Genomic DNA, 57173 nt, shown 5'->3' on the forward strand with positions numbered 1-57173 from the left:
GGCAACACTTACAGCAGCTGTGGTCTATGGTTTGGTTTATACCTATGTGCCCGTTTCATTTTAACTCCTTTAAAAAATCTCCCTCTTTTATAAAGAGGGATTTAGGGAGAGTTCAATAAACTTTATAAATAAAATTGTTAGACAATATCATTATTTTATGTGAATCAAGCCTTAACAGTCAGAACAGTTCTGCTATGCTAAAAGACCACTTTAGCAAGGACGATTCATATGAGCGTGACCATTGGTACTCCCCTTCAATCTTCTGCTTTTAAAGTTTTATTGTTAGGTTCTGGAGAGTTAGGTAAAGAAGTGGTGATTTCTTTACAACGTCTAGGTGTAGAAGTTCATGCTGCTGACCGTTATGATCATGCTCCTGCCATGCAAGTTGCACATTATTCCTATACTTTAAATATGGCAGATGCTGAAGAACTCAAACAACTGATTCAACAAGTAAAACCACATTTAATTATTCCTGAAATTGAAGCCATTGCGACGCAAGTTTTAGTCGACATCGAACAACAAAATATTGCCACCGTTATTCCTTCTGCTAAAGCAGTTAATTTGACCATGAACCGCGAAGGCATTCGCCGTCTTGCAGCAGAAGAATTAGGTTTACCGACATCTGCTTATCGCTTCGCTGATACGTTGGAATCTTTCCGCGCAGCTTGTGATGATATTGGCTATCCAAACTTTGTAAAACCTGTGATGTCTTCTTCAGGTAAAGGTCAATCACGTGTTAAAAATTTTGACGAAGTTGATGCCGCTTGGGAATATGCGCAAACCGGTGGTCGCGTAAATCAGGGCACGGTGATTGTTGAATCACAAATTGATTTTGATTTTGAAATTACCTTACTGACTGTACGTGCTAAAAATGCTGAAACGGGTGAAATTGAAACCCAGTACTGCGACCCAATTGGACACCGTCAAGACTCAGGTGACTATGTTGAAAGTTGGCAGCCTCAAGCCATGACTCCAGCGGCATTAGAAGAATCAAAACGTATTGCTAATAAAGTCACAATCGCCTTAGGCGGCTGCGGTATTTTTGGGGTTGAACTGTTTGTCAAAGGCGATAAAGTATGGTTTAGTGAAGTATCACCACGCCCACATGACACAGGACTTGTGACCCTTGCTTCACAATTTCAAAGTGAATTTGAACTGCATGCACGTGCCATTTTAGGCTTACCAGTGAATACAACACGCCATAGTGTGGCAGCAAGTGCTGTGATTTACGCAGGTGTAGATGATCGCAATCTTTCATTTTCTGGCTTAAATCTTGCTTTAGCAAATCCAAACACCGATATTCGCCTTTTTGGTAAACCCGAAGGTTTTAAACGTCGTCGCATGGGCGTTGCAACCGCACGTGCTGAAACAACGGATCAAGCACGTGAACTCGCACTACATACTGCGACTCAAGTCAGTGTTCAACAAAACTAAACTTGCCACCTTATTTACGGACCACTGTTCATGATCAATACCTCTCCGCTATTGAATTACGTTAAAAGTAACCATGACATTCAGGCGATTAATCAATGGCGCACAGATGTTGAAAAACAGCTTCAAGATGGTTTTGAAAATGGACAGTCAATTCGTGAAGTCATTTTAAGCCGCTCCAATTTGATTGATGAAGCACTACAGTTCCTATGGAAACATGCAGAACTCGATCAAACGGATTTGGGTTTATTTGCAGTGGGTGGTTATGGTCGTCGGGAAATGTTGCCGTATTCCGATGTCGACATCATGATTTTATCGGAAGATGACCTCAGCCCAGATCAAGAAAAATTGATTTCTACGTTTATTTCATCACTTTGGGACGTGGGTAATTTCAAACCCGGCATTAGTGTGCGTACCATTTCACAATGTGTAGAACAAGCCACCAATGATTTAACTGTTGCCACGGCACTGATTGAATCACGTTTAATTATTGGTAATGAAAATTTAGCCAGATGGCCACGTCGTATCGTGTCACAAACATGGACTGATAAAACCTTTTTTGATGCCAAAATGGATGAGCAAGCCAGACGTTATGCGCAACACAACAATACCGAAAGTAATTTAGAACCCGATATTAAAAATGCACCGGGTGGTATCCGTGACATTAACCAAATTGGCTGGATTGCAAAGCGTCATTTTCGGGTCAATCGTATTTATGATCTGGTACATTTAGGTTTTATTTCTGAATTTGAATTGGGTGTTTTAGAAGAAGCGGAAAGCTTTCTTTGGGAAATTCGTCATCATTTACACCGCCTAACCAAACGTGATGAAAACCGTTTATTATTCGACTATCAACGTGATATCGCGGCTTTGTTTGGCTATACCCGTGAAGAAGATAAATCACCTAATTACCCAATTGAACAATTTATGAAGCGCTATTATCGTAGCGCACAGCAAGTTTCAACCCTCAATGAAATGCTACTTGCCTACTTTAATGAATCGGTGATTACCCCGCGTTTACCCAACTACGAACGTAAAATTGAAGAAATTAACGAACACTTCAAACTGGTGGATGGCAAACTTGCCGTACAACATCATAAAATCTTTTCGGAACGCCCAAGTGCTATTTTAGAATTGTTTTATATCTTAGCCAATCGCCCAGAGATTGAAGGCATTCGCGCACGTACTTTACGTCTGCTCATACTTGCTGCAAAACGAATTGATCAAAGCTATAGAGATAATCCTGAACATCAAGCCTTATTTATGGCAATCATTCGTTCACCACATCGTCTATATGACACTTTGGTTGCGATGAAACGCTATAGCGTTTTAGGTAACTATATTCCTGCATTCGGGCAAATTATGGGACTGATGCAATATGACTTGTTCCATATTTATACCGTAGATGCACACACCCTATTATTGCTGCGTAACCTCAACCGCTTTAAAGCACCTGAATTTGCCAAAGACTTTCCTGTGGTAAGTTCAGTATTCCAACGTCTGGCACGTCGTGACATTGTCTATTTAGCCGCTTTATTTCATGACATTGCCAAAGGTCGTGGTGGCGACCACAGTGAATTGGGTGCAGAAGATGCCATTAACTTCTGTCGCACCCACGGCTTTACTGAACGTGAATGCAACCTTGTTGCATGGCTCATTCAAAATCATTTACTCATGTCGATGACCGCACAGAAAAAAGATATTTCCGATCCAGATGTGGTACAAGACTTTGCTGAAAAACTCGGTGACATGGAGCATCTAGATTATTTATATACTCTGACTGTTGCCGATATTAATGCCACCAATCCAAAACTGTGGAATACATGGCGCGCATCGCTTATGCGTCAACTTTATACTCATGCCCGTGATGTGATTCGTACCGGTCTTGGTCGCCCTGTCGATTATCAAATGCTGATTGAAGACACTAAATTTGCAGCCAGTGAACTCTTGGTCAATGATTTCTCCCTATACGATGTAGAAACCGTTTGGCAGGAACTGGGTGATGAATACTTTATTAAGGAATCAGCAGATGAAATTGCATGGCATACCCGTGCAATCTTGCAGCATGGCAACAACTCTGAACCTTTAGTGTTAATGCGTGCACATCGTAAATCTGCACAAGATGCCGTACAGATCTTTATTTACACACAAGATCAACCAAATTTATTTGCCACCACAGTGGCTGTATTTGACCGTATGAATCTTGATGTTCAAGATGCCCGAATTATTACCGCAAGTACTGCATTTAGTTTAGATACCTATGTGGTTCTAGACCGTTTTGGTACTTTGCTGACCGATCCTGAACGTGAAAAAACTGTCATTGATGCCTTAGTCAAAGCACTGAGCCAATCAGATAAATATCCCGGCTTAATGCAGCGTCGTATTCCACGCCAATTACGCCATTTCGATATTGAAAATACCGTCGATATCACCCTCAATGCCGCGCTACAACAAAATATGGTTGAAATTTCAACACTTGACCATCCGGGCTTACTGGCCAAAGTAGGTGGTTTATTTATGATGCAAGGTTTAGATATTCACTCTGCTAGAATTGCAACACTGGGTGAGCGTGCAGAAGATATTTTCTTTGTCACCAAAAAAGATGGCATTCCAATGTCCGATTCAGAAGCCAAAACGTTTGCTGCTCAATTAAAATCAGCACTCGATGAAGTTTCGAATCAAGTCTCTGGTCAACATTAACTTAAATTAAGCGGTATCGATTTTATGAACTCAAGTTTGTCATTATTGCATCCCTATCCTTTTGAAAAATTAAATAAACTTTTTCAGGATATTCAACCTGCAGATTTACCACTCATTCCATTGTCGATTGGTGAACCAAAACATCCTGCACCAGAGTTTGTAAAACAAGCAATTATTGACAACTTTAAGCATTTATCGACTTACCCAAACAGTAAAGGTTTACCAGAACTGCGCCAAAGTATCGCTGCTTGGCTGACACGACGTTTTAAGCTGAATAGCATTAGCGCTGAAAGTAATATTCTTCCTGTATCAGGAACACGTGAGGCAATCTTTTCTTTTGTTCAAGCTTTAGTGAACCGTGAAGATGCGCCTTATGTGGTCATGCCGAATCCTTTCTATCAAATTTATGAAGGTGCAACCTTACTTTCGGGTGCCAAACCATACTTCATTAATTGCACAGAAGAAAACAACTATCTAGGCGACTTTGATGCTGTACCTGCTGAAGTCTGGGAAAAAACGGCATTGTTATTTGTCTGTACTCCGGGTAATCCAACAGGTGCTGTGCTATCTAAAGAGCAGTTTAAAAAGTTAATTGCTCTTTCAGATCAATATAATTTTGTCATTGCATCAGATGAATGTTATTCAGAACTTTGGTTTGATGAAGCGCCCGTTGGCTTACTTGAAGTGTGTGCTGAAATTGGACGTGATGACTATAAAAACTGTGTCGTGTTCCATTCACTGTCTAAACGTTCAAACTTACCCGGTATGCGCTCAGGTTTTGTTGCGGGTGATGCAGCATTACTCAAGCCATATTTGCAATATCGTACGTATCACGGTGCGGCAATGCCTGTTCAACATCAACTTGCATCCATTGCCGCTTGGGATGATGAAGCACATGTTGAAGAAAATCGTAAACAATACCGTGCAAAATTTGAACTTTTTCAAAAAGAGCTGGGTCATCTATTGCCACTTAAAAAACCCGATGCAGGTTTTTACTATTGGCTTAAAGTAGACAATGACGAAGCTTTTGCCAAAATGCTGATGGAAAAAGCACACATTAAAGTGCTTCCGGGGCGTTATTTATCTCGTGATACTGAACAAGGTAATCCGGGTGAAAACCATGTTCGTTTAGCATTGGTCGCAGACATTGCTCAGTGTGAAGAAGTGGTTAAACGCCTCAAAGCGATACTTTAAATTTTAATGCCCAAAGCCACCGTCAGGTGAAACTGATCAGTTAAGGATTTTAGAAACAAAGTCCTTAACTTTCATTCCTCATGACGGAGTCTTATATTTTTAAATCATATACTTGGAGCTCGTTTTGTTCTTTTGTCTCGCCAAAAGAACCAAAAGCATTTGTCATCCGCAAAACTCGTCAAATACCTTTTATTGGTTAATTAATCGCAGAAACATTAATTTTTTAAAATAGTTTTGCCTCGGACAGTTGCGAATGACGTTTCCGTGAAGCATATAACATCTAGAATTTAAAAAAATAAAATACTAATCAATTTCTTAACTGACGAACATCACACCTTCAGGTGGTTTTTACTTCACTTTAATTTGAATTTTTCTGTCCCAATTCAAGCTAAAATAAAAATCATTTAATCAAATTCATTCATCATTAATAACATCAGGGAAAAAAAGATAAAACAGCCCCCTGAAATATAATATAACCATCTAGACTTTAGGCTAAGCCATTCAATCCAAACTTTATAACTTAACAATTTAACCAGTAAAATATTCCAAACCAAGACTACAGTAACCATCCATAACACCATTAAAACATGCTGAAAAACCCGAAAATCGACATAAACCAACAGGACTAAGCTACTATAAAATAAAATATTTTTAGGGTTCAGCACACTTGAGCGTAAGCCTTGACTCAAATAACTGACTGTACTGGATAAAGTCGGAACAGCATCCACTTTTCCATGCGTCGTAATTACTTCAGTTTTTGCATAATACAAGCATAATGCTGCCAAATATATTAAATACACTGCACCGATATAACGCACATAGAGCAAAATATTTTCATCAATTTTTCCAAGAAAAAATAAACAAGCATAAATCACCATTAAAACACATACATTCCCCAATGCAATTCCTACACAGACAAAGCGAGCCGCAGACCGACCATGCCGTAAGAGTGTCGTTAAAATAAGAAAAAAATCAGGTCCGGGAGAAAGCAAAGCAATAAAGTGCGTGAATGCAATAATAACAAACAGTTCCATAAATCATTCCAGTATCTAGCTGAAATGAGCATAGAGAACCAGCACAATTCTCTCTTGTATAAAATTGCGCGATAATAAATTTAATTTAGGTTTTAAACAGACAAAAGCTCAATAATAAAAAACCAAGTGCTTCATATAAATCCTTGTTGATACTGCCTAGGCGTAACCCCTGTATGTATTTTAAATACACGATGAAAATGGCTTTGATCACTAAAACCTAGTTCATAGCTAATATCAGCAACATTTTTTCCATATTTAAGCAATTCTCTTGCCTGATTCACTTTTAAATTGAGCTGAAAGGCATGTGGGGTCAAACCCAGATTTGCCTTGAATAAACGAATGACTGCATAACGACTAATTCCCAGCATACTTGCCAGTTTTTCCAGTGGGACAATCGTATCGACATCTTTTAAATAGATAATCAAATCCTTTAAATGATCATAAAAATAATGAGATGTATCAGTTTTTTCCCATTCAAAACAGGGCAAAATAATTTGAGTGAGCACCTCGATCAAACGCTGTTCTTTTTCCCTAAAATCAACTTCAGAATTAAATAAATCTCGATTTAGCTGGGTGAATGCACAATACAATTCTGGTTTTTTAATCACGCTGGGTTTTAATTGTGGAATTGGTGCATGAATTTGTTCTCTTACTGTCTCTGACAATAATGCTGCGAGCCAATCAGCATTCAAATGCATCATCTGATAACTCCATGCTTGATCAGGCATAGGATTACAAGAGTGTTCAACCTGAGCAGGAATAACCACTAAAGTACCAGACTCAATCATTTCAACAGCACTTAAATAACTGCTAAAGCGACTTAGCCCCGTATCGACTGCACCAATGGAAAAAGTAGTGTGACTGTGGGCCTTATAACAAATCCGACTTTGGCATGCCTGACGTGTTTCTACATAAGGCATGCGCGAATCATGCCAGAACTGAACATTCAGTTCTGACTGATTTAACACATTTTTTTCATTTTCCAACATGAAACATCACTGCGATAATGCCGCTGCTATTTCACTTTCTAAATCTTCAGGCTTAGTGGTCGGTGCAAAGCGGTTTAAAACTTTGCCATCTCTACCAATCAAGAACTTGGTAAAATTCCACTTAATCCCATTACCCAAAATACCTTTACTGTTATTGGTTAAATAACGGAATAAAATATGTGCTTCTGGCCCCTTTACATCCACTTTGGCAAACATCGGAAAGTTCACACCATAATTTTTTTGGCAATATGCCCCGATTTGTTCATTCGATCCGGGATCTTGCCCACCAAATTGATTACAAGGGAAGCCCAAAACTTCCAAACCTTGATCTTTGTATTTTTCATACAGTTTTTCAAGACCTGAAAATTGCGGTGTAAAACCACATTTACTTGCAGTATTTACAATTAATAAAACTTTGCCTTCATAATCAGCAAATGATTTATTTTTTCCATCTAACAACTCAGCTTCAAACTGATAAATGCTGGTCATGGATAGGTTTCCTCATCATTTTTTTCTTGTGTTTTTAATTCTAATGAAGCTGAATTTACGCAATAGCGCAATCCTGTTGGCTGTGGGCCATCTTCAAAAACATGTCCTAAATGTGCATCGCAATGATGACAAACAACTTCGGTTCTGACCATACCATGCGTCGCATCTTGATTCTCATCAACCGCACCACTGCTAATCGGTTTATAAAAGCTTGGCCAACCGCTACCACTATCATATTTGGTATTAGACGAGAATAATTCAGCCCCACAACAACGACACAAATAAGTCCCTGTTTGCTTGGTATTCCAGTATTTCCCTGTAAATGCTGGCTCAGTCCCCTTTTGTCGCGTAATGCGAAATTCGTCTGGTGATAACTCTCTTTGCCATTCTCGGTCTGTTTTATTGAGTTTTCCCATGATTACGTCCCTTTGTATCTTGCTATTTAAAATAGGATAATCCTATATTTACGTGATTCATCTTAAAATTTCTAGTCTTTAGTTAACAATTTACAAAAGACCTATAATTTACTTAAAAGCAAAAGGTAAGCAAAAATACAAAACATGGTGAGCATTTTATTTTTTAAATGCTTTTTTGTGAGCAAATTTAATGTTAGTCTTATTGAAATTCTTGCTCAAGATTAAAAAATGTCGCAAAAAAAGAGCGTTATTTTTAAACATCTACTGCCTGTGATTAAACAATATCAACAGGTGGGATTTACGCATGAAAAAATTGTTGCTTTACTCAGAGATGAACATGATCTCGATCTGGTAACAACTGAAACATTTAAAAGTTATTTATATCGTTATGCAAAAGTGACCTCCACTCTTTCCGAGAACATCAAAATGCCGAACACTATCCAAACCCCACGCGAAATAAAAAAATCGTCTAAGCTCGAGCATGTATGCTACGACATTCGTGGACCTGTGTTACGAGCAGCCAATGAAATGGAAGAAGCTGGTCATAAAATTATTAAATTAAATATCGGTAACCCCGCCCCATTCGGCTTTGAAGCTCCACAAGAAATTATTAATGATGTTGCTTTAAATCTTCCAAATGCTGTTGGTTATACCGACTCAAAAGGGATTTTCCCTGCGCGTAAAGCTATTTGTCAGTATTACCAGCAAAAAGGTATTTTAAATATGCACGTCAACGATGTGTATATTGGTAATGGTGTGTCTGAGCTTATTGTGATGGCCATGCAAGGCTTACTAAATAATGGCGATGAAATGCTGGTTCCTATGCCTGACTATCCATTATGGACGGCTGCGGTAAATTTATCGGGTGGTACTGCCATCCACTATAAATGTGATGAAGAAAACTATTGGTATCCAGACATTGCCGATATGGAAAGCAAAATCACGCCCAATACCCGTGGTATTGTGATTATCAATCCAAACAACCCTACAGGTGCAGTTTATCCACGTCATGTGTTAGAACAAATTGTTGCACTGGCAAAAAAATATGACTTAATTTTGTTTGCAGATGAAATCTACGACAAAGTTGTCTATGACGGCATTGAACATGTTGCTGTTGCCGCACTTGCGGGTGATCATCTTTGTGTTTCATTTAATGGTTTATCTAAAGCATATCGCATTGCTGGTTTCCGTTCAGGCTGGATGGCCATTACAGGTGATAAATCACGTGCAATGGACTACATTGAAGGCTTAGATATGCTCGCTTCAATGCGCCTATGTGCGAACCATCAAGCCCAATATGCCATTCAAACAGCTTTGGGCGGTTATCAATCAATTAATGATTTGATTCGTCCCGGTGGTCGTTTATATGAACAGCGTAATATTGCTTGGGAAATGTTGAATGACATTCCTGGGGTAACCTGTGTTAAACCTGAAGGTGCAATGTACTGCTTCCCTCGTCTTGATCCTGAAATTTACCCTATTCAAGATGATGAAAAGTTCATGCTCGATTTCTTACGTGCTGAAAAAGTATTATTGGTACAAGGTACTGGTTTTAACTGGCCTACACCAGATCATTTCCGTGTCGTATTCCTACCCGCTGAAAATGAATTACGTGAAGCATTAAATCGTTTAAGTCGCTTCTTAGCCAAAATGCGTTAATTTTAGCGCTAAAAAACCGCGTTCTTTAACGCGGTTTTTTATTTTAAGCATTTATTTTTTATAAAATTCATCATTTTTATTCAACTTTCACTATTTAGCTTCACCGCTATACTCATCAAATAAATCAGCATAAAAACAGCCAATCTGCGAACTCATGCATTTGTTGATTATCGTTATATTAAATCATGACAATTCATGCTATTTATTGTTATTAATCAATAATAAGTATCGGTGAGAACACAGGATGTCCTCAAACAAGGTTAAGCTCAGCATTTTTTTATGCCTCAGCATGTGTTTAGGAATAGGCATTTTACGCTTCTCTTATACTGCATTATTACCCACGACGCGTGAAGCATTTGCTTGGACGACTGGGTTTTCCAGTATTTTAGGCAGTGCTAATTTACTGGGTTATTTGCTCGGTGCTTTTTTGGCCATGCGTTTACCTCAAAATAAAATCATGGCGTTGTACATTCAAATAGCGGCCATTGTTGGCATGCTGAGCTTGCTCTGTTGTGCATTTTCAGACTTGCCAAAAGCTTGGTATCTTTTTTGGCGCATCATCTCAGGAGTAAGTGGTGGTTTATTGATGATATTATCACCTAGCGTAGTGGCACAATGCTGTGACATCCAAGATCGCTTTAAAATCAATTTTATCGGTTTTAGCGGAATTGGGCTTGGGATTTTACTGGCAACACTCTTCCTGCCTTATTTAGATCAAATTTCGACACAAACAGCATGGCTTATGCTATGTGGTTTTGCACTAATCATTTGTATTTGTCTGAGTATTTTACTGCAACAGTTTAAACATCATTTATCTGCACAAACTACACCGACATCCACAGAAGTATCGTTAAATACGCTGTTCTATAGTTTACTGATTGCCTATTCAAGTAGTGCCTTTGCTTATATTCCACACTCACTGTTTTGGATTGATTACCTGAGTCATGAATTAAAACTCAATCTCTTTTGGATGAACTTCAATTGGATTCTGTATGGTATCGGCAGTGCATTAGGTGCTTTCTCCGCTTATTTATTAGCAAGAAAATTTGGTAATTTTACTGCACTAAAAATTCTTTATAGTCTATATATCATGGCTATTTTTATTGCCACTGCAAGTACAAGCCCTATTCTGACTTTTACGTCTTCATTTTTTACAGGAATGCTCAACCCTGCGGTGGTTTTTCTAACCTCTTACACCATTTTACAACTGTATGGTGTGGCTTATAAAAAGCTCTGGAGTATTGCAACACTGTGTTTTGCATCTACACAGCTTGTCGGTGGCTTAAGTTTTAGCACACTACAACATTTTGGCGTGACTTATCATCAACAGTTTATCTTGGCTTCATTTGTCTTGCTGCTTGGTACTTTGCAATTGGTTTGGCATACACGCTCAACTAAATACAAAACAACTGAGCAAGTGTAACCATTTTTAATCTTTAAGAAGATGGTGCTAAATATGGATAAGGGTTGACTGCTCCTTGTCCATTTAAATAAATTCCATAGTGCAAGTGTGGTGGGGTCGTTTTAGCATTGCCTGTATTGCCCACATAACCAATCACCTCACCGACTTCAACCCAATCACCCTGTTGAATTTGGTCAGCATAATCATTCAAATGTGCATAATAATGACGGCTTAAATTTGGGCCAACAATCCAAACCACTTTCCCACCTAAATCATCGGTGCCTACACGAAGCACAATCCCTTGTGTTGCACTTAAGACAGCGGTTCCTCGCTTGGCAAAAATATCAATACCTTCATGTTTTCTACCGCCACTACGTGCTGTACCCCAAGTATCTTGTATTTGCCGAGTTTTAATATTTTCAACAGGCATTGCAAGCGGTGAAGACAACTCCATTTGTTGTAATTGTATAAATAAAATTGGGTAACGAATGCCTGCGGCTTCACCTGATGGTGGTGGCTTACAGCCTGTCAATAAAACAGTTATCCCTAGAAAAAAGATGGATAAACAAAATATTTTTAATTTTTTAAACATCATTTATTTGCAGCTATTATTTTAAATGAACACTGTTTAATCTTATTTATCAAATACAATTCTTAATAGGTATTTTCTGTAATGCTACTCTTTATTCAATACTCTCAAATTGAATATAAGCTTTAAAACTTTCGCTACTTTTAATTTAAGCAGTCGTTAACTCGCATTTAAAAAAATACAGAGCACATTTATAAAATTATAAGCAAAGAAATTAAACTTCTTTCACTAGTTGTTTTTTAATCAAAATAACGTGTTCATCAAACTAAAAATAAAAATAAATTTTAGCAGGTGTTGAATCCATGGGATCATTAAATTGGACAGTACGAGCTAATTCTGATTAACCCGAATCTTGTTTAAGCCAATGCTTCGCTAATTTTGATCGTTGGCTTATTTGGGTGACAAAACTGATAGGCACATAATGAGGCATCAATATCTGCCAAATAGCCTTCAATACTTCTCGCTTTAGTCGTCACCAAATAATATTTCCCTTTGCAGTAAACCAAATAAAGTTTGATTTATTTTAGCGCTCTTTTGTTATACGGTATGCCTCTTGGGCAATTGCTAAACTTTTCTTTTTTCCTTCTGCTGTTTCCGCAATTTCGTTGGAAGTTCCATTTGTTGTCCGTTGCTGATAAGCGGAATTTGATTGATTTTGTATGCGTTGCTCACGCTGAAAATTAGCATCTACTGTTGTGCCAGCACATGGCTTAGACTGATATATCGTTGCACCTTTATTATTACATTTATAAACAGTACCGGCCTGTGTTAAGAATGGCATTCCTAACAATATAAAGATCGCCCAATTGTAGTTCATTATTATCCCCTTTAATTATGATGACTAAAATATCATCATTTTTCTAAATCACTAGCTTCACGCTTATAAAAAACCCGCAATAAATACGGGCTGTCATCAGTTGAATTAAACTATATATGCTTATTCCATGTTATTAATGATTGCTTGACCAAACTCTGAACAACGTAACAAAGTCGCATCAGGCATTAAACGCTCGAAGTCATACGTTACCGTTTTCGCAGTAATCGCACCAGCAATACCTTTGATGATTAAATCAGCAGCTTCAGTCCACCCCATGTCACGAAGCATCATTTCAGCAGAAAGAATAATAGACCCAGGGTTTACTTTGTCTTGACCCGCATATTTAGGCGCAGTACCGTGAGTTGCTTCATAAACTTGGATCGCACCACCGATATTTGCACCAGGCGCGATACCGATACCACCTACTTCAGCTGCAAGTGCATCCGAAATATAGTCACCGTTCAAATTAAGTGTCGCAATAACAGAGTAATCAGCTGGACGCATCAAAATTTGCTGCAAAAATGCATCGGCAATAACATCTTTAATGATGATCTTTTTGCCTGTTTTAGGATTCTTAATTGTGACCCATGGCCCACCATCAAGAAGTTCACCACCGAAACGCTCAAGTGCGACTTCATAGCCCCATTCTTTAAACGCACCTTCGGTGTACTTCATAATGTTGCCTTTGTGAACTAAAGTCACGCTTGGCTTATCATTATCAATCGCAAATTGAATTGCTTTACGTACAAGACGTTGAGTCCCTTCTTTAGATACGGGCTTGATACCAATACCACAGTTCTCTTCGAAACGGATTTTAGTCACACCCATTTCTTCTTTCAAAAATTTGATTACTTTTTTAGCTTCAGGAGAGTCAGCTTTCCATTCAATACCTGCATAAATGTCTTCAGAGTTTTCACGGAAGATCACCATGTCAGTCAGTTCAGGATGATGAACTGGTGAAGGAACACCTTCAAACCAACGAACTGGACGCACACAAACATAAAGATCCAATTCTTGACGTAAAGCTACGTTAAGTGAACGAATACCTCCACCCACTGGAGTCGTTAATGGGCCTTTAATAGAAACAACAAATTCACGCAGTGCATCAAAAGTTTCTTCTGGCATATAAGTACCATAGATTTTGTCTGCTTTTTCGCCGCAATACACCTCCATCCATTCGATCGAGCGTTTGCCAGCATAAGCTTTTTGCACCGCAGCATCTACCACCGCTTTCATCGCTGGTGTAATATCCACACCTATACCATCACCTTCAATAAAAGGAATGATTGGATTATTCGGAACATTGAGTGACAAATCTGCGTTTACGGTAATTTTGCTACCATCCACAGGAACTGCAATCTTTTGATAACCCATTGTACAACTTCTCCGTTTGTCGCTGGCGAATCTAAAAAATAATTGCCAATAAGCAATACTTTCAACTGTTCTTAACGCATAATATCCTAATCTAGATTCAGTATTTTTGAGATTTATATGAGAAATAACAATATTTCTCGATTAAATAATACTCAACGTTTCCAAATTTAATCATTAGCAAAGTAGTTATTTTCTATGAAAATCGTCATTCTTAATAAACCTTATGACGTTCTCTCCCAGTTCCGTGCCGATGAGAAACATCAAACCATGGCTGATTTTACTCAAGATCCTGACTTGCGTATTGCAGGTCGTCTTGATTTAGATTCAGAAGGCTTAATGTTCTTAACGGATCATGGTGGTTTGAACCAGTTCATTACCAATCCAGCCAGCAAAAAGTTTAAAACTTATGTGGTTCAGGTTGACGGCGACATTACGGAGGAAGCTTTAGAGCAACTTCGTAAAGGCGTTGAACTTAAAGACGGTATCACCCTGCCAGCTACAGCTCAAAAAATTGATGAGCCAGATTGGTTATGGGAACGTACTCCGCCAGTTCGTTTTCGTACATCTGTTCCAACATCTTGGGTAGAAATTTCAATTTGTGAAGGTCGTAACCGTCAAGTACGTCGTATGACCTCTGCGGTAGGCTTCCCAACTTTACGCTTAATTCGTACCCAAATTGGTACAATTAGTATTGTAAAACTTGGCTTACAACCGGGTGAGCAAGTTGAAATTGAACCTTTACTTTATCCTGACTTTAAAGATGTTCCTGCGGACAAACCGTATGAAGGTCGTTCTTTTGCGAAAAAGACCACAACCAAGAAACAACATTTCTCGGTTGCTAAAGATAAAGCACGTGAAGAACGTGGTGAAACACCTTTTAAAGGCAAGAAAAAAGCTGGTGGTGGTACTACACGTATTTGGCAAATGGATGATGCAGATAAACCACGTCGTAAAACCAATGGTACGACACGTCCAAATACGAAAGCACCTCGTGGTAGAGGACGTAATGGTCGTTAAGATTTAGTTAAAATCAATTATTTTTTGATGAAAATTAAAATCTTAAAAATTAAGAACAATAAAAAGCCGGTGCATATACACCGGCTTTTTTACATCACCGACTAAATCGTCGGCTTTGTATGATCATACTTAAACAGTTACAAGCGCTGCGTTTAAAGTCGCACTTGGACGCATTACAGCATTCACTTTCTCTTGATCAACGGCATAGTAACCACCGATGTCAACTGACTTACCTTGAACGGAAGCAAGCTCAGCAATGATTTTGTCTTCATTTTCAGCCAATACTTTCGCAAGTGGAGCAAACTTCGCTTTCAACTCAGCATTTTCATCCTGCGCAGCAAGCTCTTCAGCCCAATACTTAGCTAAATAGAAGTGGCTACCACGGTTATCAAGCTCACCCGTACGGCGCGATGGTGACTTGTCGTTGTCAAGTAACTTACCTGTTGCTTGATCAAGCGTTTTCGCCAGCAATTTCGCACGAGCATTGTCTTCTTTAATGCCCATTTCTTCTAAAGAAACCGCAAGCGCCATGAACTCACCAAGTGAATCCCAACGTAAGTGATTTTCTTCCACTAACTGCTGAACATGTTTCGGAGCTGAACCACCCGCACCCGTTTCATACATGCCACCACCCGCCATTAACGGAACGATAGACAACATTTTCGCAGACGTACCCAATTCCATAATTGGGAACAAGTCAGTCAGGTAGTCACGTAGGATGTTACCCGTTACTGAAATCGTATCAAGACCACGTGCTACACGCTCAAGTGTGTAACGCATCGCACGAACTTGTGACATGATTTGAATGTCGAGACCTGATGTATCGTAATCTTTCAAGTACTCTTCTACTTTCTTGATCAATTCATTTTCATGTGGACGGTACGGGTCAAGCCAGAAGATCGCAGGCATACCAGAGTTACGTGCGCGATTTACCGCAAGTTTCACCCAGTCACGGATCGGGGCATCTTTCACCTGACACATACGCCAAATGTCGCCTTCCTCAACGTTTTGAGTCATCAACACTTCACCAGTTTCAAGATCAGTGATATTCGCGATACCCGCTTCAGCGATTTCGAAAGTTTTGTCGTGCGAGCCGTATTCTTCAGCTTTTTGCGCCATCAAACCAACGTTAGGTACAGTACCCATGGTTTTCGGATCGAAGTTGCCGTTCCATTTACAGAAATTAATCATTTCTTGGTAGATACGCGCGAAAGTCGATTCAGGCATCACTGCTTTACAGTCGTATTGCTTGCCATCAGCGCCCCACATTTTACCGCCACCACGAATCATTGCAGGCATAGAAGCATCTACAATCACGTCGTTTGGTGAATGGAAGTTGGTAATGCCTTTCGCAGAATCGACCATTGCTAACGCAGGACGATGCTCCTGACATGCATGAAGATCTTCAATGATTTCTTCACGAAGAGAAGTAGGCAAAGTTGCGATTTTTTCATAAAGACCCGACATACCGTTATTAACGTTGATACCCAACTCGTCAAATAACTTACCGTGCTTCTCAAATGCTTCTTTGTAATAGATTTTCACACAATGACCGAATACGATCGGATGTGAAACTTTCATCATGGTCGCTTTCACGTGTAACGAGAACAAGATGCCCGCTTCGCGGCAATCTTCAAGTTGCTTCTCGTAGAAATCGCAAAGTGCTTTTTTGCTCATGAACATCGAATCGATGATTTCACCGTCTTTCAATGCAACTTTTGGCTTAAGAACAACCGTTTCACCACTCTTTGTGATGAGTTCCATCTTCACATTGCGCGCACGGTCAAGTGTCATTGACTTTTCACCGTGGTAGAAGTCACCTTCTTCCATGTGTGACACATGAGTCTGTGACCACTGCTTCCATTCGCTCATTGAATGCGGGTGTTTCTTAACGTAGTTCTTGACTGCAGCAGGAGCGCGGCGGTCAGAGTTACCTTCACGTAGTACAGGATTCACAGCCGAACCTAGACACTTGCTATAACGTGCTTTGATCGCTTTTTCTTCTTCAGTGGCTGGGTTTTCTGGATAATCAGGAATAGCATAGCCTTTAGACTGAAGCTCCTTAATACACGCCATCAATTGACCAACAGAGGCACTGATATTTGGAAGTTTGATGATGTTCGTATCTGGATCTTGCGTAAGACGACCTAGCTCTGCGAGAGTGTCAGGCACTTTTTGTTCGTCGGTTAGGAAGTCTGTGAATTCTGCGAGTACACGTACGGCCACGGAGATATCGCTTTTAACGATTTCGATGCCAGCCGGTTTAGTAAAGGTCTCAATGATCGGCAGCAGTGAGTAGGTCGCCAATAGTGGCGCCTCATCGGTCAATGTGTAAATGATTGTTGACTTTCCACCAGCCATATATAGCCCCTTGCTTTGGATTGAGTTTGTTAGGACTAAGCTTTTGACTCAGCCCTGCGAACCGGTTTGCTTAAATAAAATATTTAAAGTATTGGTGCTGATTGCACCTCAGTCAAAACAATATCTTTTCATATTGCTGTTTGGCTGATAAATTTATACGCATCAGTGTTGTTCACCAATGCTGATATTCTACTTGAAATTTCGTCTTTTTTCGAATATGAGCAGTCCTAGACTGTCTCTTTGACTGTATCGACGCACTTCATTACCCAAGTGCTAGTTTAGGGTCTTTATGACATAAAATATATATTTATCAATATTTTAATAGATTTACACCCCATAAATATGATTAAAATTTCACCAGACCAATTTACTGATTTACAAACCAATTACTTGGAACATGTTGGGTATCATGGAAATAAATCACCTATTAGGAAATAGGATGCAAATTTCCGTCCTGATCAGCCAAAAAAGTTATCATGGTGAGGGATGCTTTCCTCACTATGAGGTTGCACTTAATTGAAAGGCTTTGGAACAATAAGCATTAGTGTGACATCACCTGCGAATCTAAAAATCTTCAATTTCAACACATTTAAAGCAATGCCTTACCCTTGCCCCATAGCTTGTTATCAACATACTTTGACTACTCTTAATCAGATACATAAAAACCATCTTTTTGTAAGGCTGCTAAGTTTCTTTTTAAAGCTAATCTATATTTATAAATTTTTATATCTACTTCTCATAAAAAACCGATGCCTAAGCATCGGTTTTACATGACTTCAAATCGTTAGAAAATTAAGCTTTCAGCCACTTTTCCGCTTTCACTTGATCTTCAACTTTCAATTCAACTGTGGTTAAGTTAATTGCACCACCCGAAAGTTCAAACTGCATCAACTCATCACGGCGGAATACATACACAGTGAAAGTACCTTCCTGCTTTGCATATTGCTCAAGAAGTTTTTCAGTGGCTTTTAAACCATCAATGGCAATAATCACATCATTGGCAGAAAGACCCGCTTGAGCTGCAACACCATCACGTCGTGTACTTTGAACCAGTACACCTTCAGGTTTATCAGCAACTTTTAACCCATATGGCAAAGTTTTGTCATTTTTCAAGGTATAACTTAGACCAAACTCAGGGAACAACTGATCAAGCGGCAATTCATCTGTCGTGTTAATCAGGTGATTAATTTGCTCTGCCCAATATTGACCTGTCAGCGCTTTACACAAATCAAAAATAGTTCGCTCACTGACTTGAATGCCATTTTGTGCATTTTCATACAGCTTACGCATTAAGGCATCTAAACTTGAACCACGTAAACGCAAGCCCAGATCTAGACACAATGCAACTAAACAACCTTTGTTGTAATAGCTGGTTCCTGCATTATTTGAATTTTCATCCTGACGATAAAATTTCACCCACGCATCAAAACTAGACTCAGAAACGGTCTGAACAGCTCGACCTGGATTTTGTAAATAACGATCAATTTGCGCTTTTAATAACTCAATATAAGACGCTTGATTCACCACACCACTGCGCAGCAAAATCAAATCATCATAGTACGAAGTAAAACCTTCAAAAATCCACAATAAAGAGGTATAGCCTTCTTTGTTTAAATCATAATTGACAAAGTTTTCAGGACGAATAAATTTCACCAACCATGAATGAAAATATTCGTGGCTGCATAAACCTAAGAAACGTTGATAATCTTTAGATGGCTCAATCGGCTCATCTGCTTTAGGTAAGTCATCACGTGGCGTAATGAGACTGGTACTGTTCGGATGTTCTAAACCACCATAACTATTACCTGTCGCCATGGTCATAAAGGTGTAATTTTCAAATGGTGCAGAACCAAACATTGCAATCTCTGTGCTACAGATTTTTTCAATATCTTGTTTCATCCGTTGTTCGTTCATGGCATGTTTGCCTGAAACCACAAACTCATGTGCAATTCCATTCGCTTCAAAACTAAAACGCGTTTGATCTGCCAGTTCAAATGGACTATCAATCAACTGTGCATAGTTTTTAGCTTTTAAGGTATGACGACCTTTAACCAAGCTTTGATGCGCTAAGCCCGTAGCCAATTGGAAGTGTTTCAGTTCATTTGGAAGGAAGACTTCAACCTCGACTTGATTCTCTTCCTGACCTTCAAGCCCCAAACATGCACATGCTGGATTCACATATAAACGGTTCTGGTCAACATAAGCACCACGTACTGACAGGTCATATGCATAAACATCATATTCCACGGTAATCAGTTCAAAATCGGTATTAAATAAACGCCATTTATTTTTTTCAAATTTGCTTATTTGCAGCATACGCCCATCTTCATCATAGGCTTTAACAGACTCAATATGCTTTGAAAACTCACGAATCAGATAGCTTCCAGGAATCCAAGTCGGCAACGAAAGCACCTGTGTTGGAATGGCAACAAAACGTAAAGTGACATGAATTAAATGCTGACGATAATCGTCAAATTCGATTTGATAATGCAACATAATAGGCGATTCAAAATGTGAAAAAGGTAACTTATCAATGAGCTTAGCATTTTTTTACAAAGCAATGCTGAACTGTCGCAATTGTCTACAATTCTGACTAGCCATTCAGCAAAAAAAGGCATAGCATTCGCAAGATTTTTTGCATTTTAAAGTCAACGGATTGGCAAATAAAGGAACATCATTGAAAGCTGTTATCTACCTCATCGCATCACTTGGTTTATTGTGCTCCACAATAGTCAATGCCACATTACTCAATCTGGTTCCAGAAAGCGTTGAAGCTCAGGCTTGGACCATTATTGATACTCAGTCAGGGCAAGTCATTGCTGAACAAAATAGTCATGTTCAACGTGCCCCAGCCTCGCTGACTAAAATGATGGTGGCTTACATCACGTTAAAAGAACTTCAGGCTGGTCATTTACGTAAAGATGAGGTCTTAACTGCAACACCTGTGGTTAAAATGGTGATGTGGGATGAATCACAGATGTACCTAAAAGAAGGTGAGCAAATTTCAGTCGATCAACTTCTTGCAGGCTTAGTGGTGATGTCTGCCAATGATGCTGCTGTGACTTTAGCAGAACGTATTGCTGGGAATGTTCCAAAATTTATTGAACGGATGAATAAAGAAGCTCAAGCTCTGGGAATGAAAGACACTCACTTCCAAAATCCAGCAGGCATTAGCATGCCTGAACATTATTCAACCGCAGCAGATTTAGCGCTGTTAGGACAAGCCCTAGTTACACAAACACCCGATTATTTAAATTACTCAAAACAACAAAGCTTTTCCTACAATAATCGCTTTCACCATGCCACAAATAGATTGTTAAAATTAGACCCAACCGTAGATGGCTTAAAAACAGGATTCACTAAAGCTGCGGGTTATAATCTCGCATTAACTGCAAACCGCCCAACAATGAATCCAGACACGCCTGAACGTCGCTTAGTGGTTATTGTCCTAGGGGCAGCGAGTGCAGCCAAACGTGCCGAAGTTGCCTACAACCTCATGAATATGGGCTATACCTATACCCGTAATGAAGTTGCAATTAAAGACAAACAACTGATTGCAGAATTACCGGTCATCAAATCTACGTTAAAAATGTTTAAATTAGAAACGACTAAACCGCAAATTATTACCACGTCTTTATATGACCAACCTTTTGCGATTGATTTAAAAACCTATGACACAACCAATCAACGTATTATGTTGAATACAGGCAATGGTACGATTCAAACCATTGACCCCTTACAAGAAACAAAAACCCACTTAAATGTTGAAATCAACGAAAAATTACTCACTGCACCTTTGGCCAAAGTGATGCAATTAGCCACCGTACAGGTGTATCAAAACAACCAATTGATTCGAACCATTGCCATTGAAGATGATGTACACATTGAAGAAGCCAATTTTTTTCAAAAAATTGCCCTTTGGTTTAAACAACTTTTCAGTTTTTTTTCTAGCGATGAAATAGAAGTTAAAACATATCCTTTAGGATAATTAAGATCAATGTCTTAATTTTATACAATCTGTATAACTATTTTAAATGTAATAAAAAGAAGATGGCTTATTAGATGTCATCTTCTTTTTTTGTGCTCAAAATAACACATCGGTTAAAAATAAATGATCTTCACTCAATAGCTAAAATATTGTCACAAGAAAAATCACTCAGAATGATAAAATTGCATTGAAATTTAAAAAACCGTCCCTATTATTAAAAAAACGCCATAAAAACGCGGAAAATGCAATTTTTTGCTAAATATAGTCTACAAAATTTGCTTTTCACTTTATGATGTACCCTTAAAAAATTGAATGGATCAATGACATGACTGCTATTATTGCAAATGACCTCGTGGTTTCTTTCCACTACACGTTGACTAACGCAGAGGGCGAAACTCTCGACCAATCACAAGGTGAGCCACTTGCATATTTACACGGTGCAGGTAACATCATCCCAGGTTTAGAAAATGCTTTATTAGGCAAAACTGTTGGTGAAAAATTCACTGTAAACGTTCCTGCTGCTGAAGGTTATGGCGAATACAACCCAGACCTAGTACAAGAAGTTCCTGCGCAAATGTTCCAAGGCGTAGATAACATCCAAGCAGGTATGCAGTTCCAAGCTCAAACGGATGACGGTGTTCAAATCGTTACAGTTAAAGCAATCGAAGGCGACAACATTCTTGTTGATGCAAACTTCCCACTTGCTGGTCAAGATTTAACTTTTGAAGTTGAAATCATTGAAATTCGTGAAGCATCTGCTGAAGAATTAGAACACGGTCACGTACACGGCGCTGGTGGTCATCACCACTAAGATCGGTACAGATCAAAAAAAGGCAAAGTTTTTACTTTGCCTTTTTTATTATTTAAAACACTCTTTCTCATGCTTACTGCATCATTTTTATATGATCAATATTTATAAAAATACTATGTCTTCTAAACAACATTTCATAAATTTAAGCTTATAAATAATCGCCTTCGCGTTCTGGCTGATACAACACTTTTTCAATCTTAACTTTCATTAAATGACCATCAGGTTGTGGCCATTCAATTTCTTGTCCTTCGGCCAAGCCAAGAATAGCTGCACCGACTGGAGCAAGAACATTCACTTGACCTTTATCACCGCGAAAATCATGTGGATAGACCAAAGTAATTTCCGTAGATTCACTCGCTGGTGCAATGGTAATACGCACACGAGCATTCATGGTCACTACATTTTCTGGGACATCTTGTGGAGCAACAACATCCGCACGTGCAAGTTCATCTTCAAGATGCTGCATGGTCGGACTGAGTTTAGATTGATGTTCAAGCATGGTTTCTAAACGCTGAAGATCTTGTTGTGAAATAATAATTGTTGGTTTAGCCATTTACCTGATTCCTTTGAAAGAAAGATGTCATTACAGCAACAGCAAAATGATTTATATCTTTTATGAAGTATTATTCTGTTATAGCAGAAATATGTGATTTGAAAAATATGACTTTTAAACATCTATAAAAAAAGCCCCCTTGAGGGGGCTTTCTCAAGTCGTTACTTATTTTGCATAAACTGGAAATTTAGCACAAACAATTTCAACTTTCGCTCTAGTCGCGTTAATTACAGCTTCGTCGCCTTTCGCATCTAAGATGTCAGCGATCCAGCCTGCCAAGTCACGAACTTCAGCTTCACCAAAACCACGAGTGGTTACAGCTGGCGTACCAATACGGATACCTGAAGTCACGAACGGAGAACGTGGGTCATTTGGTACAGCATTTTTGTTCACAGTGATGTGAGCAGCACCTAACCATGCATCTGCTTCTTTACCAGTCACATCTTGTTTAATGAGTGACAATAAGAATAAATGGTTTTCAGTACCACCAGATACAATATCGTAACCACGTGCGATTAATACTTCAGCCATTGCTTTAGCATTTACCACAACTTGTTTTTGATATTCTTTGTATTCAGGTGTCATTGCTTCTTTAAAGCAAATTGCTTTCGCTGCAACCGCGTGAACCAATGGGCCACCTTGGTTACCAGGGAATACCGCTGATTGTAATTTTTTCTCGATTTCTTCGTTTGCTTTCGCAAGGATTAAACCAGAACGTGGACCACGAAGTGTTTTATGCGTAGTCGTTGTAGTTACGTCAGCAATTTGTACTGGGCTTGGGTAAACACCCGCAGCAACTAAGCCAGCAACGTGAGCCATATCTACAAATAGGTAAGCGCCAACTTTGTCCGCGATGTCACGGAAACGTTGCCAGTCAACAATTTGGCTATAAGCAGAGAAACCAGCAACGATCATACGTGGCTTGTGTTCTACTGCTAAACGCTCAACTTCTTCATAATCAATTTCACCAGTTTCGGTGTTTAAACCGTACTGAATCGCATTATATGTTTTACCAGAGAAGCTAACTTTTGCACCGTGAGTCAAGTGACCACCGTGAGCCAAGCTCATACCTAAAACGGTATCGCCTGGGTTAAGCAACGCCAAGTAAACAGCTGAGTTAGCTTGTGAACCAGCATGTGGCTGAACGTTTGCATAATCTGCACCGAAAAGCTCTTTAGCACGGTCAATTGCCAATTGTTCGATGATGTCTACATATTCACAACCGCCATAGTAGCGTTTGCCTGGGTAGCCTTCTGCATATTTGTTGGTAAGTTTTGAACCTTGAGCTTCCATCACTGCTGGAGAGCAATAGTTTTCAGAAGCAATCAGTTCGATGTGCGCTTCTTGGCGAGCATCTTCCTGTGTGATTGCTTGCGCGATTTCTGGGTCAAATTCAGCAATTGAGATATTGGCAAACATTAGCGAGGTCCTATAAATTAGGGCTTTTAAGCCGTGCTAAGATTGGCGCGTATTGTAGCATGAAGTTTATAAATTTCGAGAATGAACTTTACTCAGTTTTAAATAAAAAAGCTCATGTAAATACAAACATGAGCTTTTTAGGTCAAATCAAGTTATGGAGTTGGTATTGTTGCTGGCATCATCTTTTGAACATCAATAACAAACTGATCTAAATTTTCCAGATAAACACTACTGTGAGTCCATTTTGCATCTGGTTTATATTGAATTATTGTACCTTTAGCTTCAGCACTTGCTCTCAGTAAATCAGTTGCTGCTTTTGGTACAGTCGCATCTTGTCCACCTTGATAAATAATAACAGGCTGATTTAGCTTCACTGTACCGGGTTGTGAGTCTTTTATTAAGAAATTATTAATCACAGGTATAGACATAAAGTTATCCTGCTTTCGTCCATAGCCACTCAAGGAACCCGAATGCTCAGGTAGTGCAATATAATCTGTCATTCCTTTCAACAAGGCTTCCCTAACAGAATCTAAACACTCTGTTTCTGCAATAGGTGCAATTTTTGCAGTATCTGCTTTAAAAACGTCAGCATAACTGACCGAAACCTGATGCCCTTGCATTCCAGCAACAATTAAAGAAGTAAATGCATCTAAAGGTGGCAGAGCTTGGATCTGCACACCTACAGGTTGATCTTTTACAGCATTTTCTCCTCCTTGCAATATTGCAGCAAGGTTTGATGCAGGTGCAATTGCAATTGTACCCTTGTAATCGAGCTGCGCTCTAGAAGCATATTGTGCTGCACCCAATGCAGCATGACCACCTTGCGAATGACCTATTGTCATCCATTGTGGAGCAACTTTCTTACCTTGACGACGTAGGTAATCATGTGTGGCGACTACAGCATCAGTAATGGAAAAAGCTTCACTTTTTAAATTAAGAAATGGATGATTACCCTCTGCTCCTAACCCCTCATAATCTGGAGCAACCACCACATAACCTGCTAATAATAATTTTGTCAGCAGAAGTTGAGATTCCTTTAAGCCCTGCTGACTAGGTGCACACTTATCTGCAACACCCGTTGTACCATGCGCCCAAACCACAATCGGCCAGCCATTTGCAGGTGCAGCAGTTTTAGGGGTAAAAACTAAAGACGTTGCTTGAACTTCTTTGCCATTTACACCCAACATTTTATACGTCATCAGCTGACTGTCTGCAGCGACTAGAGACATACCATCCTGCGTATAAGCAGTCACACTTACGACTGGATTTTGAATATTATTGGCAGATTCATTATTAGGAGAGGTAAAGACTGAATCACCATCTCCACTACCACATGCAGTTAACAGCATGACCGAACTACTCATGAACACTGTAAGCAATGTTTTTTTCATGTTTGCACTTCCTTATACGTTTTTTGTTGTGATGATTTAAATAAAATAATTACTTTTATTTTTCAATTTCAGACTAAATACATTATTTTAAAACAAGGTAAAACACAATAGTACTAAGGTGTTGATTTTTTAAATTATTATTTCTTAATATTACAAATACCCAATAATATCAATTCAATAAAATATTTTTTAATAGAAAAGCTAAGCACCTCAAAATGTTCGAATATTGTATCTTTTAAGATCAACACAATATTATTTGAGCCGTATTGTTGCATTAATTTTGCATAGACAATAATTCTACTTTTAAAAGGTCAATAAAGAAGAATATTCCTCAAAGCACAAACCATTATTTTGGCTAGGATTAATCCCCCATACAGCATATTTGAAAAAATTGCAGACATTAGGAATATCTTGCTTAAACATACAATATTTTATGATTTCAGATCGTGACTAGAAGACTATAGATAGCATCTAAGGCATGAAATAAATGAGTCATGAAATTGGCTTTTATATCTATAAAAAGTCTTATTTTCAGTAATAAATTAAAACAAGCGCATTTAAACAGCATCTTTAGGCAGAAATAATCAGGAATAATCCAAAGTTGATGTTTTCAGTTTGTACCAAGGCATTTGAAAGTGTTAAATTTATTTAAAATTTCGCTACGATTATGGACTAGGTCATGCAAGCAATTATTCTCGATACAGAAACCCATACTTTAAATGGACAGCCCATTGAGATTGCTTATGCACCGATTCAAATCCATGATGGCAAACTTACGCTAGATAAAAGCCAAATTTTCGACCAGCTCTATCGTGTCGATGAACCGATTTCTTATGCAGCAATGGCTGTACACCATATTTTAGAATCCGAGTTGGTCGATCAACCCCACTATACCAGCTTCAGCCTTCCACAGGACACAACGTATATTATTGGTCACAATATTGATTACGATATTCGTGCACTTGAAAAATGTGGTGTAGATACCTCCAAAATTAAAGCCATTTGCACACTTGCCCTTGCACGTTTAGTTTGGCCAGATGCCGAGGCACATAATATTTCTGCACTCATTTATATGATTACCAAAGGCAGTGCAAAAGCCCGCGACATGATTAAAAAAGCGCACCGTGCCGATATGGATATTATTTTAACAGCAAATATTTTAATGCATGAAATACATCATTTAAAAATTCAAACCATTGAAGAACTCTATACAGCATCCGAAGATGCACGTATTCCACGCACCATTAATTTTGGTAAACACCGTGGCACAGCCATTACCGATTTACCCGCAGACTATATGCAGTGGTTACTTCGTCAGGAAGATCTAGACCCTTACTTACGTAAAGCAATAGAAAATGCCAAGATCGTGACTTTATAATCTTTTGATTTGTAATATTTTTTACATAATATTGTCATGATCAACTCATACAATCTGCCTTAATTTATTGCGGGGAGTAAATTAAGGTATGTCTCAATATTACAAAACTGATTTGGGCATTGAAAGTTTAAAACAGCGTTCAATGAATCTAAATGCTCGCCAACGCAGACTGTTACTGCTTATTGGTACAGATGATTTTGACCTCCTCGATGAACAATTCAAGCATCGGATTGCACCGTCAGAAGTTCTATCACAATTAATAGATATGGGATTAATTGCTCCTTCAATTCAACACCCTATTGAAATACCAGAACCCACAACACTGCTCGATACTAAAATTAAAACCAGCCTTCCACTGCAAACAACGAATTCTATTCAAGAGAAGTTAGCTGAACCCATCACCACAACGACTATCACACCAGTTAGCTCAGACATTGCTCATACCCACTCTAGGGCAACAGAACTACAACATGACCTAGATGTAACTTTAGAAGAATTAAACTTTGAGCAAGTAAAACATTTGATGGCTCAACTGCTACAACAAAACTGCGGTTTAATGGGCAAACAATTGATGAATCGCATTCTAAACAGTCATGATTTACGCAGTTTAAAATTGTGTCAAATGCAATGGATCACAGAGTTGCAAGAAAGTCGCATTCGACCTCACCAATTAAATCATTGCTTAAAACAAATCAATTTTTCGCTACAAAAGCTAAATGCTTCGTAAAAAATTAAGAGTATTTTTGTGTTTTACCAGTCATTTAAGCTCTAATTTTTTTACGTTATATTTTTATTTTATTTTTAAAAAACAATGCTATTTAATTTATTATTTAGATATTCAATTACCCTTAAGCCATATCATTTATCATACTAAGACTTTTGTTCAATGGTGCATATTTTCCAAAAATTACATACATTTAGTATTTAAGGGGAAATGAATATGAGTGCTCTATATTATTTAGACTTTCATCCAGCCGACAACCCAATGTACTTAAAAAAATTAGGTAATTGGGTGATTACTTTTTTAAGTTCTCAGGATGAAGTGGCGAATATCCAACTGGCAATTACCAGTGTGTTGCCTCGTCAATTAAGTGATAATTTACAACCTAGCCGAATTATTATTCATCAAACAGAACGCGATAATCGTTGGTTAATTCAACAAATTGAATGTTATAACAGCCTAGATGGCAAAGATAAATTATTAAGCTGTCATGATAAAGTCGGCAAACAAGTCATTCAAAATTTGATTCAAGAATTTAATAAATATGATGTAGAGGTAAACTTATTGTGATTTTTAATTTTAAGCTCACATCGATGGGGTTTTTTATTACGGATACTTTTTTAGTACGCATATATGGTGAATAAAATAAAATGCACCCTTCAAATTAGACTAAAAGTGCCCAACTTTCGAGGTACAGTTTATTTAAGTGAAGTTTTAGATCTGATGCTTTCATTCGAACAAACCACATATTTAACAAAAATTATTTATTCAATAACACGATAAATACTGTCCGAATGTCGACTTTCAAAGAGTAATTCAATACTCGGTTGAATCGTTTCACCATTCACCACTATATGTTCAATCCTTTGAAAAAGTGACAGATTATTCGCTTCAGCATGTTCAGGAAGATCCCGAAGTAATGCTAGTGCTTCATGAATGTTACTAAATTGATCTTTCACTTTTAATTCAATCACTTCAGTCATATGTTTTTCTCGTCTTATTTTACTCAATGGACCTTTTTATAACACAAGTTCTTGCGTGAACATGGTCTAGAGTTGTTAGATTTCTTGGCAATGTAATGTTTTATAAACAGAGAAATCATATTTACTTCGGCTATTTTCAAATAAAAAATGAAGCAATAATTCAATATAGTCTCAGCGATCTACTACACTCACAGACCATTTTAATTAAGAAAATATTTCTAACGCAATTAAGAAAGCCCGCATTTCTGCGGGCTTTTATGTTGGAAGGCTAGTGCTGATTTCTTGTTCAACCCTAAGGTTGCAAACTCAACGAGCTGTCATTGATCCGTCCAACTACTTCGTAGCATCTTCACGACCTACTGTAGGTTTAATATAGAACTGAAAAGTATATTAGGCAAGTGTGCTCAACATTTATACACATCAATCAAATAAAATTCTAATTGAATTAAAGCAAATTTATGAAATACGAGATGTATAAACTAAAAAGGATATAAAAATGAAAATTGAATGAATACATTTCTTCTATTTTAGAATTTAGATTTTTAAAAATTGGTACGGCCAGCGGGACTCGAACCCAAGACAATATTATTACTTTGATCATATAATTTAATAACTTAGGTAATTAGCCTATTAAAAATATGCTTAATATGGGAATGGAATGCATAAAATCACGCTTTCATGCATATAAGATGATATGGAGTAATAAAGTAAGGTATAAAAAAAGTGCCTATAGAATTAGGCACTTAGATAATTAATTGAATGTAATAAATAGAGTAATAATAAAGTAATTTAAATTACAGGTTAATGTAATTATTGATCTTGGTTAGATAGTCTGGAATATCTTCTGCAATAAGTTTTCCATAATGTTTATAGATCATAGATGTATCGCTATGGCCAAGCTGGTCTGCGATCCACTCTGGTGGCACCTGTCCGGATGATAATAGCTGGCTAGCAAAGGTATGTCTGCCCTGGTTAATTCCACGATATCTAACATTCGCTTTTTTTAAATGCCTTTTCCAGATGTAGCGAAGTTCATAATAATTAAATGGTCGATCGTATTCATTATTAATCCATACGAAATGCAACCGTTCCTGCTTATGGGTTCGATTATCACGTTGCAATACATTCACGACTTGGCTGTAGCGGTTACCAGTGACCGCATATTGTCTACGTAGTGCCTGAATCGCTGGCTGTAATAGTTTAATTTCGCGCTTTCTACGTCTATTCTTAGTGACTTTATATAACCCTTTAACATGGTTTCGATTGACTTGAATTGTGCCTTTTTCCAGGTCTATGTCTTCCCATGCAATGGATATCTGCTCTGAAATTGAAAGACCAGTCCAAAATATACATGGCAGTAAATTTTGAATATCTGAACCAGATATTGTCCCCAGAATGATAGAAATTTCTGTTTTGGTAAATGGATCTGGTTCAAGATTATCAAGCTGCTTAATGACAATGGTTTCAAATGGGTTATACGAAATTTTATTTTCCTGTCGCCATAAATCATGAATAGATGCAAGGCGTGTAACCACTTCGCGGATGGTCTTTGGAGCCAATATTTCTTTCAGAATATTTATCCATTTTTTTACAGCCACTGTATCAATATCTTTTGGGTGAATTTTACCCCAGCGTGGTATGACATGATTTTTGATGTGACTGGTATAGCCATCGTATGTACTAGGTGCAACTTCCCAGCGGATCAGTTCTTTGTATTGAGCTATGTAGTAGGACATTTGATTCTTTTTCAAATGTTTTGACTGTGGGAAGTGTTTAGCTAAATTAAATTGGTCGAGTTCAATTTCAAGTTTAATCAGACCTGCCAGTTTTTTGGCTTTATCAGTGTTTTCTGGGGTAAATGGCCAATTCAATGTTTCTTTTATTGGTGGTTCTGTGGAGATGGGTTTCATCCAAATCCGCATGCTTTTACCACGGATTTCTAGTCCTGCAGACATAAGTAGACCTACATTTAAGTATTTAAATTATTGAGGATATTTTAGAGGAACGCACCACCAGACGGAGGTGCGTTAGAGGTGCGCTATTAGATAAACGGAAGTTCTTCAGGGGGGCTGATTAAAGGCATCCAATGAGTTATTACATGCTCAAAATGAGAGTTAATCCACAAACCTTCTCCACAATATGTAGCGATTTTAATGTTTGGATCACCATGTGGTTTTTCATGAGCAAAAGGCCTGTAAGTTAAAACCTTTTGGCCCTGCTCCGGCATACGTTCATTTACATCGATCCATTGCATTACTGCTTCAGCTTTAGATGCTTTCCAAAAACGCCACAGTTGGTACGCTTGGGTTTTCATCCACCAAACTTTGCCATCTTCCACAATGATGTAATCAAAAAGATTGGTATTCGTGTATGAATCAGCCAATACCTCAACAATGTACATCTTCAGGCATTCTTTTTTGAATTCTTCAATTTCAGCAACTAATGCTTCGTTTTTTTGAATATGCATCACGCCACCTCAATCCAGATTCAAATTTTCAACAAAGTCCAATGCAAATGCATAACAGTCTTCTTTGTTTTTGTTTTCAAATTGAGGTTCGTGGTTTATATAAATTCGGTAATTACCATCATTCATAACAACCAGCTCAATAAAATACTCTGAGAAATTCCAATAATTTAGAACCATCACGCCACCTGCATATTTTTATATTGAGCGATTGTTTCATTTAACTTTTTGATGCCATCGAGTCCATCTTTGCGAATGATTTTTTTGACAAAGTTAAATTCTTTTAAACATTCATAGTCTGTAAAACCAGTGCAGCATGTCAGCATTGCATTACTTCGTACCCGTTCAAAACCAACTGGGACATCAGCAAGTAAAATTGCATTCAGTTCTTCATTAATACCTTTCCAGCGCGTTTTTAGCCCATGGCCACGATTGACAGCTAAAGTACTTCCAAACTTGAACTCATTAAATGACATTTTTGGCATTTGAAATTGAACTGGTACAGTCATTACTTCGTCGATTTCGGCATTGTAATAGTGGCTATCTATTCCCAACTGCCATTCCTGATCTAAAGGAATTAAAATATTTTTAAGGCAGATAATTAAATCACCGTGATAAACAGAATACGCAACATGCTCTGGTGTCATTTCTGCATCTTCTAAACCCGCTTCTTCTCGATAGTCATCTACTACTGTATTCACCTCATCGACACAGAATGACATGCTAAGTTTGTAGGGGCCTGCTGCTGCAATTTGCTGTTGTGCTTTAAGCTCGGCTGCGCGTTTTGCTTTTAAAGCTAAGAGTTTATTTTTGTTCATTGGTTTTCTCCAAGCATGAAAATTAGGGAAGAAACGAAACATGTAACGATCAGGTTTATGAACAAAGCATTTTTAAAATTAAAGCTCATGGGGTTTGCTCCTGCTCATAACTATTTAGAGCATCGGCACATGCTTCTTCAGGTGTTGAACCTTGTCCTCGTAATAAAACTTTCCGATTAGTATCTTGTTCACGTGCATTGCTACATACCCAAATCATCCATTCCGTGTAACGCGTATAAGCTAGTTCAAAGTAGCAATAGTGATTTGTTTGAAGCATCTCTGCATGAATAGCCATGACTTTTGATAAATTCGTTTGCTCAGACATGATTAAGCTCCTAAAACTGCAGTACTTGGGATGTTGGCAATGACAAAAGTCTGGCGGATTGCCCAGCGTTTACGGTGTTCAATGTCATAGGTTGAAAGTGGTATCGAATGTTTAAAGTTTGATTGGCGTTTAAACTGGACATGCGGATGCGTCTTTTTCATTTTGAAAAAGTTCGGGTGGATCTGATCCGGTGTAAGTACTGCAGTTGAAACAGTAGTTTCAGCCTGAGCATTTTGTGGGTTAGAATCGTGTTGCATTGTTTAGTCCTCCGACTGGGTGATGTAGCACAGCTTTGAGTTACAGCTCTTAGCTGTGCGCTAGTAAAAAATTAATCTCTGTTTGCCATTGGCCTTTCAAAAATCCAGCAGCGTTTGGTTGAACTGGTGATTTTGCTTTGAATAGCTTTATTGGCTTCAATAAAGCGGTAGTGCAAGCTGTGTCGTAATGCATTTTGAAGTTCATTCACGTCTGGTAATGAATAGCGATAATCCGCTGCGACTTTATATAAATGGGCAAAATTGATGGCGAATACATCTGATTTTGCCGAGTGATTGACCACACTTTCACAATGCTGAGGATTGGTAATAGCATCTTCCATTTCCTCAACAGTGTTCCAAAAGTTTTGAACAATCACTGAATCAGATTTAAGAACCTTGTCTCGGTTTTGCGCCATTGCTAGTAATTCAGCATGAACTTGTTGCTGGATCTGCTCTGGTACTTCAATCACGTGTTGGCACATTGCATCGAATAGCGCCATCAATTGGGCATGGTTATGCACCACACGTGAACTTTGAATGTTGTGCTGTTCTTGGTGTAAAAATACATCGTGCTTTTGAAGGTTAAAGCTATAAGCTTCCAGTACTGCTTTTTCTTTGTTTAAACACTTCAAAATGAATTGGCTAACATTCTCAGGTTCGTATTTTGAAAGTCTGCGTGATGCATAAAGACTATTTTTAGTCAGTTGATCTTTATAAAATTTGACATGAACGATACGCCCCATAACAGCTTCAGATGCTAAAACTTCAGCATTTTGGCTAATGATGAGTGTGCCCATAAATGGTGGTTCATAAGTCTCATTCCCCCCATTTTTTACGCCTTGAGCACCTAGCGATCCACCGTCATACAATGTTTTTAGTGTGTCCCAGTTAAATTGCTTTGCAGCAGATTCCCCTTCACGATCTGATTCGATCAAAACGACTGGTAAGTTTGAAACTTGTCTAAAAGTACGAGTTAAACCAGCTTTAGAAGTTTTACCTGGATTTGGATCTACACCTTCATAATTGATACGGCCAAAAAGTTTCCATAAAAATTGTAAAAGTGTAGTTTTACCTGTTCCTGGTTCACCTACCAATTCTACAAATGGAAAGGACTTATGCATTTGACGGATCTGCTGAGCATACAAACTACCGAAGAAGGTCGTGAGTGCCAATAAGCCTTTTACACCATAAGCCCCTATTAGGTTTGTAATCCAAGCATTTTGGTAATCGGTTTGATTGGCATTGATGTCTAAAGTAAATGGTGCACGGCTTTTTAAATTGATATTTTTTGGCAGTTCGAAATAGTCTTCATTGTTCATTTTGAACTGTTTGCCATTTTGGTAAGCCAATTCACCCAAAACATAGGTTTTCAGTTCGTTGTGATAGCCAACATAATTAATGAGCTGGACACGTTTAATGTCTTCAATCCATCTTTCTAATAAACGGTCGAGCTGTGTTCCACTCCCGGTGTAAACCACACCCGGTGCAACCGCCAGTAAACGTTTTTTAAATTCTGACGCTGCAGCAAGTTGTGAACCGGTAAATGTATTTTTTACAGAATTCTGATTCCTTGGAAAATCAATGTTGAAGTAATACCAAGCTTCATCTGTTTCATCGCTGTACTGGTAATACAAAGCTGTCGGTTTACAGTTCACAATTTTGGTGACGTTTGCTGCAGCTTGTAATGCTGCTTCACGACGATCTGCCAGTGCCTTTTCTTTTTCATCCTCTAACCAGTCTTTATTGTCCTTATCTTTGTCCTCAAAATTGATGTCCTTCATGTACTCATCGTACTTGTCGTTATCCAATTTGAACCAATAGACCTGATTGTTAAAATCGAAAGGAAAAGTTTTATTACCATTGCGCTTGTAGATAAGTATTGCTTTATCCACAGGTTTTTCGGCAATAAGTAAAGCTCCGTAGTACTTGTAGGTCTCAAGGTCAGTAAATTTTAGGCGGTCTTGTTTATAGAGGTCATTCCAGTCATTCTTTTTACGTCCAGCTGGCGGTAATGCAGCTTCGCATTCGAATCCATCTGCAATCGCTTTTTCAATGTTATGAAAAACTCCGTCATGGCCAGCTTTGTCGTTATCGAATGCCCAAACCAATTTTGGTAATGGCTTATTCCCTGCAGCAATGCATTTTTCTTTAATGCTATTTAAAAAAATAGATGGGTAATAACCAGAACCTGCAGATAAACAGCTAAAACTTGTAATGCCCGATAACCATAATGCAATGGTGTCAAATATGCCTTCAGTAATCCAAATTTCTTTAGATTCGATATAATTTGTGTTTGGCGTTAACCATGAATGGCCCTGTGACTTCCAACCTTTTTTAAAGGTATTTTTTGGCAATACGCCCTGCTCATCTAAAATACGTTGCCACCAACCATGATTACCATCTTCATCGGTGATCGGAAAACGTAACGTGGTTGAACCTATATTTAGTTCAAAATCTTTATAATATTCTTGCGAATATAGGCCTTTCAGCCGATCGACTGGTAAGCCACGGCCTTCGACAAGATAAGCATCTACGGTTTTTGTTGGGTTTTCTGCTGTCGGGGTGAAACGCTTTTCCCATTTTTCGAATAAGTCTGGGTAAATGTCACGGATATAAGTTGTTTCGCCACATTTATTATTCCGTGGACAGTGAATCACCCACGGTGATTCAAGACTGGCCCAAGCTTCTTTTTTTGAACAGCTTGGGCATTTACCCAAGCGTAATTTATCGCCACGTTCTTTAAATTCAAACTCTTGTATTAAGCGTTCGACAACCAAAGCTTGAGTTTCGGGAAACATCATTTAATTAAACTGCCTTAGAAATAGTGTCGTTTTGACTTCGATTTAAGTTCTTGGCCGACGAGTTTTAGAAGTCGCTCTTTCAAACGTGCACTAAGTAGATACTCAATAGTTTCTTCGTCTGTTTCGAAACCTATTAAATGTTTTACTTCTTGGATGACCTTGAGTTCTTGGTCACTGAAAAGCACGGGTTGAGTTGGCATATTCAGCTCCTTCAAAGGTGGTCTAAAACGCCTTTCTGAAAGCCTTCATTTTGATATTGTTCAACAGGTTCTTCATTGACCAGTTCAAAAGCTTGCTTCATTGCCATTTGACGAAGAAGTATGCCGACTGGAATACCTGTCATTTTTGACAGTACCGTGAACAAATCTAATTCATCGTTTGTAAGATTGACGTTTTTTCTATTGGTACGTTTCGGATTGATCAAAGACATTGTCAGCTCCTGTTTATTTGCTGTTACTTGTTTTTCCTTGGAAATATGTTTGCGCGATCAGGCTTGAACGGCTCATATCAGTTTTTTCTGCCTGTTGGTCAAGTGAATCGACCTCAGCTTTCGGCAGATAAACAGTGCAGCGAATACGGCCACCAGGCATCTTTCTTGAACGCGATTTATTGGGGGGTGAATTTAATGTTTTCATACAGTATTCTACGGTTATAGTGATGTGCTAAGACCCACTATAGCACATATATTTAGTCTTTCAATCATTATTGGTGAAATATATGTCCGAAAACTATGACGAGCTGTCTGCCGTCATCTCTGATCGTTTTAAGTCAGAACTTGATAAGAAAAATCTTCGTGCAAAATCGTTAAGTCGTGAGATTGGTGCACATGAAAATACGCTGGGCAATTACGTGCGTAATAAAGTGCCAGACCAATGGGTTTATTTGGCTAAATTGCATGAACAAGGTATCGATATTCGTTATGTATTGCTTGGTATAGACCCCGATTTTAGTGGTTTAACCAGTGAAGAAAGTTTGTTGTTGAAAGCTTATAGGCAGCTCAGTCCTGAAGCACAAGAATCCCTTCTTGGGCTAAGTAAAGTCATGGCAAAAGAGTCTGAAAAATAATGACTTTCGAACGTAAAAAAGCCCACATTTTATAGTGGGCTTTTGTTTTATTCTAAGAGCATTAGCCTTTTGGTCGACTATTTTGTATATATGTTTTAGCCTGTTTCATGGCTACTTTGAAATCCTGACGTAATGAGTCGATTTCGGATCTCGTCAAGTGAGCTTGGCGTCCGTAAGTGTCCGAGTTCGCCTTGCGTGAGGTATTCAATTGGGAAACCGAATTCATATTGCCACCATTCTGAAAGGTCTGGATGTTTGCTTAATACTGATTTTAACATTTTTTCGGAAGGAACTATATCAAATTCTGGCACAGTTAGTCCGGTTAAAGTAACAGCCCTTAACACTTTGCCACCTCTTGACTCAATATACCCTTTTAAAGCTGCTAGTGTACCTCCCATTGCCACAGTATCATCAACAATAATATAGTTACGTCCTTCTTGAACATAACCATCAAATCTTGGCTGTCTTACAATCCGTTCATAAGCACCAGCATTGGTATGATTTGCTTTTACTGTCTGAACAATATCCTCGCTCACCTCCAATTCAAGCATTGCACCAATCATTTGAGAAAATACCGCAGGAATACGGTTATTTCCTAAAGCTTCGATTGCAAGTACTGGCACAATAATAGGTGAATTTTGAACAAATATTTCCTCTAATTTAATAATTTCATCATAGGTATTAAGTTCAATTGCAAGTAACTCAAAAGCTGATAATACATCGCCTGATTTTGCATTGTAGTAATGTTCTTCCGAAGCTTTTTTAAGGGTGTTTAAAGGATATAAAACTTGGATTTTGGGGAAGTTTTCCCATGATGTTCGAATATAATGATGTGACATGCTTTATGCTCAGTGAAAATGCTACCCTCATAAATGAAGGTAGCATATTTTTTAATGTTCCAAGTACTTCTGAACAAGAACAAGTTTTTGTTCTAAATCCATGAGTTTATAAATGAGATCGTTATTGTTATAGATCACATCCTTTTCACCTACTGATGCTTCTAATGAATTCCGCCATATACGAATTGACCCCATCGCTATATCTAAATTTAACTCTGCATCATTATGTGAATTTTCCATATATTCCCCCTGGGCAATTTGATTTAATTGAAATTGCCAAACACGGATTTCCGCGTTGTTCCAGATAGGGCTGGAAATGGTATGTTCTCCATTGAACTTAGGATAGATCAGGTCTGAAAGCGACTCTTTTAGTATCTCTATATCCAATTTTTTGTTCGATTGCTCACTTTTTGCGAACTCATTGAGTAAGTCATTAATTTGGTCTGGACTAATGGATAAATGCCCTTTTGCGGTGTCGTGGTTAAATGAAAACTGCGCTTGAACACAGCGGTCGACAATTTCAAATAACTGTGTACACAGCAATTGGCTTTTTTCAGTTTTGGCTTGTACGCGTTCTGCAATAGGCACATAGGGAATAATATTGTCGTTCATAGTCTTACTTCCCTAAAAAAATAGAAAAAGTAAAAATGACACCAAATATAAAGGTAAATGTTTGAAAAGCATTACTGCGGATTTTTACGATTTTTTGCTTTTTTTGACGCTGGAGATATGCGTCTAGGTCGTAGATTGGGGTGTGCTCTATGATTTGAGCGGAATTTGAATGTGCATGTGCGCGGGCTTGAATCTGTCTTTTCATGACTGAAACTCTCGTTAGTAAGCTTTGAAACCTACCGCCATCACTTTCCTAGGGTAATGGTGGCAGACCGAACAAGGCTAGGAAAACCGTACTAACGAGTTACGGCCAGCGCGAAGCTGCCCTGCCCGATCTACCATAACAAGTATAGCCGATCAGACATTTTTGGCAAAAAAAAGGTCGCTTAAGCGACGTTTATTTATGCGCTCGTTAGTTTTACAAGTTTCCTAGGCTTGTACGTAGATTTTGCTACGTTTTTTTATATTGCCGATAGTGGGCTGTTATGTCAAGATCTTTTCCAATTCCATACTTAGATCCACCTAATGAATAAGTGTTTTTCTTTAACGGTACTAGATGAATCCATAAAGCTTATAAATTATGATTTCCTTACTAACTATTTTAGAAAGGAATTTGAGAAAAAAGAACATATTAATAAAAATTTAATGAAAATTAATAGAAATCTTAAAGATTATGATTATATATTTTCATATAATGATTATAGATTATTGCAAAAGGATCATTATTTATATGACCTTAACAATAATCCCAAAAATTGTATTTTTTGCTTAAGATTAGAACCTGAGGTGACATTTAGTACACGCCCACATGTTATACCTGAATTTTTAGGTAATCGATATCTATTACATTATGAAGAATGTGATAGTTGTAATAGTTACTTCTCTAGTACATTAGAGGACTCTTTAGATAAATATACAAAAATTTATAGAACATTAGACCGGATAAAAAATAAAAAAAGAAAACTTGTCCAATACAATTCAATAAATCAAAAAAGCTATATGAAATTCATAAAAAATAAAGAAAATTCATTTATTTTTCAACAAGAAAAAAACATAAGACAAACTATAAACAAAGAAAAAAATGAAATTACACATTTTTTTGAAATTGAAAAACATAAACCTATGAATGTTTATAAAGCTTTTATGAAAATATTATATGGCCTTCTACCTCGGGATCAACATAAAAACTTTACCATTCTACGTCAATGGATTATGGATGCAGAAAAAAGTGTACCGCTTCTTTCTCCTCTATATATTTTAAAAACATTTATCCCAGGATTCGACAAGAAAGATTTACATATAAATATATTACATAATAAAAAAGATGATTGTGATAGTAAGAAGTTTTCATATATAGCCTTAATTTCTTTTGGAAACATTGCTTTTGAAATGCCAATATTTAATGATAACTCTTTAATTAAATCAATTTCAGATAATGAAAAAATAGAGTTTCCACGCCATCCACTTTTTTATAATGGAGAGTTTTTAAACGATAGTTCTCAGTTAATAAATTTAAGTGGCAATGAATTTATAGTTAGCGAAGAACCTATAATATTTGGGTATAGTCATATTATAGAGTTACCTGAATTAATTGGTGAAAGGTTAGATAATATTGAACAAAGATCTAATGAAATAATTGATAATTATCATAATAATAGCCAAAACTAGAGTTAAAGGTAGTTTTCTAAAGCACACTCTCAAATTTAAATAAAATTTCATTAAATTAATATTTTCTTAAACCAATCAATTTAGGTAAATACCTTATGTCAATTAAAACTTGTTATATGTGCGATGCACCAAGTACATCTGTTGAACATGCACCACCAAGATGTCTTTTCCCTGAGAGAAAAGATCTTAGTCCGGAAGAACAAGCATTAGACTTAAAAAGGCAGTTAATTACTGTTCCAGCATGTCATGAACATAATGGTCAAAAATCTACTGATGATGAATATTTATTGTGTCTTTTGGCTATCTCATTACTTTCAGGTCAGCATGGGCAGCAACAAGGTTTAACAAAGGTCATGCGTATTTTGGAGCGTAAACCCGCTTTAAAGGCGATGGTTCTCGAAAAAGTTACACCTGTAATTGTAAAAGATAATGAAACTGGGCAAATGGCTGAAACTGTTGCATTAGAAATCAATCATAATCGAATTAATTCTTCACTAGAATCATGTGCTAGAGCATTATTTTTTAAGGAATTTAGCCAAAGATTTATTGGAACAGTTCAGATTACTAATCAATTTCTATTCGACCTTGATCCTCAGTTTAATGAGAAGGTAGATCGACTTTGCCAAATGACTAACGAACTATTTAAGGATATTGAACCTAAAGGTGAGAACCCTACTATTTTCACTTATAAATTTCGTTTTGAAAAAGAAGTACCTAATAAATTTTTATTAGAAATGGTTTTTTATGAAGGTGCACGTGCCGTAGCTATATTTGATGGTTCAAACATTGGGGCTTAAAAGTGCAAGTTCAAAAAATGCTATCAGGCTAAAACCATAAAACCTTAGCAATAAACTTGTAAAATAGTGAGCTATTATGCAATATAATGGCTCACTATTTACTTATAAACCATTCTTTATGAAAAGAATTTACCCATTCATTTTAACTATTTTCACTTTAAGCGCCTGTTCTAATGACACTCAACAAGCTAGTGATGCAGCAAAAGCTGAGTTCGATAAAAAGCAAACTAAACTTGAAAAAAATATAGCAGATCAAGCTGAACAAGACCGCCCACAATTTGAAATACCTGCCATAGACTACACCTCTCCAGTGGCAAAGGTCGATCTGAACAATGATGAAGAAATTGTCGCTTCTGTTGGTTTACCTGTCGTTGAAAAGGAAAAAGGCTCAAACCAGAATGGTGAGCCGATGAAAACTTATTACTTCAGTGATGATTTACGCAATGGTTTGGAACTTAGTTTAAGCCGTGAATTTGTAGATGTTGCATGGAAGTATGATTCAAATGATTTGGCAAAATCAAACGCAGTATTTGAAGCTGGCCAAAATATCACTCGTGCTTTACTTGGTGGTAAAGATGGTGCGGATCTTTATGAAAAAATTGCTAAAGGTAGTAAGTTCGAATCTATAAGTTTAGATGATGGCACCGTGATTCAAAATGCTCGATGTGGGACTAGTGTTTGTCGTTATGAAGTGGTGAGATAAGTAATGGCTGAAGCTAGTGAGAAAACCAAAAAATTAGATTCAGAATTAATTGTTATAGGTCTCGGAATATTCTTAGTTATTTCCATTTGGTTATTTTTTCCGAACTATTTAGTTTGGAGAGATTCCGTAAAACCTGAACAAACAAAACAGATTGTGATTCCCTACCAACTTGATGCGATGCTTAAAACGGAACAAGCAACACATGAACGTCTAAATGAAGATAAAGAAAAAACAGAGCTTCAAGTAATTGGTGATCAATTCGGTGCTTTTGGTGACAGTTATGGATCTCTAAACACTTTATTTAGTGGTTTAGCATTTACATTTTTAGTTGCATCTTTATATTTACAACGAAAGGAATTACAGGCTCAACGATTAGAAATTTCTGACCAAAGAGTAGAAATTAAAAGAGGAAATGATATTGCTGAGGGTCAAAGAAAGATTGCTGAAAATCAAGAGCAACTAATTCGAGACCAAATTTCAGAAGGACAAAAGCAAAATTTTTATAGTCTCTTTTTCAGATTCTTAGATGAAAAAAATAAAAAAATGCAAAACTTGGTCATTAAGTCCAGAAACCCAGCTATTCCTGATCGTGTCGGTGATTATTTTTTTAAAGTATTTGCGGGTGAATTTTTAAAGGATTTATTGCCCACAAACATCCCCCATCATCCCCAAGAAGATGGCTCGTTAACATCAAACTTGGGATATTTAGTAAACAAAATTGAAGGAACATATGAAAGATTATCTACATATAATCATGTAAATTTTGAGGAAACTCTTTATTTTGAATACTTCATTTTTTTACTTAATTTCATCAACCAGAATGAGTTCATACATGATTCTGATCTAGTCATGGATACCTTTATCTCTCATTTAACTTTTAATGAGACAATTTGTATGGCTTGCTATGCTGCTCTCAGAAATACGGAACTCAAGAATTACATTGAGAGATATGGTTTATTAAGGAATTTAAACTTAAGTTTATTAACTCAAGCGCAATTAGATGGTTTGAAAACATTATATTTAGAGTCAGCTTTTACAGCTCCTAAAAAATCAACCTTAGATTTTTTATTTAATGATTCTGATAAAGATAGAGATCACTCTTCGTGATCTTTTTCTGTTTCTCTGTACCCTGCCAACCACATCTGCGGTGCCTCTGCCCAGCTTTTTAAATTTCGAGGTTCTTGAATTCCATAAAATGCATTCATGAACCTTTCATGCCACCATTCTTCCATCATCAGAGTTTTATATTTAGGAAACCCTGGTGGATTCATATCAAAAGTGACATTTTTATAGAAAAGCTCAAATAATTGTTCAGGATGCATTCCTTGAATCCTCTGCAGCTAAATCCCAACAGCATAGATATTGTTTTTCAAATTCCTGCTTGGTTTGCAAAGACAGGCTAAAAAATGAATAAGCGATTGCATCCGCAAGATCTTCTGTTTTCCATTCATCCCAAATAATTTTTAATTTGGGTTTAGGTCTAGGCTTAAATGATTTTTTATAAAGAGCAAAGGACTGATAGCATGCCTTTCTTATTTTTCTATTTTTAATTTTAGGAATGCATGCAGGATCGAATGGAAAATCGGCATTGATATCCCAGGACAACTCTGGAGTGACCTTAGCACAATAATTAAAACAGCGAAGGTTTCTGCCTGCTACAAACCCATTCCAAAACAGCTTATTTTTAAAAAGCGTATTTAATAATGGTGCAATGTAAGCCATGTTTTTCATTGTTTCGTGACCTCACATTTCTATACGCTGTAAACCAAAACGTTTAAGGTCTTCAATATTGAGTAATTCAATTTTTTCATTGAGACAGATTAGAATCGGTTTATCTGTTTTTTCCTGAAAATCAGCCAAAGTTTCTTTTATATTCTGGTATTCATCTTCGTCTTTTAAATAAACGATTAAACCTGCAGATCTGGCTTCTATGGATTGTACTAGTACTTCGGTCATTGTATTAATCCCAACTTGAACTGGACGTAGATCCACTGTCATAACTTGACGAAGTTTCATAACTGCTTGATGAACTGCTGTCATGTAATGAATTGCAGTGCGATGGGCTTAAGTCAAAAGACCGAAAACCTGAAGAAGGAAGTTCAGTACGACAAGATTCGGAAAAATCTGAATATTGCTGCTTTAGCGTCTCTTGCTGATGCATAGCAAATAAGGCTATATCATTATCGTTGTTGTTTTGAATGGAACGTCTTACTGGTAAAGCCGCTGCCTGTACTTTTAATTGTTCAGCCTTACAATTGCATTTAACTTTTGATGAGAAAAACCAGCGTCGATTGCATATAGAGCATTTAATCATTTTCATTGTTCTCCATATTTTCGTCATTTGCTGCTTTACGCCCAGTTATTTCTTTAAGCGTCATGAGGTTTACTTCAGGATTGGGCGCAGCACTTGGTGATATTTCATGTGTTATCTCAATATTTCCGCTGCAGGTGAAACCACAATAAATATTGGGACATTGCAGAAATATTGTTTTTAAAAGTGGATGCTTTTGATTGCTGGAGCGAATACGAAGATTGGTCGCAGTACAATGAGGACAGAGTAATTGAGGTCTTGCATTATTTTTTTGTGTTAAAGCAGGTGTTGTCATTTTTTACCTTCTTATACAAATATTTAGTCTATTTTATACAAAAGAATAAATATTTGTTAGAAATGTTAATTTTTTATATGATCAGGTTGTTTTTTTATTTAGTAAAAAAATCATGCAAAATTTAAAGTGTAGCTGCTGCTTCAAGCTACTGGCAAAAATAGGACTGTTTAATCACATAGAGATTAAATGTCCCCGCTGTAAAACGATAAATGACTTCCAGAGCACCTTGAGTGCCTTACCTGAACGCCCAGAGCGTCCTTTAACAACAGGTAAGATTGATGAACAACTCTTCTGTAACACCGCAATACAATCCTAAAGGTCATAGCTTTTCTGGCTGGCTAGGTGGCAAATCACGACTTTCACGCACTATTGTTGAAATGATGCCTGAACATAAAACGTATGTTGAAGTGTTTGGGGGGGCTGGCTGGGTCTTATTTAAAAAAACGCCTTCTCGCGCTGAAGTCATAAACGATGTGAATGATAATCTGGTTAATCTATACCGCATTTTAAAATTTCATTTTGATGCCTTCTTGGCTGAATTTGAGCACCATTTATTTTCACGAAGCATTTTTAATGAAATGCGAAAAAATGAACGTAACCTGACTGACATTCAACGTGCAGCCAATTTTTATTATTTATTAAGAGCTGCTTTTAGCTGCCAGCTGGACGGCAGCTTTTCTTATAGTCGTGAACGTAAAACCAGTTTAAAGCTAGGTGATGAACTGCGGGAACACTTAAGTTCTATTCATGACCGGCTGCAAAACGTAGTCATTGAAAATGCCAGTTATGACTATGTGATTAAGCGAATGGATGCACCTGAGACATTATTTTATCTGGATCCGCCCTATTGGGATTGTGAAAATGATTATGGGCATGGGATCTGGTCTAAACAGGATTTTTATAATTTAAAAGAGCAGCTGGACAAAATTAAAGGAAAGTTCATTTTAAGCCTGAACGATACACCTGAAGTTCGTGAACTATTTAAAGATTATAAGTTTGAACAGAAAAGAATACGCTGGTCTGTAAATAACAAAGCAGCGCATGAAGATCACAATGGCAATGAACTCATTATTACCAATTTCTAATTGTCGGCTTTGACCTGTTGTAGCATATCCTTCTTCGCATTAAGCCGCGGTAATTCGCTTTTTAAGCGTTTTTCTGCGGCTTTTTTACTTTGATAGACGTTATCAATCACTTTCGGATTGGATTGATCACCCAAGGTTACCCAATAGCGCGGTGCAGGTTTTTTACCGACCGTATATTGTGCTTTAAGACCGGTATAGGGTTTAATTTCAAGTTCATTATGCGCTGAAAACTTCCCAGTCTCCGGATCCAGCAAGGCAAATTCACGATTCAAACGGGCTTGAGCAGCTTCCTTGCTGATATATAAATAAGTGAAGTGTTTGGGATTGGATTGATCCCCTTTTGTCAGCGATACAGCTTTATCGCCTGATTGGTAATAAACCACTACCCCTGTCCATTTCTTGTCTTTTTCTACTTCAAACTGGTCTTCAAACAGTTCTGCCACGTCATCGGCATCCGGACAGAATACTTCCAATTCAAGCCCTGTAGTGAAGCCATTGTCTGCATCCAAAGTGTGAGTAACTCGTGTACCTAGCCAGTAAATATCATCAATCTGCTCTTTCAAACCATCAAACAGATAAGTCATTTCCGGAATAAGTTCAGGCTTGCCCAATGCGAGCGTATAGCTGAATGTGAGTGCCGAGCGTTTTAAGTCAGCCAGTTTAGCTTTTGCTGCCAAGGTTGCGGACTGTTTGTCCTGGTGAATATGGCGAAGTTCTTTAATGTTCTGGTTGCTTGCATCGCCATAAACGACTTCGAGTTTCTTTGCCTGTTCAGCATCGTAATACCAGGCTCGGACTGCGGTAATCTCTTCCCCACCATCGGTATTGCTGTAGCGGTGCTGATCTCCTTTATCACGAGTGATCATGAACGTTGGCAAAGTTTGCCCAGAAACGGTTTGTGCTGCACCTTTAGGCATAAATAATAAAGTGCCATTTTTAATCGATGCGATGGCATCGTGTTCATCTGCCAGCCGAGTCAATAGATTGGCATTTGATTCATTTTGAACAAGATGAATGACTTTGTGCTGAGCAAGCGATTCATGAATCATGACATCGAGCTCATGTTCAAATGCAATTGCGTACATGATTTCTGAAAGTGTGACGTTATTAAAACTACGATCCTTTTTCTGCTTCAGTCCCGCTTTTAGGTCGACACTGGTTGCACGAATAGTCAGTACATCCGGTGCACCGGAATGTTCGACTTCCTTCACGGTATATTGGCCTTTATAGACCAACCCTTCATTGCTCCAGCCGATCCATGCCTCTATTACAACCCCCTTGGCCGGAATATTAAGGATGCCGTCATGGTCTGAAAACTGTAATTCAAGTGAATCTGATTCTAGACCACGGTTGTCTGTAATCACTAAACTCATTAGTCGTTCAACGGCTTCTTTACGAAGGTCATTTCCTGAAGTTTTCAGCTTAAAGATTGCTTGAGGATAGCTGTCATCTAGTTTATTGCTGATTACTGAAAGAATACTCATTAAAACAAACTCCCCGCTACTGCACCCACTACCCCGGAAATGAGTGCGCCTGCGGATTTGGTTTTACTGAGTTTCAAACTGAATTCGACTTTGCGTGGTTTACCATTTTTAAAAAAATAGGTCTGGGTTTCATCAAGTGAATCAATTTTCCACATACCATAGATTTTCCCGCTTCCAGAAATAAGCGGAAAGGACATTCCGGTATTGCCCATTAAACGTAATGCGGTCAGAGACAGTTGAGAGCCAAATTCAGGAACAATTGAACCATCGAGAGTAATGTTGTCCTCTCCGGGGCCGGTATATTGATATGCCGGTGCTTGACCGACGCGAGAATTACTTGCGTGTCGCCAACTTGTTGTACGTTGCAGGCTTTGATAAGTTGCTGTTGGTATTGAAAATACAAACATGCCAAAGATCATCATCATTGTGTATTTTCCTTATTCTGAGTCTTGGTAGCTGTCGCGTACGCGCTGCATTTTTTGACGTTGACGCTGATCCAGCATTTGCCCCACCATTTGCGCGATCTGCTGTACGGATTGCCCAGGCTGTGCATGAATGTGCATAGTAATGGTGTCACCCTGAACCGTAATGTCACCACGGCTGCTGCCGACTGGTTGTGCATGTGAGGTTTTTATTTTGACCAGTGCCGGAGCAACATTAATCTTTTGCATTACTCCGGACATGTTTGGACTAAAAATACCGAGCACGTCTGCAAACTTGGTTTTTAGTTCTGGAAAACCCTGTTGTAGACCTAAGCGCAAGCCACCCATGATGTGACCACCCAGCCCTGCCATGACACGCGATGGACTTCTAATTTTTTGTTTTTCTTTGAAATAAGAAGGTATATAGCTTGTCACTTCTGACCAGATTGATTTGAGTTTGTTAAAACCTGATTTAATACCATTAACCAAACCATCAATGATCATGCCGCCAAAGCCAGTAAACTTTGCAGGGAGTTCAATGCCAAACCAGCTTAGAACCTTAGCAAATACTGCATAAAACAGCCCGATAGGCGACCAGTTCAGAATAAGTGCACTCATGCCTTGAATACCGCCTGAAAAAGCCGTTTTGGCTTCGGTAATGCGTGCTCCGAACCACGCCCCGATAGGTGCAAAAATGGCTGTGATTTTGGTCCATAAATCACTAAAGAATACAGAAATGGGTCCCCAGTTTTTGTAAATGAGATAGGCAGAAACCGCAATGGCTGTGATGGCCAATAGAATTGGGTTGGTCAGCATAAGTCGACCTAACCACATAAATACATTGCCCAAGCCCATGAATGCCATTTTAACGACATTAAAAATGGCGGGTAATACTGAAAATGCCCGAGCGAATATGGCCGTGGATCCAGTAAACGTTGCCATCATGAGCCGAAGACTTAACATGCCCAGAATAAGCGGTGAAAATACTGCGAGTGCCCCACCAATCACAATAAGACTGGCTGCAATACCTAATAAACCCACGCCCAGCATTTTTGCCAAGGTTGGATTGCGTTCCATCCAGCCATTAAAGCCTTGGAGTGCAACTGTTGCTGTTTGAATGGCACTGGTATAAATCGGTAGAATTGTGGTACCGAACTTGAGATAAGCATCATGTAGATTGGCCTTTGCTTCAATTTCTTTACCCGTTGTAGTGCCCATTGCCTTGGAATTTAACTGGTCAATGTCGTCTGCACCTGAATTGAGCTTGGCATTTTTATGAATCTGCTCACGCTGCATATACATTTGAGCAAACAGGTTGGATGCAGTCCGGTTAGTAAAAACACTGCCCATTGCATCGATAATATCGCCTTCTTTGGTAATGCCTTTGGATTTTAATTGCGGTACCAGAACCTGTTCCATCCATGCAAATTGATCCTTCTTAAAGAGTTCGGCCCCTTTAATGGCTCCAACATCTAAAAATGAAATTTGACCTGCTTTGTCATGTTTGACTTTACTCGGGTCTTCAATCAATCCTAAACGTTCCATATTATTTGCAGCACGTTTAGTCGTACGGCCTTGGTAAACGTTTTGGTAAGCGGACATCATGGCTGTACCGACTCGGAAGCCACCCATTTCCTGCACCAATGGTTCCAATTTGTAGTAGAACGCCTTGTTGTCGATGCCTTTGGCTGCAATACCACCAGTCTTGATCACATTTAGCCATTCTTCAGCTTGTACACGTCCACCAGTAGCTGTAATAACCTGCTGAATGATATTGGCTTGTTCGTGGAAGGCTTTTTCACTTTTTAAGCCGTTACGCATTTCAATGACTTTAAGCATATCCATGAATTTTTTTTCATTTTCTGCTCCGTCATCGCCATACATGGCTTTGTTGGAAAATTTCATTTTAGCCAATGTGGGTGCAACCATTTTTGCATGATGTACGTCTGCAAATGCAGTTACGCCATCACGTACCAATTGCAAATTATCAAGCGTAGATGTACCAAAGGTTTTCATGGCTTTAGCATATTGAATGGCTTCTTTTGTGGATTCTTTACCTAAACCTAAAGATGCAATCCTATTTTCTTCAACCTCAACATGCTTGGTTTCATCGATAGGCTTACGCATTGAATACATTGCACCAATGCCTGTTGCCGCTGCACCCGCACCGTACATAGCCGCAGAACGTAAATTTCCAGATGTACGCTGATAGTTCTGTTGTATCTGATTCATGCGACGTAGTCGGTTCTGCTGTTCTTGCAACGCCTGATTGGCTTGATTGAGCTGATTACGCAAACGCTGCTGATGATCTGCCAGTCGGTTCGTCGAGAGTCCTGAATTGTTCATTTCGGTACGCATGCGTTGCAGTTCTATACGATTTTTTTCATATTCCTGTTTAAGCTTGCGTGCTTTTGCGACAGATTTATCAAATTCTTTTGTTAAAGCATCTGATGGGTTGGCAGACATTTGCTGGCGCAAAGACTTGATATGTGATTGAAGATCCTGAAGTGCTTTCGCATTATCTTGTACAGCTTTTTTCTGTTTTGTGTAGCCATCTATTTTCTTTTGCTGATCATTGAGGGCTTTAATTTCATCTTTTGTTTTCTTTAAAGCTTTGCTGGCAGCATTACTGCTACCAACAATAAGCTTTAAAGCTGGGCTGAGGTTATTTCTTCCCCCAAAAATAACTTCTAATCTTAATTGTTTCATTCGGCATCGGATCCATTTCGTTCAATGGCTTTTTGATGCCATTGCATCAGTTCTGTAAGTGACATGTCTTCATAGGCTTGCGGTGACCAGTGGAACACCACCGCAATATTGGCCATTGCATCTTCTACTGTGGGAGTGATAGCTCCGCACGTACTGATTTCGGTTGCAAAAAATAAATCACCGCTCCACCGAGCTGCACAATGTCTGCCGGTTCCACGACACCGCTGTTAAGCATGGATTGTGAAATAGTCGGTGTGGTGCACAGTGGTAAAATGGTACAAATGGAATTGATATCACCATTGAGAATGTCTGCAATACGAATTTTACGCAGTGCAGGAACAGAAGGTTTACGTACTTCAATTTGCGTATAGGTTGTTTGACCAATTTTGATGTGCTCATCTAAATCAACAATTTGTACGTCAGGATTTGCAGACAGTAATTTCTGATTTTCGATTTGGTCAGGTGTAAGTTCTGCTGCTACATTTTGCTCTGGTTTTTGAATATTCATGTGAATAATTCCTAAAAATGGTTGTTAAAAACGAAAATAATAAAAAACCTTCTGCAGTTCGAAAACTACAGAAGGGTAGGAAAACTAGAGACCAATGTTGGCAAGGTGTTTTGCATTCAGATCCACACCATCAACAATGAAAATATTGTTCACAATATCGATTTCAATGATGACAACATTATCGATACTGAGTTTGTAATATGACCAAATGGTTTTGACGGAGGTTTCTGTGTCATCCCCTGCTTTCTGGTTGCCGAAATCAATTTCTTCATGACGTCCACGGACCACCATTTCGACTGCTGTTGTTTCACCGGTGTCATCACGCTGATATGAACCGGCAAAACGCAGCATGTGTGCGCCGACTGTGGCTGCACCAAACTGTTTAATCACCAGTGCATCAAGTCCACCCAATTTCCAGTTGAATTCTGTGGCGTCATCGCCAAGACCAAGATCAATCTTGACGTTGCCCTGCATGCCACCGCCACGCCAGTCTTCCAGCTTGCGGGACAGTTTTGGAATGGTGACCTCTCCTGTCTGACCAAGGTAAGAATTACCTTCGTTAAACAGGTTCATCATTTTTAATTTTTTTGGTAAAGCCATCGCTCATAATCCTTTTTTATGCAGTCATACGTGAAGCAAAATCAGCCAGGTACTTATCTGTAATGCGCTGACGAAGGGTTAAGTCTTCGAGTGGCGGTACAGGTGTGTAGTCGTGATCTAGGATCAATTGACCATTTTTAAGTTGTTCTTTGCTGTTCGAATTCGGATCAAACCAACACGATGCATCGATAATGTAACCAGCTGTTTTTAAATCACGGAATTTGGCATTGATGCCTTCCACTATGTCGCGCGCCAAGCTTGGATGAAGTGGTTTGTCCACAGCCCACATATGCCCTTCAGCCATAGTGTCGGCAATGATTTGTGCAGTACGGGTGTAGTTTTCAAACTGGAACAACGGGTCTGCCGAACAGGTCCGTGAACCCCAGAAACGAAAGCCGTCACGTTGGATAAGCGTAGTGATTTCATTTGAGTTCAGATAACCAGCATCGGTATCCATGCTTTGCAGCTGCCAATAGACATCTTTTGAAATACCGGTCACGCCATTGACTGGTACGTTAGACAAGGTTTTATGCCAGCCCGTATCATTGTCGATTTTTGCACGTAGACCAAGTGCTCGAGCGGTTGCTTCAAACGTGGTGGTACTTGATGAAACTGTGTTCCAACCTAAGAAATCTGGCCAAATGATCATGGTTTCCCGCGAACCGATTGAGTCGCGATATGCAGCTGCTTCTTCTTTGGTTGCACAGCCATGTGCTGACACATAAACAAATGCACGAAGTTTTTCTGCAATACCACCAAATGCAGATGTGACTGCTGCAGTATCGAGACCTGGTGCACCTAAAATGCGTGGTTTAACTTTGAGGTTCTGTTCGGCAGTCAGCAAAGCTTTCATGCCTGTATATTTGCCGTTGACCTGTCCACCAATAACGGCAGTGGTTTGCTCTGCTTCATCGGTTTTTTGTTCTACACGTACAACAACAATGACTGCGTTGGTCTGGTCTGCAATGGCTTGTAGTGAACGTGCCAGCGTACCTTTAGTCCCTGCTTTTTCAATTGAACCTTGTACGTTGGTTAAAAGTACTGCGGTGTCTAATGGGAATACCAGCGGATCTGCATCTTCAGCAGTTGCTACTAAGCCAATAACAGCCGTGGAAACGGTTCGAATGGGACGTGTGCCTTCATTGAGTTCGTAAACCCGGACACCGTGATGATATGAATCTGTAGCCATAAAATTAGCCTGTGATCTGTTGTTTTATATTCAGATCACAGGCTTACAAAATGGCTTTTCAATTGCGATTGGATGAGCTTGTATATGGGTTATATACAAATGAGAAGATTATTTTTCTATTAGTTTAAGTACATCGGGGTTTTGTGCCAAAAATTCAGCCAATTTTTCTTCTGCTGAAGCAACTTGCTGAACCTGTGGCTTCTGGATAAGTTCCCATTTGAATCCATTCCAACGTGGCCATTTGTCCTCTGGCCACTTTTCAGGCGGTGCTAATTCAACACAACCTGCAGGGATATGAAAAATACCAGGTTCTAATGGAGATTCATCAGCAAATGTTTCTCCGATAAAAAGACCTGAGTAATTTATTTGATAGACCTTTTTTTGATTCATCATTTATTCCTTAATATCGGATGCAGGCAAGCCAAGCAATGTTACGTGGTCGTGTTTCTTTACCACCACTAACAGTTATTTCATTATGTTCAAAGTTAGATGCTGAACCTGCAATACGAGCTTGCGATCCTGATTTTTTTCTAAATATACCTTCGTTGATAAAGCCGCTAGGTTGAATAGTCTGAAATGAACCTGTTAATTTGACATCATCATATTGTTTACTACCAACAACACGATCAGTATCAATTCCTCGTCCATCATCGGCATAACGTGGAAATTCACTACGTGCATCAGGTATGTTAAATGTGTAAATGCCATCACCTGCCCCATATTCAGTACCAATTACAGCAAATAAATCGGCATAAACAGAGCGTGATACAGCTGCACCATTACATTTTAATAATCGATATCCTGTAGGAATTGAAGATGATGCAAGTGTAATAACAGTACCTGGTGGACAGTCATTATGTTTTGCTTCATCAGCGCTCATTACACCTAAGTTTTGACGTGCTTCTGGCTTATTCAAAATATCAGAAAGATTGTTTTTTTGAGCCAATGGGTAAGGCGCTGCGCCTAATGGTTCATTTTGAACAATCAAAATTTTTGAATCAGGATAAGTTTTACCTAAGGTTAAGCTTGTATCTGATGTTGCAAGCCAGCCATCTTCACCACTTTTATTCGTGATGCGTTCGCCATTAATGTAAACAGCTGCACCATGGGTCGTGGTGGTGCTAAGCTCCACAACGAACTGATCAACCACCAATGACTGTTCTTCTTCAATTGTATTCACAAATACTTCAGCATCAGAAGCATCACCCCAAGTTGTATCCCCATCACCATTGCTAAGCTTTTTTAAAACTTGTCCAGTGGTTCCGCCAGGAAGCAAATAGGCTGGTGTAATTGTATTCACAATCCACTGATGCGTAGCAGTAACAATATTTGGATCAATATTGATTTGAACTGTTTCGGCATTGCCAACAAAAAAAGGAATTCTGAATACATAATCTTCAAATGTTCCATTGTCCGCATCTGGCTTAAAAGTATCTGGTAAATTACCGACAATAAACAGATTTCCGTTGTTGTCAAAAATTCCAATTTCACGGCAAACCCAGCCACCAACATTGATGGGCAAAATAAATTCTGCAGTAAATTTATTTTGTCTTTCAGGGTCTTGATAAACTCGATTTAACGTTGCTCTATAGCGTTCACGTACAAGCTGTTTCTGGTCTGATTTGGGAAATACTGGAATACCACCGCCATCGCCAATGGCTGCATGGGTGAGCTGTATTTTTGTGCCCATTGCTTCGGCTTGGGCTAATAGTGATAGCGCATATTCTGTATGTATGGATTTATACATTGTGTGAACCTTTATATTTTATTTTCTTCAAATTGATCTATTAAATCGGATAGCTTTACAAACTGTTTTGATTCATCTGTGCTGAAAATGCTTTGAGCCACATTTTCTAAATATGCTTCGGCAAGTAAAGAGGTGCCTTGGTTTGATGATGAAGTGTTTGAGATGATCTTTTGGGCTAAGGCTAAGAAAGATATAATTTTTTCGTCAGATTCGGTAGAAGATGACACAAGAACAATTGTTGTGTGAGACATAGCGCCCCCATTAGAGACTAAATAAGCTTGGCAACGACGACTTGATTCATTATATTTAACAGCTACGTCGGGGTTTCCAAACCAAGAGTGTTTCCATAATTTACACGCGTTCTCAAAAGTATCCGCTTCTACCATCTGCGAATTTTCAAACCTATACATATTTCGGGTGTTTTTTTCTGTATAAACGATCTGACTGTTCGCTGAATCAAAAACCCAATCAGTCACACCAGTTAATTCATCCGCTGCATCAATTACAGCTTGCCATTGCTGCATATTTTCATCATGTAATGAGCGTACAATCGATTGTGTTAAATCTAAATCAGCATAACTTTCTAATGTCGTCACATTATCAAACTTATAAGCTTTGTAATGTGAGGTACCTTGATTTACCGCTATAGGGAGCTTAAGAATCCAATCAGACCAAACATTGAAAATATCTGAACCAGCAGTTTTTGAATATTCAAAATCATGACCGCAACAGATTGGTAAATTAACCATTTCTACATAAGCTTCGCTAATAACAAATGTGTTTGCAAACTTCCAGTGCGATCGTAGATTCTTATTTGCATTGACGACATCGATCAATTTTTCATATTGAAGCTCGGTGATGCCAATTTGGGAGACTTCTACAAATACTTCAAAAGTATAAGGCTTTAACATTGGAACAGTTTTGAACCATTCGCGGATTCTAACATTTAAGCCAAGTGCATCTACAGCCTGTTCTAGTGCTCCAATTGTGCCTTTGTGCGCATGTATGCTGTATGAAGATGCAATAGCATTGCGCTTCTGATCTTCATTCCAGTTTTTATCCCATACATCGACTGATTTTTCCCAAGCCAACCAAGGTAGTACCTGACTTGGAGCGGTCATTGGATCATTAAATTTTCGAGTCAAATTTTCAATATTAGAAACACGTGAAAAAGCACTTTCAAAGTTTATTTCAAACTGTGTTGAATTGGGCGGGAGCAGTTTAGCCATTTGTATCGCCCTTAACTGTTACCTTGAGAGATGTACAGAATGCAACCTGTCCTATACTATTTTGAACATCTACAGTAGGGGTAATTAAGTGTACGCGTGTCACACCGGGTTGCTGCAAAGCAGCATAAATACCTGAGATTGCTACCCCATCTCCAAATGAATGAACTGTTTTTACATATTCTTCAAGTTTCTGAATTGCACTTTTCAGAATGATTCCTGAATCTGGACCTTCTTCAATAATCAGCTCTGCTTCTACAGAATAATTTTGTACGCTGGCTGAATACACTTTGACAAAATCTGTAGCCGGCCTAATTTGTTTTTTATTCAGTGTGGCATTTACAGTATTTATCAATTCTTCAGATGCAGAACCATCCCCATCTGCAGACAGTACATAGATATTGCATATGCCGTTACCATTTCCATTTTCGTCCAAGGGTGCGAATGGATAAATATCTTTTACCCTGGCATCAGCATTTAGCCCGTGATAAATATATGAGCCTTCACTGCCGGCAGTTGTATAGCCTTCTGGGGCCAACTGGACGCGTCGTCGTAAAGATTCATTTGATTCTTTGACTTCAGGTGTATTTTCTGTTGCTGGGAAAATAATCCGACGTTGAAGATTACGCTCGGCAGCTTTGTGGTCTAAATCTGCGCCTTCAGCATAAGCAAGAAGAACGGACAATGCTTGTTGATTTGCATCATTACGAACCAGCATTTCACGATATGCAAAAGCTTCTGCCAGCTTCATGGCTGGATCTGATTCAAGCAGATCTGGGAAATCTGGCTGAACCTTACGCATTCGTTGATAAAAGTCTTCCAAACCTTCTTTTAAGATGGTCTCAAAATCAATTTGTTTAACTACGTCGGGTGGCGAAAGTAATGACAGATCAATAGCAGTATAAGTATTGCTACTCATGTTAAAGCTCCGATAGAAATAGGAATGCTCATATTTAGGTTTTGACCTGATTGAATAAGAACAGCCTCAATATCTAGCACCTGTTTTCCTTGTTCCTGGCTACTGATAAAAATTTTGCTAATTTCAATACGTGGTTCCCAACGTAAAATTGCCAGGTATATGGTGCTATAGCACTTTAAATACAGTGTTTCACTGGTTGGCTGATCGATGAGGTTGGCCAGTTGTGTTCCATAGTCCCGACGCATCAATCTTGAACCGATTGGGGTAGGAATTAGGTCAGCAAGTGACTGTTCTATGTGTTCAATCTCGGTTAGAAGTTTTCCAGTTTCACGCGATATCATGGAATTGGCCCTCCTGAAGTTTCAGCACCAGATTTGACTCCAGATGTTTTATGATTTTTAAGGCTGATTTCACCGGCTTTAACATCTGCTTCGGTACTAAAGTTTCCAGTTGAATGACTGCTTCCCTGAACAAGCTGACTGCCACCCACGGTATTATTTCCTGTCATTGCAATACTGCCATTGACCTGAACATTGCCATTGATGGTGGTGTCTCCGTTTACAGTTACCCCACCATCTGCAGTAATAATGGCTTTACCACCCGGTGGTAAAATGGCTGACAAATGATGGGTAGAAATGTCATAGCTAAAAATGCAGCCATCTTCAAAAATACGGATAGTTTGATTCAGGTCATCTGATGGAGATGGATTGCCTGTATTGTTAAATCCAGCAATAGCCACGCCCATTTCAAGTACACCTGATGGACTCAGCACCATTACTTCTTCACCTTCAGTGGGTGGATTCCATGTCTTGGTTTTTCCTGCCCTTAATGTCAGAAAACGAAGTTTTGCAGTCGTAATCTCGCCTATAGTGACGGTGACTGTCGTAAATGGTTTAGCCGGATGTATGGTCTTGATCGTTCCGAAACGAATAATATTTTCAAGACGTCGATGTAGTTCTGCGCTCATGCTGTAATCGTGTTGCAGATGATTTTTGAATGCATTTGATTGGGCTTGTATATGAGCTATATACAAATGGAATTATTTTGTAGCCAAGTGATTTAAGACATCTGTTTCAATCATTCGGATTTCTTCGTCGGTAAAACCTAGCAATTCACGACTGGCGTATTTTACCGTTGGACCATCGCGGTCCACTTTGTCTTTTAAACCGAACTGATGAACCCGGGCAATAAATGCAATACGACCTGCAAAGCCGACTGCAACCCCCTGTGGCGTTCGTTCCATACGCATATATTTGGCATTTTTGATGACATTGAACATCTTGTTTTTGATTTTGTGTTTTTTATCACGTAGCCGGTTTTTTCGTGGGACATATGCTCCGCCATCGGGATTTTGCTGACTTGTAATTCGTTTTTTTTGGGATGCCCGAAGTTTTCGGGCAATATTCATTTCAAGCTTGCGTCGTTCGGCATCACTTAACTGCAAAAGCATGGTTCCTAAATAATCGGTCAGTGCTTCTAGATCGGCCATGAATCATCCAAAATATTATTGGTTAGGTTCTGCAGACATCCATTCTGCAACTACTTCGCCTGTCTGCTGGTCAATGAGTTGCATTTGCCGTGCATCTAATGCCGTTTCATACTGAAGTTCATCA

63 protein-coding genes (2 of these 63 running past the window's edge) are annotated in these 57173 nt (G+C 38.5%); 19 read left to right on the forward strand and 44 right to left on the reverse strand.

The features are described 5' to 3' along the window. From ygaH to dapC, 4 genes are all read left to right on the forward strand, one after another. Positions 1–64: the end of an L-valine transporter subunit YgaH gene (gene ygaH, locus B9T30_RS01425; RefSeq protein ID WP_086183447.1), read on the forward strand. Its footprint begins 284 nt before the window's first position; only the last 64 of its 348 coding nucleotides appear in the window; the start codon falls outside the window, past its left edge; it ends in the stop codon at positions 62–64. A 164-nt stretch (positions 65–228) separates the two neighbouring features. After that, complete coding sequence (purT, locus tag B9T30_RS01430) at positions 229–1434, forward strand: formate-dependent phosphoribosylglycinamide formyltransferase (RefSeq protein WP_086183448.1); 1206 nt, start codon at positions 229–231, stop codon at positions 1432–1434. Between the two features lie 30 nt (positions 1435–1464). Beyond that, positions 1465–4131: a [protein-PII] uridylyltransferase gene (gene glnD, locus B9T30_RS01435; protein ID WP_086183449.1), complete on the forward strand. Its 2667-nt coding sequence runs from the start codon at positions 1465–1467 to the stop codon at positions 4129–4131. Between the two features lie 24 nt (positions 4132–4155). Further along, on the forward strand, positions 4156–5325 hold the full coding sequence (gene dapC, locus B9T30_RS01440; RefSeq protein ID WP_086183450.1) for a succinyldiaminopimelate transaminase: 1170 nt from the start codon (positions 4156–4158) through the stop codon (positions 5323–5325). Between the two features lie 404 nt (positions 5326–5729). Here the strand turns inward: dapC and B9T30_RS01445 are convergent, their stop codons facing one another. From B9T30_RS01445 to msrB, 4 genes are all read right to left on the reverse strand, one after another. Continuing rightward, positions 5730–6359 (reverse strand): LysE family translocator, encoded by a 630-nt coding sequence (locus B9T30_RS01445; RefSeq protein WP_086183451.1) that lies wholly within the window; start codon positions 6357–6359, stop codon positions 5730–5732. A gap of 131 nt (positions 6360–6490) precedes the next feature. Then, the gene (locus tag B9T30_RS01450) at positions 6491–7348 is read right to left on the reverse strand and encodes an AraC family transcriptional regulator (protein WP_205666505.1); all 858 of its coding nucleotides are present in this window, start codon (positions 7346–7348) and stop codon (positions 6491–6493) included. A gap of 6 nt (positions 7349–7354) precedes the next feature. Then, positions 7355–7837: a glutathione peroxidase gene (locus tag B9T30_RS01455; protein ID WP_086183452.1), complete on the reverse strand. Its 483-nt coding sequence runs from the start codon at positions 7835–7837 to the stop codon at positions 7355–7357. Next, on the reverse strand, positions 7834–8253 hold the full coding sequence (gene msrB, locus B9T30_RS01460) for a peptide-methionine (R)-S-oxide reductase MsrB (protein WP_086164146.1): 420 nt from the start codon (positions 8251–8253) through the stop codon (positions 7834–7836). Before msrB ends, B9T30_RS01455 begins: the two co-directional genes overlap by 4 nt. 228 nt (positions 8254–8481) lie before the next feature. On the opposite strand from msrB, the gene B9T30_RS01465 reads away from it, so the two are divergent. Together B9T30_RS01465 and B9T30_RS01470 are read left to right on the forward strand one after the other, a co-directional pair. Then, the gene (locus B9T30_RS01465) at positions 8482–9912 is read left to right on the forward strand and encodes a pyridoxal phosphate-dependent aminotransferase (protein ID WP_086183453.1); all 1431 of its coding nucleotides are present in this window, start codon (positions 8482–8484) and stop codon (positions 9910–9912) included. A 244-nt stretch (positions 9913–10156) separates the two neighbouring features. Next, complete coding sequence (locus B9T30_RS01470) at positions 10157–11335, forward strand: YbfB/YjiJ family MFS transporter (RefSeq protein WP_086183454.1); 1179 nt, start codon at positions 10157–10159, stop codon at positions 11333–11335. A 13-nt stretch (positions 11336–11348) separates the two neighbouring features. Here the strand turns inward: B9T30_RS01470 and B9T30_RS01475 are convergent, their stop codons facing one another. The 3 genes from B9T30_RS01475 to icd form a co-directional block, all read right to left on the reverse strand. Further along, positions 11349–11909 carry a M23 family metallopeptidase gene (locus B9T30_RS01475; RefSeq protein WP_171264098.1) on the reverse strand — a complete coding sequence of 187 codons (561 nt, stop codon included), beginning with the start codon at positions 11907–11909 and terminating at the stop codon, positions 11349–11351. A gap of 517 nt (positions 11910–12426) precedes the next feature. Continuing rightward, positions 12427–12720 (reverse strand): hypothetical protein, encoded by a 294-nt coding sequence (locus B9T30_RS01480; protein WP_086183455.1) that lies wholly within the window; start codon positions 12718–12720, stop codon positions 12427–12429. A 120-nt stretch (positions 12721–12840) separates the two neighbouring features. Further along, positions 12841–14094: an NADP-dependent isocitrate dehydrogenase gene (icd, locus tag B9T30_RS01485; protein WP_086183456.1), complete on the reverse strand. Its 1254-nt coding sequence runs from the start codon at positions 14092–14094 to the stop codon at positions 12841–12843. A gap of 195 nt (positions 14095–14289) precedes the next feature. Between icd and B9T30_RS01490 the strand changes: the two genes are divergently transcribed. Beyond that, positions 14290–15111 (forward strand): rRNA large subunit pseudouridine synthase E, encoded by an 822-nt coding sequence (locus tag B9T30_RS01490; RefSeq protein WP_086183457.1) that lies wholly within the window; start codon positions 14290–14292, stop codon positions 15109–15111. A gap of 129 nt (positions 15112–15240) precedes the next feature. On the opposite strand, the gene B9T30_RS01495 is transcribed toward B9T30_RS01490, so the two are convergent. Further along, the gene (locus tag B9T30_RS01495) at positions 15241–17472 is read right to left on the reverse strand and encodes an NADP-dependent isocitrate dehydrogenase (protein ID WP_086183458.1); all 2232 of its coding nucleotides are present in this window, start codon (positions 17470–17472) and stop codon (positions 15241–15243) included. 792 nt (positions 17473–18264) lie between these two features. After that, the gene (locus B9T30_RS01500; RefSeq protein WP_086183459.1) at positions 18265–19968 is read right to left on the reverse strand and encodes a M61 family metallopeptidase; all 1704 of its coding nucleotides are present in this window, start codon (positions 19966–19968) and stop codon (positions 18265–18267) included. 181 nt (positions 19969–20149) lie between these two features. Here B9T30_RS01500 and B9T30_RS01505 point away from each other — a divergent pair, with 181 nt between their 5' ends. Together B9T30_RS01505 and B9T30_RS01510 are read left to right on the forward strand one after the other, a co-directional pair. Then, positions 20150–21460 (forward strand): D-alanyl-D-alanine carboxypeptidase PBP6B, encoded by a 1311-nt coding sequence (locus B9T30_RS01505; protein WP_086183460.1) that lies wholly within the window; start codon positions 20150–20152, stop codon positions 21458–21460. A gap of 325 nt (positions 21461–21785) precedes the next feature. After that, a complete protein-coding gene (locus B9T30_RS01510) occupies positions 21786–22271 on the forward strand; it encodes an FKBP-type peptidyl-prolyl cis-trans isomerase (protein ID WP_086183461.1) in 486 nt (161 codons plus the stop codon). A gap of 148 nt (positions 22272–22419) precedes the next feature. On the opposite strand, the gene rnk is transcribed toward B9T30_RS01510, so the two are convergent. The 3 genes from rnk to B9T30_RS01525 form a co-directional block, all read right to left on the reverse strand. Then, positions 22420–22824 carry a nucleoside diphosphate kinase regulator gene (rnk, locus tag B9T30_RS01515; RefSeq protein ID WP_086183462.1) on the reverse strand — a complete coding sequence of 135 codons (405 nt, stop codon included), beginning with the start codon at positions 22822–22824 and terminating at the stop codon, positions 22420–22422. Between the two features lie 165 nt (positions 22825–22989). Next, positions 22990–24243, reverse strand: a complete 1254-nt coding sequence (gene glyA / locus B9T30_RS01520) for a serine hydroxymethyltransferase (protein WP_086183463.1) — start codon at positions 24241–24243, stop codon at positions 22990–22992. A gap of 152 nt (positions 24244–24395) precedes the next feature. After that, complete coding sequence (locus B9T30_RS01525; protein WP_086183464.1) at positions 24396–25634, reverse strand: alpha/beta hydrolase family protein; 1239 nt, start codon at positions 25632–25634, stop codon at positions 24396–24398. Between the two features lie 679 nt (positions 25635–26313). On the opposite strand from B9T30_RS01525, the gene B9T30_RS01530 reads away from it, so the two are divergent. The 3 genes from B9T30_RS01530 (at position 26314) to B9T30_RS01540 (ending at position 28303) form a co-directional block, all read left to right on the forward strand. Next, positions 26314–27012, forward strand: coding sequence for an exonuclease domain-containing protein (locus B9T30_RS01530; RefSeq protein WP_086183465.1), 699 nt, complete (start codon positions 26314–26316; stop codon positions 27010–27012). Between the two features lie 88 nt (positions 27013–27100). Then, positions 27101–27739, forward strand: a complete 639-nt coding sequence (locus tag B9T30_RS01535) for a hypothetical protein (RefSeq protein WP_086183466.1) — start codon at positions 27101–27103, stop codon at positions 27737–27739. Between the two features lie 213 nt (positions 27740–27952). Beyond that, entirely contained in the window at positions 27953–28303 is a 351-nt protein-coding gene (locus tag B9T30_RS01540; protein WP_086183467.1) for a hypothetical protein, read from the forward strand. A gap of 194 nt (positions 28304–28497) precedes the next feature. On the opposite strand, the gene B9T30_RS01545 is transcribed toward B9T30_RS01540, so the two are convergent. From B9T30_RS01545 to B9T30_RS01590, 10 genes are all read right to left on the reverse strand, one after another. Further along, positions 28498–28716 carry a hypothetical protein gene (locus tag B9T30_RS01545; RefSeq protein WP_086183468.1) on the reverse strand — a complete coding sequence of 73 codons (219 nt, stop codon included), beginning with the start codon at positions 28714–28716 and terminating at the stop codon, positions 28498–28500. Between the two features lie 794 nt (positions 28717–29510). Beyond that, on the reverse strand, positions 29511–30671 hold the full coding sequence (locus B9T30_RS01550) for a tyrosine-type recombinase/integrase (RefSeq protein ID WP_086183469.1): 1161 nt from the start codon (positions 30669–30671) through the stop codon (positions 29511–29513). Between the two features lie 86 nt (positions 30672–30757). Next, entirely contained in the window at positions 30758–31183 is a 426-nt protein-coding gene (locus B9T30_RS01555) for a DUF551 domain-containing protein (protein WP_086183470.1), read from the reverse strand. Between the two features lie 176 nt (positions 31184–31359). Next, positions 31360–31998 (reverse strand): hypothetical protein, encoded by a 639-nt coding sequence (locus B9T30_RS01560; protein WP_086183471.1) that lies wholly within the window; start codon positions 31996–31998, stop codon positions 31360–31362. A gap of 85 nt (positions 31999–32083) precedes the next feature. Next, positions 32084–32323: a hypothetical protein gene (locus B9T30_RS01565; protein ID WP_086183472.1), complete on the reverse strand. Its 240-nt coding sequence runs from the start codon at positions 32321–32323 to the stop codon at positions 32084–32086. A gap of 2 nt (positions 32324–32325) precedes the next feature. Beyond that, positions 32326–32580, reverse strand: a complete 255-nt coding sequence (locus B9T30_RS01570; RefSeq protein WP_086183473.1) for a hypothetical protein — start codon at positions 32578–32580, stop codon at positions 32326–32328. A 71-nt stretch (positions 32581–32651) separates the two neighbouring features. Beyond that, the gene (locus B9T30_RS01575; RefSeq protein ID WP_086183474.1) at positions 32652–35381 is read right to left on the reverse strand and encodes a toprim domain-containing protein; all 2730 of its coding nucleotides are present in this window, start codon (positions 35379–35381) and stop codon (positions 32652–32654) included. A 14-nt stretch (positions 35382–35395) separates the two neighbouring features. After that, positions 35396–35581 carry a hypothetical protein gene (locus B9T30_RS01580; RefSeq protein ID WP_086183475.1) on the reverse strand — a complete coding sequence of 62 codons (186 nt, stop codon included), beginning with the start codon at positions 35579–35581 and terminating at the stop codon, positions 35396–35398. Between the two features lie 11 nt (positions 35582–35592). After that, positions 35593–35811, reverse strand: a complete 219-nt coding sequence (locus B9T30_RS01585) for a hypothetical protein (protein ID WP_086183476.1) — start codon at positions 35809–35811, stop codon at positions 35593–35595. 13 nt (positions 35812–35824) lie between these two features. After that, positions 35825–36016: a CopG family transcriptional regulator gene (locus B9T30_RS01590; RefSeq protein ID WP_086183477.1), complete on the reverse strand. Its 192-nt coding sequence runs from the start codon at positions 36014–36016 to the stop codon at positions 35825–35827. A gap of 82 nt (positions 36017–36098) precedes the next feature. On the opposite strand from B9T30_RS01590, the gene B9T30_RS01595 reads away from it, so the two are divergent. Then, positions 36099–36446: a hypothetical protein gene (locus B9T30_RS01595; protein WP_086183478.1), complete on the forward strand. Its 348-nt coding sequence runs from the start codon at positions 36099–36101 to the stop codon at positions 36444–36446. A 95-nt stretch (positions 36447–36541) separates the two neighbouring features. Here the strand turns inward: B9T30_RS01595 and B9T30_RS01600 are convergent, their stop codons facing one another. Both B9T30_RS01600 and B9T30_RS01605 read right to left on the reverse strand, forming a co-directional pair. Beyond that, complete coding sequence (locus tag B9T30_RS01600; protein WP_086183479.1) at positions 36542–37285, reverse strand: phosphoribosyltransferase; 744 nt, start codon at positions 37283–37285, stop codon at positions 36542–36544. A 51-nt stretch (positions 37286–37336) separates the two neighbouring features. Continuing rightward, the gene (locus B9T30_RS01605) at positions 37337–37897 is read right to left on the reverse strand and encodes a hypothetical protein (RefSeq protein ID WP_086183480.1); all 561 of its coding nucleotides are present in this window, start codon (positions 37895–37897) and stop codon (positions 37337–37339) included. Between the two features lie 525 nt (positions 37898–38422). On the opposite strand from B9T30_RS01605, the gene B9T30_RS01615 reads away from it, so the two are divergent. The 4 genes from B9T30_RS01615 (at position 38423) to B9T30_RS01630 (ending at position 42172) form a co-directional block, all read left to right on the forward strand. Continuing rightward, positions 38423–39565, forward strand: coding sequence for an HNH endonuclease (locus tag B9T30_RS01615; protein WP_086183482.1), 1143 nt, complete (start codon positions 38423–38425; stop codon positions 39563–39565). 95 nt (positions 39566–39660) lie between these two features. Further along, positions 39661–40362, forward strand: a complete 702-nt coding sequence (locus tag B9T30_RS01620) for a hypothetical protein (protein WP_086183483.1) — start codon at positions 39661–39663, stop codon at positions 40360–40362. A gap of 76 nt (positions 40363–40438) precedes the next feature. Then, positions 40439–41065, forward strand: a complete 627-nt coding sequence (locus B9T30_RS01625; protein ID WP_086183484.1) for a hypothetical protein — start codon at positions 40439–40441, stop codon at positions 41063–41065. Positions 41066–41068: 3 nt separating this feature from the next. Further along, complete coding sequence (locus tag B9T30_RS01630; RefSeq protein WP_086183485.1) at positions 41069–42172, forward strand: hypothetical protein; 1104 nt, start codon at positions 41069–41071, stop codon at positions 42170–42172. Here B9T30_RS01630 and B9T30_RS01635 read toward each other — a convergent pair. From B9T30_RS01635 to B9T30_RS01650, 5 genes are read right to left on the reverse strand one after another with little or no spacing between them, the layout of a single operon-like run. After that, the gene (locus B9T30_RS01635) at positions 42160–42387 is read right to left on the reverse strand and encodes a hypothetical protein (protein WP_086183486.1); all 228 of its coding nucleotides are present in this window, start codon (positions 42385–42387) and stop codon (positions 42160–42162) included. The two genes, B9T30_RS01630 and B9T30_RS01635, sit on opposite strands and share 13 nt — an antisense overlap. Continuing rightward, positions 42377–42796, reverse strand: a complete 420-nt coding sequence (locus B9T30_RS01640; RefSeq protein WP_143223181.1) for a hypothetical protein — start codon at positions 42794–42796, stop codon at positions 42377–42379. The genes B9T30_RS01635 and B9T30_RS01640 overlap by 11 nt, the downstream gene beginning before the upstream one ends. 12 nt (positions 42797–42808) lie before the next feature. Beyond that, positions 42809–43021 carry a hypothetical protein gene (locus B9T30_RS01645; RefSeq protein ID WP_143223182.1) on the reverse strand — a complete coding sequence of 71 codons (213 nt, stop codon included), beginning with the start codon at positions 43019–43021 and terminating at the stop codon, positions 42809–42811. 4 nt (positions 43022–43025) lie between these two features. Further along, complete coding sequence (locus B9T30_RS16305; protein WP_143223183.1) at positions 43026–43385, reverse strand: hypothetical protein; 360 nt, start codon at positions 43383–43385, stop codon at positions 43026–43028. After that, positions 43372–43671: an ogr/Delta-like zinc finger family protein gene (locus tag B9T30_RS01650; protein ID WP_086183489.1), complete on the reverse strand. Its 300-nt coding sequence runs from the start codon at positions 43669–43671 to the stop codon at positions 43372–43374. The genes B9T30_RS16305 and B9T30_RS01650 overlap by 14 nt, the downstream gene beginning before the upstream one ends. A 112-nt stretch (positions 43672–43783) precedes the next feature. Here B9T30_RS01650 and B9T30_RS16840 point away from each other — a divergent pair, with 112 nt between their 5' ends. Next, the gene (locus B9T30_RS16840; RefSeq protein ID WP_086183490.1) at positions 43784–43987 is read left to right on the forward strand and encodes a Com family DNA-binding transcriptional regulator; all 204 of its coding nucleotides are present in this window, start codon (positions 43784–43786) and stop codon (positions 43985–43987) included. Further along, positions 43950–44756 carry a DNA adenine methylase gene (locus tag B9T30_RS01660; protein WP_086183491.1) on the forward strand — a complete coding sequence of 269 codons (807 nt, stop codon included), beginning with the start codon at positions 43950–43952 and terminating at the stop codon, positions 44754–44756. The genes B9T30_RS16840 and B9T30_RS01660 overlap by 38 nt, the downstream gene beginning before the upstream one ends. On the opposite strand, the gene B9T30_RS01665 is transcribed toward B9T30_RS01660, so the two are convergent. The 15 genes from B9T30_RS01665 to B9T30_RS01735 form a co-directional block, all read right to left on the reverse strand. Then, the gene (locus B9T30_RS01665) at positions 44753–46240 is read right to left on the reverse strand and encodes a contractile injection system protein, VgrG/Pvc8 family (RefSeq protein WP_086183492.1); all 1488 of its coding nucleotides are present in this window, start codon (positions 46238–46240) and stop codon (positions 44753–44755) included. The genes B9T30_RS01660 and B9T30_RS01665 overlap by 4 nt on opposite strands. Next, positions 46240–46665, reverse strand: a complete 426-nt coding sequence (locus tag B9T30_RS01670; protein WP_086183493.1) for a phage tail protein — start codon at positions 46663–46665, stop codon at positions 46240–46242. The genes B9T30_RS01665 and B9T30_RS01670 overlap by 1 nt, the downstream gene beginning before the upstream one ends. A gap of 12 nt (positions 46666–46677) precedes the next feature. Next, positions 46678–49371, reverse strand: coding sequence for a phage tail tape measure protein (locus tag B9T30_RS01675; RefSeq protein ID WP_086183494.1), 2694 nt, complete (start codon positions 49369–49371; stop codon positions 46678–46680). After that, positions 49368–49487: a GpE family phage tail protein gene (locus B9T30_RS01680; RefSeq protein WP_086183495.1), complete on the reverse strand. Its 120-nt coding sequence runs from the start codon at positions 49485–49487 to the stop codon at positions 49368–49370. The genes B9T30_RS01675 and B9T30_RS01680 overlap by 4 nt, the downstream gene beginning before the upstream one ends. An 8-nt stretch (positions 49488–49495) precedes the next feature. Further along, positions 49496–49879, reverse strand: a complete 384-nt coding sequence (locus B9T30_RS01685) for a phage tail assembly protein (RefSeq protein ID WP_086183496.1) — start codon at positions 49877–49879, stop codon at positions 49496–49498. A gap of 84 nt (positions 49880–49963) precedes the next feature. After that, complete coding sequence (locus B9T30_RS01690) at positions 49964–50479, reverse strand: phage major tail tube protein (protein WP_086183497.1); 516 nt, start codon at positions 50477–50479, stop codon at positions 49964–49966. A 16-nt stretch (positions 50480–50495) separates the two neighbouring features. Next, positions 50496–51668: a phage tail sheath protein gene (locus B9T30_RS01695; protein WP_086183498.1), complete on the reverse strand. Its 1173-nt coding sequence runs from the start codon at positions 51666–51668 to the stop codon at positions 50496–50498. Positions 51669–51776: 108 nt separating this feature from the next. After that, complete coding sequence (locus tag B9T30_RS01700; protein ID WP_086183499.1) at positions 51777–52058, reverse strand: phage tail protein; 282 nt, start codon at positions 52056–52058, stop codon at positions 51777–51779. A gap of 10 nt (positions 52059–52068) precedes the next feature. After that, on the reverse strand, positions 52069–53415 hold the full coding sequence (locus B9T30_RS01705; protein WP_086183500.1) for a phage tail protein: 1347 nt from the start codon (positions 53413–53415) through the stop codon (positions 52069–52071). 11 nt (positions 53416–53426) lie between these two features. Then, entirely contained in the window at positions 53427–54644 is a 1218-nt protein-coding gene (locus tag B9T30_RS01710; protein ID WP_086183501.1) for a phage tail protein I, read from the reverse strand. Then, the gene (locus tag B9T30_RS01715; protein WP_086183502.1) at positions 54637–55560 is read right to left on the reverse strand and encodes a baseplate J/gp47 family protein; all 924 of its coding nucleotides are present in this window, start codon (positions 55558–55560) and stop codon (positions 54637–54639) included. The genes B9T30_RS01710 and B9T30_RS01715 overlap by 8 nt, the downstream gene beginning before the upstream one ends. Then, a complete protein-coding gene (locus B9T30_RS01720) occupies positions 55557–55901 on the reverse strand; it encodes a GPW/gp25 family protein (RefSeq protein WP_086183503.1) in 345 nt (114 codons plus the stop codon). The genes B9T30_RS01715 and B9T30_RS01720 overlap by 4 nt, the downstream gene beginning before the upstream one ends. Beyond that, entirely contained in the window at positions 55898–56527 is a 630-nt protein-coding gene (locus B9T30_RS01725; protein WP_086183504.1) for a phage baseplate assembly protein V, read from the reverse strand. Before B9T30_RS01725 ends, B9T30_RS01720 begins: the two co-directional genes overlap by 4 nt. Before the next feature lie 72 nt (positions 56528–56599). Continuing rightward, the gene (locus tag B9T30_RS01730) at positions 56600–57049 is read right to left on the reverse strand and encodes a phage virion morphogenesis protein (RefSeq protein WP_086183505.1); all 450 of its coding nucleotides are present in this window, start codon (positions 57047–57049) and stop codon (positions 56600–56602) included. Between the two features lie 15 nt (positions 57050–57064). Next, positions 57065–57173 carry the 3' portion of a phage tail protein gene (locus B9T30_RS01735; RefSeq protein WP_086183506.1) on the reverse strand. The gene runs 386 nt beyond the window's last position, so the window shows 109 of its 495 coding nt (coding positions 387–495); its start codon lies off the right edge, out of view; its stop codon occupies positions 57065–57067.

Source organism: Acinetobacter sp. ANC 4973 (assembly GCF_002135275.1).
GTDB classification, from domain to species: domain Bacteria; phylum Pseudomonadota; class Gammaproteobacteria; order Pseudomonadales; family Moraxellaceae; genus Acinetobacter; species Acinetobacter kyonggiensis.

Coding starts and splice junctions, on each gene's coding strand:
- purT (WP_086183448.1), top strand. CDS start 229: ATGAGCGTGACCATTGGTACTCCCCTTCAATCTTCTGCTTTTAAAGTT.
- glnD (WP_086183449.1), top strand. CDS start 1,465: ATGATCAATACCTCTCCGCTATTGAATTACGTTAAAAGTAACCATGAC.
- dapC (WP_086183450.1), top strand. CDS start 4,156: ATGAACTCAAGTTTGTCATTATTGCATCCCTATCCTTTTGAAAAATTA.
- B9T30_RS01445 (WP_086183451.1), bottom strand. CDS start 6,359: ATGGAACTGTTTGTTATTATTGCATTCACGCACTTTATTGCTTTGCTT.
- B9T30_RS01450 (WP_205666505.1), bottom strand. CDS start 7,348: ATGTTGGAAAATGAAAAAAATGTGTTAAATCAGTCAGAACTGAATGTT.
- B9T30_RS01455 (WP_086183452.1), bottom strand. CDS start 7,837: ATGACCAGCATTTATCAGTTTGAAGCTGAGTTGTTAGATGGAAAAAAT.
- msrB (WP_086164146.1), bottom strand. CDS start 8,253: ATGGGAAAACTCAATAAAACAGACCGAGAATGGCAAAGAGAGTTATCA.
- B9T30_RS01465 (WP_086183453.1), top strand. CDS start 8,482: ATGTCGCAAAAAAAGAGCGTTATTTTTAAACATCTACTGCCTGTGATT.
- B9T30_RS01470 (WP_086183454.1), top strand. CDS start 10,157: ATGTCCTCAAACAAGGTTAAGCTCAGCATTTTTTTATGCCTCAGCATG.
- B9T30_RS01475 (WP_171264098.1), bottom strand. CDS start 11,909: ATGATGTTTAAAAAATTAAAAATATTTTGTTTATCCATCTTTTTTCTA.
- B9T30_RS01480 (WP_086183455.1), bottom strand. CDS start 12,720: ATGAACTACAATTGGGCGATCTTTATATTGTTAGGAATGCCATTCTTA.
- icd (WP_086183456.1), bottom strand. CDS start 14,094: ATGGGTTATCAAAAGATTGCAGTTCCTGTGGATGGTAGCAAAATTACC.
- B9T30_RS01490 (WP_086183457.1), top strand. CDS start 14,290: ATGAAAATCGTCATTCTTAATAAACCTTATGACGTTCTCTCCCAGTTC.
- B9T30_RS01495 (WP_086183458.1), bottom strand. CDS start 17,472: ATGGCTGGTGGAAAGTCAACAATCATTTACACATTGACCGATGAGGCG.
- B9T30_RS01500 (WP_086183459.1), bottom strand. CDS start 19,968: ATGTTGCATTATCAAATCGAATTTGACGATTATCGTCAGCATTTAATT.
- B9T30_RS01510 (WP_086183461.1), top strand. CDS start 21,786: ATGACTGCTATTATTGCAAATGACCTCGTGGTTTCTTTCCACTACACG.
- rnk (WP_086183462.1), bottom strand. CDS start 22,824: ATGGCTAAACCAACAATTATTATTTCACAACAAGATCTTCAGCGTTTA.
- glyA (WP_086183463.1), bottom strand. CDS start 24,243: ATGTTTGCCAATATCTCAATTGCTGAATTTGACCCAGAAATCGCGCAA.
- B9T30_RS01525 (WP_086183464.1), bottom strand. CDS start 25,634: ATGAAAAAAACATTGCTTACAGTGTTCATGAGTAGTTCGGTCATGCTG.
- B9T30_RS01530 (WP_086183465.1), top strand. CDS start 26,314: ATGCAAGCAATTATTCTCGATACAGAAACCCATACTTTAAATGGACAG.
- B9T30_RS01535 (WP_086183466.1), top strand. CDS start 27,101: ATGTCTCAATATTACAAAACTGATTTGGGCATTGAAAGTTTAAAACAG.
- B9T30_RS01540 (WP_086183467.1), top strand. CDS start 27,953: ATGAGTGCTCTATATTATTTAGACTTTCATCCAGCCGACAACCCAATG.
- B9T30_RS01545 (WP_086183468.1), bottom strand. CDS start 28,716: ATGACTGAAGTGATTGAATTAAAAGTGAAAGATCAATTTAGTAACATT.
- B9T30_RS01550 (WP_086183469.1), bottom strand. CDS start 30,671: ATGTCTGCAGGACTAGAAATCCGTGGTAAAAGCATGCGGATTTGGATG.
- B9T30_RS01555 (WP_086183470.1), bottom strand. CDS start 31,183: ATGCATATTCAAAAAAACGAAGCATTAGTTGCTGAAATTGAAGAATTC.
- B9T30_RS01560 (WP_086183471.1), bottom strand. CDS start 31,998: ATGAACAAAAATAAACTCTTAGCTTTAAAAGCAAAACGCGCAGCCGAG.
- B9T30_RS01565 (WP_086183472.1), bottom strand. CDS start 32,323: ATGTCTGAGCAAACGAATTTATCAAAAGTCATGGCTATTCATGCAGAG.
- B9T30_RS01570 (WP_086183473.1), bottom strand. CDS start 32,580: ATGCAACACGATTCTAACCCACAAAATGCTCAGGCTGAAACTACTGTT.
- B9T30_RS01575 (WP_086183474.1), bottom strand. CDS start 35,381: ATGATGTTTCCCGAAACTCAAGCTTTGGTTGTCGAACGCTTAATACAA.
- B9T30_RS01580 (WP_086183475.1), bottom strand. CDS start 35,581: ATGCCAACTCAACCCGTGCTTTTCAGTGACCAAGAACTCAAGGTCATC.
- B9T30_RS01585 (WP_086183476.1), bottom strand. CDS start 35,811: ATGTCTTTGATCAATCCGAAACGTACCAATAGAAAAAACGTCAATCTT.
- B9T30_RS01590 (WP_086183477.1), bottom strand. CDS start 36,016: ATGAAAACATTAAATTCACCCCCCAATAAATCGCGTTCAAGAAAGATG.
- B9T30_RS01595 (WP_086183478.1), top strand. CDS start 36,099: ATGTCCGAAAACTATGACGAGCTGTCTGCCGTCATCTCTGATCGTTTT.
- B9T30_RS01600 (WP_086183479.1), bottom strand. CDS start 37,285: ATGTCACATCATTATATTCGAACATCATGGGAAAACTTCCCCAAAATC.
- B9T30_RS01605 (WP_086183480.1), bottom strand. CDS start 37,897: ATGAACGACAATATTATTCCCTATGTGCCTATTGCAGAACGCGTACAA.
- B9T30_RS01615 (WP_086183482.1), top strand. CDS start 38,423: ATGAATAAGTGTTTTTCTTTAACGGTACTAGATGAATCCATAAAGCTT.
- B9T30_RS01620 (WP_086183483.1), top strand. CDS start 39,661: ATGTCAATTAAAACTTGTTATATGTGCGATGCACCAAGTACATCTGTT.
- B9T30_RS01625 (WP_086183484.1), top strand. CDS start 40,439: ATGCAATATAATGGCTCACTATTTACTTATAAACCATTCTTTATGAAA.
- B9T30_RS01630 (WP_086183485.1), top strand. CDS start 41,069: ATGGCTGAAGCTAGTGAGAAAACCAAAAAATTAGATTCAGAATTAATT.
- B9T30_RS01635 (WP_086183486.1), bottom strand. CDS start 42,387: ATGCATCCTGAACAATTATTTGAGCTTTTCTATAAAAATGTCACTTTT.
- B9T30_RS01640 (WP_143223181.1), bottom strand. CDS start 42,796: ATGAAAAACATGGCTTACATTGCACCATTATTAAATACGCTTTTTAAA.
- B9T30_RS01645 (WP_143223182.1), bottom strand. CDS start 43,021: ATGACCGAAGTACTAGTACAATCCATAGAAGCCAGATCTGCAGGTTTA.
- B9T30_RS16305 (WP_143223183.1), bottom strand. CDS start 43,385: ATGAAAATGATTAAATGCTCTATATGCAATCGACGCTGGTTTTTCTCA.
- B9T30_RS01650 (WP_086183489.1), bottom strand. CDS start 43,671: ATGACAACACCTGCTTTAACACAAAAAAATAATGCAAGACCTCAATTA.
- B9T30_RS16840 (WP_086183490.1), top strand. CDS start 43,784: ATGCAAAATTTAAAGTGTAGCTGCTGCTTCAAGCTACTGGCAAAAATA.
- B9T30_RS01660 (WP_086183491.1), top strand. CDS start 43,950: ATGAACAACTCTTCTGTAACACCGCAATACAATCCTAAAGGTCATAGC.
- B9T30_RS01665 (WP_086183492.1), bottom strand. CDS start 46,240: ATGAGTATTCTTTCAGTAATCAGCAATAAACTAGATGACAGCTATCCT.
- B9T30_RS01670 (WP_086183493.1), bottom strand. CDS start 46,665: ATGATGATGATCTTTGGCATGTTTGTATTTTCAATACCAACAGCAACT.
- B9T30_RS01675 (WP_086183494.1), bottom strand. CDS start 49,371: ATGAAACAATTAAGATTAGAAGTTATTTTTGGGGGAAGAAATAACCTC.
- B9T30_RS01680 (WP_086183495.1), bottom strand. CDS start 49,487: ATGGCCAATATTGCGGTGGTGTTCCACTGGTCACCGCAAGCCTATGAA.
- B9T30_RS01685 (WP_086183496.1), bottom strand. CDS start 49,879: ATGAATATTCAAAAACCAGAGCAAAATGTAGCAGCAGAACTTACACCT.
- B9T30_RS01690 (WP_086183497.1), bottom strand. CDS start 50,479: ATGGCTTTACCAAAAAAATTAAAAATGATGAACCTGTTTAACGAAGGT.
- B9T30_RS01695 (WP_086183498.1), bottom strand. CDS start 51,668: ATGGCTACAGATTCATATCATCACGGTGTCCGGGTTTACGAACTCAAT.
- B9T30_RS01700 (WP_086183499.1), bottom strand. CDS start 52,058: ATGAATCAAAAAAAGGTCTATCAAATAAATTACTCAGGTCTTTTTATC.
- B9T30_RS01705 (WP_086183500.1), bottom strand. CDS start 53,415: ATGTATAAATCCATACATACAGAATATGCGCTATCACTATTAGCCCAA.
- B9T30_RS01710 (WP_086183501.1), bottom strand. CDS start 54,644: ATGGCTAAACTGCTCCCGCCCAATTCAACACAGTTTGAAATAAACTTT.
- B9T30_RS01715 (WP_086183502.1), bottom strand. CDS start 55,560: ATGAGTAGCAATACTTATACTGCTATTGATCTGTCATTACTTTCGCCA.
- B9T30_RS01720 (WP_086183503.1), bottom strand. CDS start 55,901: ATGATATCGCGTGAAACTGGAAAACTTCTAACCGAGATTGAACACATA.
- B9T30_RS01725 (WP_086183504.1), bottom strand. CDS start 56,527: ATGAGCGCAGAACTACATCGACGTCTTGAAAATATTATTCGTTTCGGA.
- B9T30_RS01730 (WP_086183505.1), bottom strand. CDS start 57,049: ATGGCCGATCTAGAAGCACTGACCGATTATTTAGGAACCATGCTTTTG.